At 64.9% G+C, this 55,897-nt stretch carries 53 protein-coding genes and 1 pseudogene (2 of these 54 only partly in view); 28 read left to right on the forward strand and 26 right to left on the reverse strand.

All coding sequences use genetic code 11. The features are described from left to right. Nucleotides 1-1,879, reverse strand: partial view of a catalase/peroxidase HPI gene (gene katG, locus HU772_RS14595; RefSeq protein WP_186654202.1) — the 5' portion only. It extends 356 nt beyond the left edge of the window; the window shows 1,879 of its 2,235 coding nt (coding positions 1-1,879); it begins with the start codon at nucleotides 1,877-1,879; its stop codon lies off the left edge, out of view. 351 nt (nucleotides 1,880-2,230) lie between these two features. Between katG and HU772_RS14600 the strand changes: the two genes are divergently transcribed. After that, on the forward strand, nucleotides 2,231-2,830 hold the full coding sequence (locus tag HU772_RS14600) for a hypothetical protein (RefSeq protein ID WP_186654187.1): 600 nt from the start codon (nucleotides 2,231-2,233) through the stop codon (nucleotides 2,828-2,830). 33 nt (nucleotides 2,831-2,863) lie between these two features. Here HU772_RS14600 and HU772_RS14605 read toward each other — a convergent pair whose 3' ends face one another. The 5 genes from HU772_RS14605 to HU772_RS14625 form a co-directional block, all read right to left on the reverse strand. After that, a complete protein-coding gene (locus tag HU772_RS14605) occupies nucleotides 2,864-4,273 on the reverse strand; it encodes a DOPA decarboxylase (protein ID WP_186654185.1) in 1,410 nt (469 codons plus the stop codon). 185 nt (nucleotides 4,274-4,458) lie between these two features. Further along, a complete protein-coding gene (locus tag HU772_RS14610; protein ID WP_186654182.1) occupies nucleotides 4,459-5,403 on the reverse strand; it encodes a LysR family transcriptional regulator in 945 nt (314 codons plus the stop codon). A gap of 86 nt (nucleotides 5,404-5,489) precedes the next feature. Continuing rightward, nucleotides 5,490-6,200, reverse strand: a complete 711-nt coding sequence (locus HU772_RS14615) for a YebC/PmpR family DNA-binding transcriptional regulator (protein WP_186654179.1) — start codon at nucleotides 6,198-6,200, stop codon at nucleotides 5,490-5,492. Between the two features lie 566 nt (nucleotides 6,201-6,766). Further along, on the reverse strand, nucleotides 6,767-8,158 hold the full coding sequence (locus HU772_RS14620) for an FAD-dependent oxidoreductase (protein ID WP_186662741.1): 1,392 nt from the start codon (nucleotides 8,156-8,158) through the stop codon (nucleotides 6,767-6,769). A gap of 15 nt (nucleotides 8,159-8,173) precedes the next feature. Continuing rightward, nucleotides 8,174-9,490: an MFS transporter gene (locus tag HU772_RS14625; protein WP_186662740.1), complete on the reverse strand. Its 1,317-nt coding sequence runs from the start codon at nucleotides 9,488-9,490 to the stop codon at nucleotides 8,174-8,176. A 265-nt stretch (nucleotides 9,491-9,755) separates the two neighbouring features. Between HU772_RS14625 and HU772_RS14630 the strand changes: the two genes are divergently transcribed. Continuing rightward, on the forward strand, nucleotides 9,756-10,613 hold the full coding sequence (locus tag HU772_RS14630) for a LysR substrate-binding domain-containing protein (protein WP_186662739.1): 858 nt from the start codon (nucleotides 9,756-9,758) through the stop codon (nucleotides 10,611-10,613). Between the two features lie 908 nt (nucleotides 10,614-11,521). Continuing rightward, the gene (locus HU772_RS14635; protein ID WP_186662738.1) at nucleotides 11,522-11,896 is read left to right on the forward strand and encodes a DUF2784 domain-containing protein; all 375 of its coding nucleotides are present in this window, start codon (nucleotides 11,522-11,524) and stop codon (nucleotides 11,894-11,896) included. Here the strand turns inward: HU772_RS14635 and tam are convergent. Further along, nucleotides 11,873-12,649, reverse strand: coding sequence for a trans-aconitate 2-methyltransferase (gene tam, locus HU772_RS14640; protein ID WP_186662737.1), 777 nt, complete (start codon nucleotides 12,647-12,649; stop codon nucleotides 11,873-11,875). The genes HU772_RS14635 and tam overlap by 24 nt on opposite strands. A 152-nt stretch (nucleotides 12,650-12,801) precedes the next feature. Here tam and HU772_RS14645 point away from each other — a divergent pair, with 152 nt between their 5' ends. Beyond that, nucleotides 12,802-13,254: a FecR domain-containing protein gene (locus HU772_RS14645; protein WP_186662736.1), complete on the forward strand. Its 453-nt coding sequence runs from the start codon at nucleotides 12,802-12,804 to the stop codon at nucleotides 13,252-13,254. Between the two features lie 54 nt (nucleotides 13,255-13,308). On the opposite strand, the gene HU772_RS14650 is transcribed toward HU772_RS14645, so the two are convergent. Beyond that, nucleotides 13,309-14,718 (reverse strand): amino acid permease, encoded by a 1,410-nt coding sequence (locus HU772_RS14650; RefSeq protein ID WP_186662735.1) that lies wholly within the window; start codon nucleotides 14,716-14,718, stop codon nucleotides 13,309-13,311. Nucleotides 14,719-15,139: 421 nt separating this feature from the next. Between HU772_RS14650 and HU772_RS14655 the strand changes: the two genes are divergently transcribed. The 6 genes and pseudogenes from HU772_RS14655 (at nucleotide 15,140) to HU772_RS14675 (ending at nucleotide 22,283) form a co-directional block, all read left to right on the forward strand. Further along, entirely contained in the window at nucleotides 15,140-16,558 is a 1,419-nt protein-coding gene (locus HU772_RS14655) for an aminotransferase-like domain-containing protein (protein ID WP_186662734.1), read from the forward strand. Nucleotides 16,559-16,778: 220 nt separating this feature from the next. Beyond that, nucleotides 16,779-16,999: pseudogene (locus HU772_RS24990) on the forward strand (hypothetical protein); the annotation flags it as partial. A gap of 139 nt (nucleotides 17,000-17,138) precedes the next feature. After that, nucleotides 17,139-17,471 (forward strand): hypothetical protein, encoded by a 333-nt coding sequence (locus HU772_RS14660; RefSeq protein ID WP_186662733.1) that lies wholly within the window; start codon nucleotides 17,139-17,141, stop codon nucleotides 17,469-17,471. Between the two features lie 52 nt (nucleotides 17,472-17,523). Further along, nucleotides 17,524-19,428 carry an S-type pyocin domain-containing protein gene (locus HU772_RS14665; protein ID WP_217858718.1) on the forward strand — a complete coding sequence of 635 codons (1,905 nt, stop codon included), beginning with the start codon at nucleotides 17,524-17,526 and terminating at the stop codon, nucleotides 19,426-19,428. Next, nucleotides 19,425-19,697 carry a colicin immunity domain-containing protein gene (locus HU772_RS14670; protein ID WP_202885393.1) on the forward strand — a complete coding sequence of 91 codons (273 nt, stop codon included), beginning with the start codon at nucleotides 19,425-19,427 and terminating at the stop codon, nucleotides 19,695-19,697. Before HU772_RS14665 ends, HU772_RS14670 begins: the two co-directional genes overlap by 4 nt. A 393-nt stretch (nucleotides 19,698-20,090) precedes the next feature. Next, nucleotides 20,091-22,283 (forward strand): ATP-binding protein, encoded by a 2,193-nt coding sequence (locus tag HU772_RS14675; protein WP_186662666.1) that lies wholly within the window; start codon nucleotides 20,091-20,093, stop codon nucleotides 22,281-22,283. Nucleotides 22,284-22,392: 109 nt separating this feature from the next. Here the strand turns inward: HU772_RS14675 and HU772_RS14680 are convergent, their stop codons facing one another. Both HU772_RS14680 and HU772_RS14685 read right to left on the reverse strand, forming a co-directional pair. Then, the gene (locus HU772_RS14680; protein ID WP_186662667.1) at nucleotides 22,393-24,552 is read right to left on the reverse strand and encodes an ATP-binding protein; all 2,160 of its coding nucleotides are present in this window, start codon (nucleotides 24,550-24,552) and stop codon (nucleotides 22,393-22,395) included. 86 nt (nucleotides 24,553-24,638) lie between these two features. Next, nucleotides 24,639-25,271, reverse strand: a complete 633-nt coding sequence (locus HU772_RS14685) for a LysE family translocator (protein WP_186662676.1) — start codon at nucleotides 25,269-25,271, stop codon at nucleotides 24,639-24,641. A 411-nt stretch (nucleotides 25,272-25,682) separates the two neighbouring features. Between HU772_RS14685 and HU772_RS14690 the strand changes: the two genes are divergently transcribed. Further along, nucleotides 25,683-25,904, forward strand: a complete 222-nt coding sequence (locus tag HU772_RS14690; protein WP_186662677.1) for a hypothetical protein — start codon at nucleotides 25,683-25,685, stop codon at nucleotides 25,902-25,904. Between the two features lie 15 nt (nucleotides 25,905-25,919). On the opposite strand, the gene HU772_RS14695 is transcribed toward HU772_RS14690, so the two are convergent. Next, nucleotides 25,920-26,534, reverse strand: a complete 615-nt coding sequence (locus HU772_RS14695) for a LysE family translocator (RefSeq protein ID WP_186662678.1) — start codon at nucleotides 26,532-26,534, stop codon at nucleotides 25,920-25,922. Nucleotides 26,535-26,646: 112 nt separating this feature from the next. Here HU772_RS14695 and HU772_RS14700 point away from each other — a divergent pair, with 112 nt between their 5' ends. Together HU772_RS14700 and HU772_RS14705 are read left to right on the forward strand one after the other, a co-directional pair. Next, the gene (locus tag HU772_RS14700; protein WP_186662668.1) at nucleotides 26,647-27,099 is read left to right on the forward strand and encodes an Lrp/AsnC family transcriptional regulator; all 453 of its coding nucleotides are present in this window, start codon (nucleotides 26,647-26,649) and stop codon (nucleotides 27,097-27,099) included. A 318-nt stretch (nucleotides 27,100-27,417) separates the two neighbouring features. Then, nucleotides 27,418-28,830, forward strand: coding sequence for a purine-cytosine permease family protein (locus HU772_RS14705; RefSeq protein WP_186662669.1), 1,413 nt, complete (start codon nucleotides 27,418-27,420; stop codon nucleotides 28,828-28,830). 93 nt (nucleotides 28,831-28,923) lie between these two features. Here HU772_RS14705 and HU772_RS14710 read toward each other — a convergent pair whose 3' ends face one another. Next, complete coding sequence (locus HU772_RS14710; RefSeq protein WP_186662670.1) at nucleotides 28,924-30,153, reverse strand: acyl-CoA dehydrogenase; 1,230 nt, start codon at nucleotides 30,151-30,153, stop codon at nucleotides 28,924-28,926. Nucleotides 30,154-30,292: 139 nt separating this feature from the next. Between HU772_RS14710 and HU772_RS14715 the strand changes: the two genes are divergently transcribed. The 4 genes from HU772_RS14715 to HU772_RS14730 all read left to right on the forward strand — a co-directional run bounded on the left by HU772_RS14715 (nucleotide 30,293) and on the right by HU772_RS14730 (nucleotide 34,251). Further along, on the forward strand, nucleotides 30,293-31,219 hold the full coding sequence (locus HU772_RS14715) for a LysR family transcriptional regulator (RefSeq protein WP_186662671.1): 927 nt from the start codon (nucleotides 30,293-30,295) through the stop codon (nucleotides 31,217-31,219). Between the two features lie 94 nt (nucleotides 31,220-31,313). Then, nucleotides 31,314-32,441 (forward strand): saccharopine dehydrogenase family protein, encoded by a 1,128-nt coding sequence (locus HU772_RS14720; protein WP_186662672.1) that lies wholly within the window; start codon nucleotides 31,314-31,316, stop codon nucleotides 32,439-32,441. Nucleotide 32,442: 1 nt separating this feature from the next. Next, on the forward strand, nucleotides 32,443-32,922 hold the full coding sequence (locus HU772_RS14725) for a DUF2269 family protein (protein ID WP_186662673.1): 480 nt from the start codon (nucleotides 32,443-32,445) through the stop codon (nucleotides 32,920-32,922). Between the two features lie 174 nt (nucleotides 32,923-33,096). Beyond that, nucleotides 33,097-34,251 (forward strand): cysteine desulfurase family protein, encoded by a 1,155-nt coding sequence (locus tag HU772_RS14730; RefSeq protein ID WP_186662674.1) that lies wholly within the window; start codon nucleotides 33,097-33,099, stop codon nucleotides 34,249-34,251. 914 nt (nucleotides 34,252-35,165) lie between these two features. On the opposite strand, the gene nfsB is transcribed toward HU772_RS14730, so the two are convergent. Continuing rightward, entirely contained in the window at nucleotides 35,166-35,819 is a 654-nt protein-coding gene (gene nfsB / locus HU772_RS14735; RefSeq protein WP_186662101.1) for an oxygen-insensitive NAD(P)H nitroreductase, read from the reverse strand. A gap of 103 nt (nucleotides 35,820-35,922) precedes the next feature. Between nfsB and HU772_RS14740 the strand changes: the two genes are divergently transcribed. The 4 genes from HU772_RS14740 (at nucleotide 35,923) to HU772_RS14755 (ending at nucleotide 39,032) form a co-directional block, all read left to right on the forward strand. Continuing rightward, on the forward strand, nucleotides 35,923-36,843 hold the full coding sequence (locus HU772_RS14740; protein WP_186662100.1) for a LysR family transcriptional regulator: 921 nt from the start codon (nucleotides 35,923-35,925) through the stop codon (nucleotides 36,841-36,843). A gap of 33 nt (nucleotides 36,844-36,876) precedes the next feature. Continuing rightward, nucleotides 36,877-37,491, forward strand: a complete 615-nt coding sequence (locus HU772_RS14745; protein ID WP_186662099.1) for a LysE family translocator — start codon at nucleotides 36,877-36,879, stop codon at nucleotides 37,489-37,491. A gap of 76 nt (nucleotides 37,492-37,567) precedes the next feature. Then, the gene (locus HU772_RS14750; protein WP_186662098.1) at nucleotides 37,568-38,398 is read left to right on the forward strand and encodes an AraC family transcriptional regulator; all 831 of its coding nucleotides are present in this window, start codon (nucleotides 37,568-37,570) and stop codon (nucleotides 38,396-38,398) included. A 49-nt stretch (nucleotides 38,399-38,447) separates the two neighbouring features. Beyond that, nucleotides 38,448-39,032, forward strand: coding sequence for a LysE family translocator (locus HU772_RS14755; protein ID WP_186662097.1), 585 nt, complete (start codon nucleotides 38,448-38,450; stop codon nucleotides 39,030-39,032). Here HU772_RS14755 and HU772_RS14760 read toward each other — a convergent pair. The 3 genes from HU772_RS14760 to HU772_RS14770 all read right to left on the reverse strand — a co-directional run bounded on the left by HU772_RS14760 (nucleotide 38,978) and on the right by HU772_RS14770 (nucleotide 41,999). Next, nucleotides 38,978-39,943 carry an alpha/beta hydrolase gene (locus tag HU772_RS14760; RefSeq protein WP_186662096.1) on the reverse strand — a complete coding sequence of 322 codons (966 nt, stop codon included), beginning with the start codon at nucleotides 39,941-39,943 and terminating at the stop codon, nucleotides 38,978-38,980. The two genes, HU772_RS14755 and HU772_RS14760, sit on opposite strands and share 55 nt — an antisense overlap. A 74-nt stretch (nucleotides 39,944-40,017) precedes the next feature. Then, complete coding sequence (locus HU772_RS14765; protein ID WP_186662095.1) at nucleotides 40,018-40,800, reverse strand: AraC family transcriptional regulator; 783 nt, start codon at nucleotides 40,798-40,800, stop codon at nucleotides 40,018-40,020. Then, entirely contained in the window at nucleotides 40,797-41,999 is a 1,203-nt protein-coding gene (locus HU772_RS14770) for a sugar transporter (RefSeq protein WP_186662094.1), read from the reverse strand. The genes HU772_RS14765 and HU772_RS14770 overlap by 4 nt, the downstream gene beginning before the upstream one ends. Nucleotides 42,000-42,207: 208 nt before the next feature. On the opposite strand from HU772_RS14770, the gene HU772_RS14775 reads away from it, so the two are divergent. Then, nucleotides 42,208-43,524, forward strand: coding sequence for a hypothetical protein (locus HU772_RS14775; protein ID WP_186662093.1), 1,317 nt, complete (start codon nucleotides 42,208-42,210; stop codon nucleotides 43,522-43,524). A gap of 117 nt (nucleotides 43,525-43,641) precedes the next feature. Then, nucleotides 43,642-44,577 carry a cyclase family protein gene (locus HU772_RS14780; RefSeq protein WP_186662092.1) on the forward strand — a complete coding sequence of 312 codons (936 nt, stop codon included), beginning with the start codon at nucleotides 43,642-43,644 and terminating at the stop codon, nucleotides 44,575-44,577. A 37-nt stretch (nucleotides 44,578-44,614) separates the two neighbouring features. On the opposite strand, the gene HU772_RS14785 is transcribed toward HU772_RS14780, so the two are convergent. The 4 genes from HU772_RS14785 to HU772_RS14800 form a co-directional block, all read right to left on the reverse strand. After that, nucleotides 44,615-45,343 (reverse strand): hypothetical protein, encoded by a 729-nt coding sequence (locus HU772_RS14785; protein ID WP_186662091.1) that lies wholly within the window; start codon nucleotides 45,341-45,343, stop codon nucleotides 44,615-44,617. A 173-nt stretch (nucleotides 45,344-45,516) separates the two neighbouring features. Beyond that, the gene (locus tag HU772_RS14790; RefSeq protein WP_186662090.1) at nucleotides 45,517-46,236 is read right to left on the reverse strand and encodes a thioesterase II family protein; all 720 of its coding nucleotides are present in this window, start codon (nucleotides 46,234-46,236) and stop codon (nucleotides 45,517-45,519) included. A 4-nt stretch (nucleotides 46,237-46,240) separates the two neighbouring features. Next, nucleotides 46,241-46,456, reverse strand: a complete 216-nt coding sequence (locus tag HU772_RS14795; RefSeq protein WP_134693884.1) for an MbtH family protein — start codon at nucleotides 46,454-46,456, stop codon at nucleotides 46,241-46,243. Nucleotides 46,457-46,537: 81 nt separating this feature from the next. Further along, nucleotides 46,538-46,786: a helix-hairpin-helix domain-containing protein gene (locus HU772_RS14800; protein WP_186662089.1), complete on the reverse strand. Its 249-nt coding sequence runs from the start codon at nucleotides 46,784-46,786 to the stop codon at nucleotides 46,538-46,540. Between the two features lie 93 nt (nucleotides 46,787-46,879). Here HU772_RS14800 and HU772_RS14805 point away from each other — a divergent pair, with 93 nt between their 5' ends. Further along, nucleotides 46,880-47,497: a LysE family transporter gene (locus HU772_RS14805; RefSeq protein ID WP_186662088.1), complete on the forward strand. Its 618-nt coding sequence runs from the start codon at nucleotides 46,880-46,882 to the stop codon at nucleotides 47,495-47,497. A gap of 3 nt (nucleotides 47,498-47,500) precedes the next feature. Here HU772_RS14805 and HU772_RS14810 read toward each other — a convergent pair whose 3' ends face one another. The 4 genes from HU772_RS14810 to HU772_RS14825 form a co-directional block, all read right to left on the reverse strand. Then, nucleotides 47,501-47,896 (reverse strand): hypothetical protein, encoded by a 396-nt coding sequence (locus tag HU772_RS14810; RefSeq protein ID WP_186662087.1) that lies wholly within the window; start codon nucleotides 47,894-47,896, stop codon nucleotides 47,501-47,503. A 78-nt stretch (nucleotides 47,897-47,974) separates the two neighbouring features. Further along, nucleotides 47,975-48,481: a hypothetical protein gene (locus HU772_RS14815; RefSeq protein ID WP_186662086.1), complete on the reverse strand. Its 507-nt coding sequence runs from the start codon at nucleotides 48,479-48,481 to the stop codon at nucleotides 47,975-47,977. 43 nt (nucleotides 48,482-48,524) lie between these two features. Continuing rightward, a complete protein-coding gene (locus tag HU772_RS14820) occupies nucleotides 48,525-49,763 on the reverse strand; it encodes an RES family NAD+ phosphorylase (RefSeq protein ID WP_186662085.1) in 1,239 nt (412 codons plus the stop codon). 60 nt (nucleotides 49,764-49,823) lie between these two features. Further along, the gene (locus HU772_RS14825; RefSeq protein ID WP_186662084.1) at nucleotides 49,824-50,525 is read right to left on the reverse strand and encodes an NUDIX hydrolase; all 702 of its coding nucleotides are present in this window, start codon (nucleotides 50,523-50,525) and stop codon (nucleotides 49,824-49,826) included. Between the two features lie 140 nt (nucleotides 50,526-50,665). Here HU772_RS14825 and HU772_RS14830 point away from each other — a divergent pair, with 140 nt between their 5' ends. Both HU772_RS14830 and pncB read left to right on the forward strand, forming a co-directional pair. Beyond that, a complete protein-coding gene (locus HU772_RS14830; protein WP_186662083.1) occupies nucleotides 50,666-51,316 on the forward strand; it encodes a nicotinamidase in 651 nt (216 codons plus the stop codon). Then, entirely contained in the window at nucleotides 51,313-52,512 is a 1,200-nt protein-coding gene (gene pncB / locus HU772_RS14835) for a nicotinate phosphoribosyltransferase (protein ID WP_186662082.1), read from the forward strand. Before HU772_RS14830 ends, pncB begins: the two co-directional genes overlap by 4 nt. Before the next feature lie 98 nt (nucleotides 52,513-52,610). On the opposite strand, the gene HU772_RS14840 is transcribed toward pncB, so the two are convergent. After that, on the reverse strand, nucleotides 52,611-52,880 hold the full coding sequence (locus tag HU772_RS14840; protein ID WP_186662081.1) for a hypothetical protein: 270 nt from the start codon (nucleotides 52,878-52,880) through the stop codon (nucleotides 52,611-52,613). Nucleotides 52,881-53,145: 265 nt separating this feature from the next. Between HU772_RS14840 and ppnN the strand changes: the two genes are divergently transcribed. Then, on the forward strand, nucleotides 53,146-54,519 hold the full coding sequence (gene ppnN, locus HU772_RS14845; protein WP_186662080.1) for a nucleotide 5'-monophosphate nucleosidase PpnN: 1,374 nt from the start codon (nucleotides 53,146-53,148) through the stop codon (nucleotides 54,517-54,519). Nucleotides 54,520-54,769: 250 nt separating this feature from the next. Continuing rightward, complete coding sequence (locus HU772_RS14850) at nucleotides 54,770-55,420, forward strand: TIGR04211 family SH3 domain-containing protein (RefSeq protein ID WP_186662079.1); 651 nt, start codon at nucleotides 54,770-54,772, stop codon at nucleotides 55,418-55,420. Nucleotides 55,421-55,448: 28 nt separating this feature from the next. Here HU772_RS14850 and HU772_RS14855 read toward each other — a convergent pair whose 3' ends face one another. After that, on the reverse strand, nucleotides 55,449-55,897 hold the 3' end of the coding sequence (locus HU772_RS14855) for a 5'-nucleotidase (protein WP_186662078.1). 487 nt of this gene lie beyond the right edge of the window; only the last 449 of its 936 coding nucleotides appear in the window; its start codon lies off the right edge, out of view — the gene reads right to left on this strand; its stop codon occupies nucleotides 55,449-55,451.

Below are 55,897 nucleotides of genomic sequence, written 5' to 3' on the forward strand. Positions count from 1 at the left end.
GCTCCGGCGCGGTCAGGGTCAGCAGTTGTGCCTTGTCCAGCAGCAGCTTCTCGGCCTTGACGCTGTAACGCGCCTTGGTGAAATTGCGGAAGCCGTCAGCCAGGGGTTCAAGGACGGCGAACGACTCGACATCGGTCTGCGCCTGCGAAGCATCGACCCGGCCTGGATGGAACGGCACGCTGATGCTGTGCCCTGCGTCCTTGGCCGCTTTTTCCACCGCGGCGCTGCCGGCCAGTACGATCAGGTCGGCCATGGAGATCTTGTTGCCGCCTTCGCTGCGGATTTTTTCCAGGGCCGCGAGCACCTTGTCCACGCCCTGGTTCGCCGCCCAGTCTTTCTGCGGCGCCAGGCGCAGGCGTGCGCCATTGGCCCCGCCGCGCTTGTCCGAGCCGCGGAAGGTCGAAGCCGAGGCCCAGGCAGTGGCAACCAGCTCGGCCACGCTCAGGCCCGAGGCCAGGACCTTGGCTTTCAACGCGGCGATGTCAGCCTCGCTGGGCTGCGCGCCGGCCTTGGGCAGTGGGTCTTGCCAGAGCAATTCCTCGTTGGGCATTTCCGGGCCGAGGTAACGCGCCAGCGGGCCCATGTCGCGGTGGATCAGTTTGTACCAGGCGCGAGCGAAGGCATCGGCCAACTGCTCGGGGTTGTCCTTGAAGCGGCGGGCGATGGGTTCGTAGATCGGGTCGAAGCGCAGCGCCAGGTCGGAGGTGAGCATCGAGGGCGCATGCCGTTTGGACCCATCGTGGGCATCAGGCACAGTACCTGCGCCCTTGCCATCCTTGGGTCGCCACTGATGGGCACCCGCCGGGCTCTTGGTCAGTTCCCATTCGAAGTTGAACAGGTTGTTCAGGTACTCGTTGCTCCAGCGCGTGGGCGTCGAGGTCCAGATGACTTCCAGACCGCTGGTGATGGTGTCACCGCCTTTGCCGGTGCCGAACTTGTTGGCCCAGCCCAGCCCTTGCTGCTCCAACCCCGCGGCTTCCGGCTCGGCACCGACGTTGTCGGCGGGGCCTGCGCCATGGGTCTTGCCGAAGGCATGGCCGCCGGCGATCAGCGCCACGGTTTCTTCATCGTTCATCGCCATGCGGCCAAAGGTGTCGCGGATGTCCTTGCCCGATGCGACCGGGTCCGGCGTGCCGTCCGGCCCCTCTGGGTTGACGTAGATCAGCCCCATCTGCACCGCGGCCAGGGGATTCTCCAGGTTGCGCTCGCCCGCCAGGTTGCGGCTCTGCTCCTCGGGGCGCTTGGCAGGCTCGGCCACCAGGTCGCCCTTGCCCGCCGGCTCGGCCTTGCCGTAGCGGGTATCGCCGCCCAGCCAAACCTTCTCCGAGCCCCAGTAGACATCCTCGTCCGGCTCCCACACATCGGCGCGCCCGCCGGAGAAACCGAAGGTCTTGAAGCCCATCGACTCCAGGGCCACGTTGCCGGTGAGCACGATCAGGTCGGCCCAGGAAATCCTGTTGCCGTACTTCTGCTTGATCGGCCACAGCAGGCGCCGGGCCTTGTCCAGGCTGACGTTGTCGGGCCAGCTGTTGAGCGGGGCGAAACGTTGCTGGCCGGAGCCGGCGCCGCCGCGCCCATCACCGATGCGATAGGTACCGGCGCTGTGCCAGGCCATGCGGATGAACAGTGGGCCGTAGTGACCGAAGTCGGCGGGCCACCAGTCCTGGGAATCGGTCATCAAGGCGGTCAGGTCTTTTTTCAGGGCCTGGAAGTCGAGGCTCTTGAACGCCTTGGCGTAGTCGAAGTCCGGGTCCATGGGGTCGGACTTGGACGAATGCTGGTGGAGGATCTTCAGGTTGAGCTGGTCAGGCCACCAGTCACGGTTGCTGGTGCCGCCACCGGCGGTTTGGTGGAACGGGCATTTCGATTCGTTCGCCATCTGTGTCTACCTTTAGGTCGGGTCTGTCCAGATTTCCGGGCGTTGTTGTCGTTGCGCTGCCAGGGATTCGATCGGTCGCGCCCAGGGCGCGGCCTGCTCCTCATCAGGTGTGGTCGGTGCCGTCCAGGCGCGTGGGCGCAGCGGCTTTTAGTGGGACCAGCACAAAGACTAGCCGAGCCTGGACAGAGGTCTAATAGAAGCGCTGTTGCAGGACGATAGGCTGGCTCTTTCAAGCCACGGCGGGCGTTGCACCATCAACCGGGTCGATAGCCACCATGCCTGCCATTGAGTTCCGCCGGCGCGTGTCCGCGCGCAGCATGTTGGCCATGGATCTTCAGCGAGGCACTTCCCATGAAAACTGCCATGATCGCCGCCCTGCTGGCCCTGCTCGCGGCCCTGAGCGGATGCGCCACGTCGAGCAGCCAGCAGGACGTGCGGCCCTACGCGCACTTCTATTCGGCCACTGAGCTGTCCAGCGTCACCCTGAGCCATGGCCAGCATGTGGCCGTGCTGCTCGGGCACAACGCCAGCGCGACACTGGACTACCTGCAGCGCCACCGCGACGCCATTGAGCCGGGAGTCGCCTCGGCCACGCCGGTTGCGCCACTGGGGCACAACCAGGCCTACGCCTGGCTGGCGCGCTCCCTGGCGCAGCAGTTTGCCGCGGTGACCTTCTATGACGACCTCGACACCCTGCTGGCCGACCGGCCCGACGTCATCGTGCTGCTCGACAGCCAGAGCAGCCTGGTGGCTACTGGCATCGAGGCCAGCGTGGTGGCGCGGTTCTACGATGACCAACTGACCTACATCGGCCGCGCCGAAGGGGTCGCGCGCAAGGACGCCAACACCCAGGTGCTGGCCGGCCGGCTGGCCGAGGAGCAAGCCGTGCAGGCCGATGCTTTGCGGCAATTCGACGCGTCACTGCGGCTGTTGCTGCAAAAAGCCGCCTGATGCAGGTGTGCGCCGTGCAGGGCGCACAACCACTCAGGCCACCACAGCCTGCAGGCGCTGCCACAACCGTTGCACATGCTCGCGCTCGGTCGGCAACGCCCCCACCGATACCCGCACCATCCAGCGCCCGTTCAAGGTCGCAGGAGTGACATAGGCGTCACCTGAAGCATTCAAGCGCTCGGCCCAGGCGCGGGTGTGACGATCCAATGCCTCATCGTCCAATCCAGCGGGGCGATGGCGAATGCACAAGGTCTGCAACTGCACCGGCGCCAGCAGTTCCCAACCCGCGGTCGCCTCGACCTGCTCCGCCAGCCAGCGGGCATTGTCCAGGTCGCGGCGCAGGCGCTGCTGCAACGCCTCGACGCCCTCACTGCGCAGCATGAACCACAGTTTCAACGCACGGAACCGGCGCCCCAGGGGAATGCCCCAGTCACGCAGGTTCTTCACCTCGCCATCGACCGCCGATTGCAGGTAGCTGGGGTTGGTGCTCATCACCCGGATCAAGTGCTGCGGGTCGCGCACATAGTAGATCGAGCAGTCGAAGGCCACGCCCAGCCATTTGTGGGCATTGACCACCACCGAATCGGCCAGCTCGATGCCGTCCCACATCCAGCGGCATTCCGGCAGGATCATCGCCGAACCGGCCATTGCCGAATCCACATGCAACCACAGCTGGTTGGCCTGGGCGATTTCACCGATCGCGCGCAGCGGGTCCAGCGCCGTGGTGGTGGTGGTGCCGGTGGTGGCGATCACCGCGCAGGGCTGGTTGCCGGCGACCAGGTCCTTGGCGATGGCCGCCTCCAGCGCCTCGGGACGCATGGCGAACTGCTCATCGGTGGCGATCAGGCGAATATTGTCACGGCCAAAGCCTGCCAGCAGCGCGGCCTTGTCCACCGAGCTGTGGGCATGGGCACTGACATAGACGATCAACGGCCTGGCCTGGCCCTGCAGGCCACCGCGCACCTGGGCATGGTCGGTGGCGCGCTCGCGCGCGCAGATCAGCGCCACCAGGGTGCTGGTCGAGGCGGTGTCCTGGATCACCCCGCTCCACTGGTCGCCGAGCCCCAGCAACTGGCGCAGCCAGTCGAGGGTGGTTTCCTCCAGTTCGCTCAGGGCCGGGCTGGACTGCCACGACAAGCCGAGCACGCCCAGGCCGGTGCTGAGAAAATCCCCGAGCACCGAGGACAGGGTGCCATTGGAGGGGAAGTAGCCGTAGAAGTCCGGGTGCTGCCAATGCGACAGGCCGGGCATGAGCAGCTTGTCGACGTCGGCGAGGATGGCCTCGAACGGTTCGCCTTGCCGTGGCGCGCCTTGCGGCAAGGCGGCCTTGAGGTAGCCGGGCTGGACCTGGGCCATGACCGGGCGCTCGCCGACGCTCTGGCGGTAGTCGGCGATCAGGTCGATCAGTTGGTGGCCGTACTGGCGGAATTGTTCTGGGGTCACGGGGGCTCTCCTGCGGGTTGTCAGGCGCCAGTGCCGGCCTCTTCGCGGGTAAACCCGCTCCCACAGAGGGTATCTCCATAGCCTGTGGGAGCGGGCTTGCCCGCGAAGAGGCCGGCGCAGGCAACACAATGTCCGCAGTCTAGGCGCCTGCCAGTTGGCGAATAACCCCACTTCGCGCATAGCTGCTATGGCGCAGGCGCATGCCCGCCCTGCACGCCGAACTGCGACTGACGCCACACCTCGAACACCCGGTTGCGCAACCAGCGGTGCTCGGCGGAGGCTTGCAGGCGCTGGTGCCAGACCACCCAGTAGCGCTGGCTATGGCCGATGAAACCCAAGGGGCGCCAGGCCAGGCCGTGCAGGCGCGCCAACTGCACGGCAATATGCTCGGGCACCGTGGCCAGCGCCTGGCCCTGGCCGACCACCTGCACCATGGCACTGAAGAACGGCACCTCCAGGCTGATCCGCCGTTGCAGGCCCAGGGCCCGCAGGTGGCGGTCGATGAAGCTGTCCTTGTCACCGCCGCCGGATACGCGCACGTGCTTGAACGCCAGGTAGTCCTGCTGGCTCACCTCGGCCTGGGCGCTCAGCGGGTGGTCCTGGCGCATCAGGCACACCGCCCGGTCCTCGCCCAGCAGGCGCCCGTGCAAGTTGGGCGGCGACTCGTCGAACAAGGTGGTGGCCAGGTCGATTTCACCGCTGGCGAGCAAGGCATACTGACCCGCTTGCCAGGTGCGGTACTCCAGCGAGACACCGGGCGCCTCCTGCTCCAGCACGGCCACCAGCTGCGGCAGCATGTGTTCGGCCACGTAATCGGAGGCGGCCAGGCAGAAACGCCGTTCGCAGCGCGCCGGGTCGAACGCCGCCGGTTGACGCAGGGCATTGAGTTCCTCGAGTACCTGGCGCAACGGCTCGACCAGCGCCTCGGCATGTTCGCTGAGCACATAGCCACGTCCCTGGCGTACCAGCAACGGGTCGTCGAACGCTTCGCGCAGGCTGGCCAGCTGGCGGCTCAGCGCCGACTGGCTGCAGCCCAGGCGTTCGGCGGCATGGCTGAGGTTCTTCAGCTGCAGCAGGCAATCAAGGGTGCGCAGGTGGGCGAGGCTGAGCGAGGCGAAGGCAGGATGCATGGCACGGGTCCGGAAATGAGCGCGGGGCAAGCCCACCCCCACAACGGCGGTGGGAGCGGGGTTGCCCCGCGATGACGTCGCCTGGATCAGTCGGTCAGGCCGACATAGACGTTCTGCACATCGTCGTTATCATCGATCGCCTCGAGGAACGCCTCGACCTCGGCCAGGGCCTCGGCGCTCAGGCCGGCGGCGCTTACCGGGTTCTTCGGGGTGTAGCCGATCTTCGCCGAGGTAACGGTGAAACCGTGCTCCGGCAGGGCTTTCTGCACGGCGTCCAGGTCGGTGGTGTCGGTGATGAACAGGGTCGAGCCCTCTTCCTCGCCGTCCTCGAAGTCCTGGGCACCGGCTTCGATGGCCGCCATCTCCGGGTCGGCGTCACCTTCGGCGGTGGCCTCGATCAGGCCGACATGGTTGAAGTCCCAGGCCACCGAGCCGCTGGCGCCAAGCTGGCCCTTGCGGAACAGCACGCGGATCTGGGCCACGGTACGGTTGACGTTGTCGGTCAGGCACTCGACGATCAGCGGCACCTGGTGCGGGGCGAAGCCTTCGTAGCTGACAGCGTGGTACTGCACGGCTTCGCCGTCCAGGCCCGCGCCTTTCTTGATCGCACGCTCGAGGGTTTCACGGGTCATCGAGGCTTTCTTGGCCTGGACGATGGCCAGGCGCAGGCGCGGGTTCATGTCCGGGTCGGCGCCGGACTTGGCGGCGATCTGGATCTCCTTGGCCAGCTTGCCCATGATCTTGCCTTTGGCGTTGGCCGCCGTTTCTCTATGCTTGGCTTTCCACTGTGCGCCCATATCGACTCTCTTTGTTTCAGCGGCCGGTTCAGGAAGCGACCGGCCAAAAAGTGGGGAGAGTTTATACGCCCTTGCTGCCGGGTTCGACAAGAAAACACACAACCCGCGTGGGAGCGGGTTTACCCGCAAAACAAGCGACGCTGTGCCTGGCACCGGCTGCGCCGGTGTTCGCGGCTGAAGCCGCTCCCACAGGGAAGGGACCGCGCCGACCTCAGGACATGCACCACACCTGTGGGAGCGGGTTTACCCGCGAAGCAAGCGACTCAGTGCCTGGCACCGGCTGCGCCGGTGTTCGTGGCTGAAGCCGCTCCCACAGGGAAGGGACCGCGCGACCTCAGGGCATGCACCACACCTGTGGGAGCGGGTTTACCCGCGAAGCAAGCGACGCGGTGCCTGGCGCCGGCTGCGCTGGTGTTCGCGGCTGAAGCCGCTCCCACAGGGAAGGGACCGCGCGACCTCAGGGCATGCACCACACCTGTGGGAGCGGGTTTACCCGCGAAGCAAGCGACGCGGTGCCTGGCGCCGGCTGCGCTGGTGTTCGCGGCTGAAGTCGCACGACGTGTGGCTCAGCCCTTGTCGGCCTTGCCCGCCGCCGCCGCGAACCTGGCCAGGCGTACATCCAGCCGGCGCGGCCGCAGGCCGTGGTCCTCGGCCCGCTCCTTGCGGCGAATGGCATTACGCACCAGCAACGAGCCCAGGTAGCGGACCGGCTCCGGCGGGAACTGCCCCAACGGCCCCTTGACCAGTGGCGAACGGGTCCAGGGGTTGTCCAGGCCCAATGCCAGCGACGAGAGGATCTGCCCGCCCATGTGGCACGGCCCGACCCCACTGCCCGAATAGCCAAAGCCATAGAACACATTACCCTGCCCATCCAGCCTGCCGAAGAACGGCAAGCCGGTCACCGAGCGGTCCGACGGCCCGTTCCAGCTCGCCGCCAGCGGCACCTCGGCCAAGGTTGGGAAAAATTCCGCCAGGCTGTCGCGCAACAGCGGCTGGTAGGGTGACGGCTGGTCGAACACCGGCAGCATGCGCCCACCATAGGCGAAGGTGTTGCCGCCCTTGCCGAGCATCAGCCGGCCATCGGCGGTGTTGTGGTAGTAGTGCACGAAGATCCGCGAGTCGAGCACGCTGACGCCGCTGTCCAGGCCGATCTGGCGCAGCAGCTCCGGGCATGGCTCGGTGATGATCATGTCGCTGGAGACGATCGCCACGCTGCGTTCGAACTGCGGGAAGGCGCGCGCCATCCAGGCATTGAGGCCGAGTACCACGCGATCGGCGCGAATGCTCCCACCAGGGGTACGCACCGTGGCCGGCGCGCCATGCGCCAGCCCAGTCATCGCCGTGCCCTCATGGATGCGCACCCCACGCTGCAACGCCACCCGGCGCAAACCACGTACCAGGCGCCCCGGCTGCACCGTGGCGGCGGCCGGCGAATACCAGCCTTCCAGGTGCCGCTCGGAGCCCGCCAGGCGCTGCAACTGGGCCAGGGGCAGGCGCTGGAACGAGTTGATTCCTTGGCGCTGCAGAGCCGCGATCACTGCATCGGTGCCGCCGAGCTGGGCCTGGTTGGTGGCGGTGTACAAGGTGCCGTCCATACGGTAGTCGCAGTCGATGCCATTGCTGGCACAGAACGCGCCGATGGCCGCGATGCTGTGCTCCGACTCGCGCACCAGGCGCACCGCCTCCTGCGTGCCGAACAAGCGCTCGAGGGTAAAGTACTTGGCCGACCACGACAGCGCGCAGCCGCCGTTGCGCCCACTGGCCCCGGCGCCGCAGATGTCCGCCTCGATCAGCAGCACATCCAGTTGCGGCGCTTGTTCCTTGAGCATCAGCGCGGTCCACAGCCCGGTGTAGCCACCGCCGACGATACAGACATCGCAACGCGTATCGCCGGTCAGTGGCGGGCATGGCGCCGCCGCTTCCTGCTCCAGGGCCTGTTGCAGCCAGAAGGGTCTCATCGGTTTCGCTTTCCTTTAGGTACGCAGTGGCTTGATCGCCATGCCGGTGTTGGGGGCCACATCGTTGGCCTGGGGTGTACTGGCCGGGCGGCTGTTCCAGTGCGGCAGCAGCACCAGGGCGGAGAACAGCGCGGTGCCGGCGAAGATGATGAACACCGTGACGCTGTCGAAGTAGCCCGGCAGCAGGCCGCCGAGCACCGCGCCCACCGAGCCGCAGCCGTTGACGAAGCCGGCGGCGGTGGCGCCGGCCTTGGCAGTACCGAAGTCGATGGCGGCGGCACCGCTGATCATCGAGTCGGGGCCGTAGAGGGTCAGGCCCATGACGAACAGCAGCGCCACGACCAGCATCACGCTGCCGCTGTGCATCGCGGCCATGAAGCCGGCCAGGGTCAGGGTCAGCAGTATCAGGCTGATCACACAGGCCGGCATGCGCCGGGCGCCGAACAGCTTGTCGGAGGCCAGGCCGATGAGGATCGGCCCGAGCAGCCCGGCCAGTTCGAAGGCGGTGGGGATGATCGCCGCGCCGACCTTGCCCACCGACGGCATCTGTTCGAAGACGATCACCGGCCCCCACAGCAAGATGGCGTAGCGTGCCGGCTTGAGCATGAAGTAGGCCAGGCCCAGGGTGAGCACGGTGCGGTTGCGCAGGATCTCGCGCAAAGGTGCCCAGACGCTGCACAGGTTGCCCCCTGGCGCCATGCTTTGCGGTTCAGGCTCCACCGCTGGCAGGCCGACATCCTCGGGTTTGTTGCGCTGGAAAATGAAGAACAGCACCGCCACCGCCGCCACCACCACGGCGCTGGAGAAGAATGCCGCATGCCAGCTGCCGACCAGGGTGTAGGCCCACCAGCCGGCGAACGGCGAGGCGACCAGGCCGCCAAAGGCGTAGCACGAACTCCACAGCCCCAGTACCCGCCCGCGCTGTACCGACGGGAAGAAGCTGCCGATGTTCTTGCACAGCCCCGCCCAGCCGGTGGACTGGGCCAGGCCCTGGACCAGCATGCAGGTGGCGAAGATCGGGAAGGTCGCGTAGCTGCCCATCACCACCGCGGCGGCGGCCGAGATCAGCAGCCCACCCAGCACCACCACACGCGGCCCAAAGCGGTCGGCGAGCATGCCCCAGGTGAACTGGCCCACGGCGTAGGCCGCCAGGTAGATGGCGTCGAGGTTGGCCATCGCGGCCTTGTCGAGCATGAACGTCGGGTCTTCGGCGATGCCCAACTTGGCCACCGAAAACGCCTTGCGGGTGAAGTAGAAGGCGGCGTACGCCAGCCAGGTAATGGCGAAGATCTGCATGCGCCAACGCTTGATGGCGCCCAGGGATTGATTCATGTGACTCTGACCTCTTGCGTGAGTGTGCCGGCAGAATGTGAAGAAACGCCTGTCTTGTTGTTGTGTTGCGCACTGCATGACGGAGGGACGTCATCTGGTCAGATGGCGGCGCGGGTCGGGCGTGACCGGGGCGCCGCCATGGCCGGCCGGGCGCTGCTTGTGGCAGCGCGGCCGGGTTGAAACACATGGAAACAGCTGCTGACTGATAAATAAAATCGATTTATCGTATTTCACACATAAGCCAGACTTTTAAGTGGAGTACTCGATGTCGGTCTCGCACGCTCAACTCAAGGCCTTCCATGCCGTTGCCGAGCAAGGCAGCTTCACCCGCGCGGCACAGAAGCTGTTCCTCACCCAGCCGGCGGTGTCCGACCAGGTGCGCAAGCTGGAAGAGCGCTTTGGTGTGTTGCTGTTCCAGCGCAACAAGCGCTCGGTGCAGTTGACCGACCTGGGCGAGCGGCTGCTGGGGGTGACCCAGCGCCTGTTCGCCTGCGAGGCCGAGGCCGTGGAGCTGCTGCAGGACTCCCGCGCCCTGCATACCGGCAGCCTGACCCTGGCGGTGGATGCGCCGGTGCATGTGCTGCCGCAGGTGGCGCGGTTCTGCCAGCGCTACCCGGGCATCCAGGTGAAGATCGAGACCGGCAACACCGATGAGTCGCTGGCGCGGCTGTTCAGTTACCAGGCCGACCTGGCGTTGCTGGGGCGCGATGTCGATGATGAACGGCTGCATTGCGTGCCGATTCGCCGGGATCCGATGGTGGCGTTCGTGTCGCACCAGCATCCGTGGGCCAGTCGGGGGGCCATCAGCCTGGCCGACCTGGATGACACACCCTTGGTGCTGCGTGAGCCGGGGTCGGTGACGCGGCAGACGCTGGAAGAGGAGATGCAGCGGGCGGGGCTGCGGATTCGGCCGGCGATCCAGGTCGAAGGCCGTGAAGCTGCGCGTGAGGCGGTGGTGGTGGGGATTGGCGTGGGGGTGGTTTCGGCGGCGGAGTTCGGGGCGGATGCGCGGGTGTGTGCGTTGCCGATTGTTGATTGTCAGCGGCATTTGACCGAAACGCTGGTTTGCTTGAGGGAGCAGCGGATGCGGCGGGTGGTGGCTACGTTTTTGGAGATGGTTTGAGGGGGGGGGCGGGATCTGGTGCTATTGTTTTGATTTTTGCATGCTTATTCATAGACGATAGCGACTTTTAGTCACCTTTCCGCCCTTACGGCGGGTTACTTTGGTCGTGGCCAAAGTAACCAAAGCCGTTGTGCTCCATTCATCCGGCCCTCCGCTGCGCTCCGGGTTCCCTCGCTCCGTTCTTGCTCCCGGGAGGATCGCGCTGAACGCCCCATCCTGGGGCGCAGCGCTTGACGGGCATCCATGCCCGTCACCTCCCTTCGCAAGAACTCCGCTCGGCCTCCTGAAGTCGCAATTGGCGGTGCCTGAACTATCGCGCACTTAGAAGCAAGAACAAGAACAAGAGCAAGAGCAAGAGCAAGAGCAAGAGCAGAAGTTTTAAATTGGTTTCTGGCAGTCATTTAAATATTGACTGCTCTGACCCTTTCGCGGGTAAACCCGCTCCCACAGGGTTATGCATATTTTCAACTTCCACCACTCTCCTGTGGGAGCGGGCTTGCCCGCGAAAGGGCCCTGGAGATCACAGACATGCAACTAGCGACAGCTGCGCCAGTGCAGGCGCCGCCCCTAACTTCGCGACTTCAGGAGGCCGAACGCAGGCCTTGCGGAGGGAGGTGACGGGCATGGATGCCCGTCAAGCGCTGGGGCCCAGGATGGGCCCTACAGCGCGGTCCTCCCGGGAGCAAGGCCGGAGTGAGGGAACCCGGAGCGAAGCGTAGGGCCGGATGATGGAGCGCACGGTTTTTGGTTCCTTTTTGCCACGACAAAAAGGAACTCGCCGTAAAGGCGAAAAGGTGACTATGCGTCGACATCGCAAATGAATGCGCATAAAACTATTAAAACAACCCCCAATCTCAGAAACTCCAAAAAACACATTCATCGCCAAACCAACCGCAAGGCCCCACCCCATGCTCTACCGCCTGGCCGCCGACACCCTGGTCCTGTTCCATCTCTCGTTCATCCTGCTGGTCCTGTTCGGCGGCCTGCTGGTGCTTTGGCGCCGCCGCGCCCTGCTACTCCACTTACCCGCCCTCGCCTGGGGCCTGGCCGTGGAAGGCCTGCACCTGGAATGCCCCCTCACCGACTGGGAAAACCACCTGCGCCACGCCGCCGGCGACCTCGGCTACCACGGCGGCTTCGTCGAACACTACATCTGGCCACTGATCTACCCCGCCGGCCTGACCCCACAAATCCAACTGTGGCTCGGCGCCGTGGTCCTGACCCTCAACCTCGGCGTCTACAGCTACGTGCTCTGGCGCCTAGCGCGTCGCCACCACGAATAACCGCGGGAACGGCAGCAGCACCTTGCCATCGCTGGCCGCCGGGTAATCATGCTGCATGGCCTGCAAATACAGCTGCAGGAAATCCGTCTGCTCCCCCTCATCCAGCCGCGCCAGATACGGCCGCAACGCCGAGCCCTTGAACCACTCCACCACCGCCTCGGCACCACCGGCCAACGGATGATGGTAGGTGGTGCGCCACACATCCACCCGCGCGCACAGCGGGCTCAACAAGTCGTAGTAAAACCCCGCATTGTGCCGCGGCGGCAAACTGAAATCGGCGAACTTGGCCGCCCACGGCCCACGGCTGGCGATCTCGCGCAACTGCCGGTGAGCGGGCTCGTCAAGGTTGTCCGGGGTCTGCACCGCCAGGCTGCCCCCCTCGCTCAATTGCCGCACCAGATGCGGATACAGGTTGCCGTGCTCCGGCACCCATTGCAGCGACGCATTGGCGAGGATCAGGTCCTGTGGCTCCTGGGCCGTCCAACCGGCGATGTCGGCAATCTCACAACGTACCCGGGGAATGCTCAGGCGCGGACGTTGGCGGGCCTTGTCGATCATATCGGCATCGCTGTCCAACGCCGTGACCTGGGCATCGGGATGGCGCTGCAGCAGCACCTCGGTGGAGTTGCCCGGGCCGCAGCCCAGGTCGGTGGCATGGCGCACCGAGCGCGGCGGCACCGCGGCGAGCAGATCGCGCACGGCGCGGGTGCGTTCATCTTCGAACAGCGAATACTGGGTAGCGGACCAGGCCATGGACTAGCTCCGGGATGAAGGTTCCCGCTAGCATACCCCCAGCCAGGCCTCTGTAGGAGCCGGCTTGCCGGTGAACCTGGCACCCGAGGGCTTGCCTGGGAACCGACAGACCAGGCCTCAGGTCAATCCATCATCCCCACACCGATGCCTTCATGAAAACCGCCCTCGCCCTCATTCTCCTCGCCCTGATCGGCGCCTCCGCCCTGCTCGGCTCGCCCTGGATGAGCCAAGGCTTCGACCTGGCCGACCTGCGTACCACCGCCGGCCAGCAACTGTCGCGCCACCTGGACGACGGCACGCTGCTGGTACTGCAGGCCAACAGCGCGGTCGACGTGAAGTACGACGCGCAACAACGGCGCGTGACCCTGCTCGAAGGTCGGCTCGCGGTGGACGTCGCCGATGACGACCCACGGCCATTCCTGCTGATCACCGAGCACGGCACGCTGGCCACCCACGACGCCCAACTGTCACTGATCCGCCTGGGCGGTGAGACCACTGCCAACCTGCAAGCCGGCAGCGCCGAGCTCGACAGCGCCGGCCATCACCTGCAACTGCAAACCGGGCAGCCGGTGCATTTCGACCGCACCGGGCCGCGCACGCCTTGAACGAAAACGGCCGGGTCCCCTGCAGGACCCGGCCGCGCTCTACCTCAACACCGTTCAATGCGCCTTGGCGGTACGCAATTGATGCACCACGCCCATCGCCACCACGATCGCCGCGGCGATACCAGTGGAGATCACCAGGATCTGGTAGTCCGGCATGAACGCCATGGTCACCAGCGCGGCAACAATGAAGACGATCACCAGGTAGGTCAGCCACGGGAACAGCCACATCTTCAGGCGCACTTCCTTACCCTCGGCAATCAGCTTGCGGCGCATGCGCAACTGCGAGAAGGCGATCACCAGGTACACCAGCAAGGCGATCATGCCAGTGGTGTTCATCAGGGTTTCCAGCACGTCCTTAGGTCGCAGGGTCTCGCTGAAGTTGATCAACGCGCAGAACACCGCCACCAGGCACGAACCGATGATCGCGTTCACCGGCACGCCGGTACCAGTGCGGGTGAACTTGAACAGGCGCGGCGCATCGCCACGCTGGGCCAGCGAGAACAGCATGCGCGAGGCGGTGTAGTGGCCGGAGATCAGGCAGCTGCTCACCGAGGTCAACACTACGAAGTTCATCAGCAGCTCGGCATAGGGCACACCCAGCAGCTCGAGGGTACGGCGGTAGGCGCCATAACCGGAGACGCCCAGCTGCGGGTCGTTCCACGGCACCAGGCAGACGATCAGGAAGATCGAGCCGACGTAGAACAGGCACACCCGCCACACCACCGAGTTGGTGGCCTTGACGATCTGCGTGGCCGGGTCCTTGGCTTCGGAAGCGGCGATGGTGACGATCTCGGCGCCCAGGAAGGCGAACATCACTCCCAGCAACGCGCCGATCACCGTGGTGATGCCATTGGGCATGAAGCCTTCGGCGGTCAGGTGGCTGATGCCGCGCACTTCACCGAACTGCCAGACATTCATCACCGCCGCAGTGCACACCACCAGGAAGCAGACGATCGCCACCACCTTGATCAGCGCGAACCAGAACTCGAACTCGCCGTAGTGCTTGACGTTGAAGAAGTTGACCGTGATCAGCAGCAAGGTCGTGGCCAGCACGAACACGTTGACGCTCACATCGGGGAAGAAACCATGCAGGATCTTGCCCGCCACGTAGGCTTCCCAGGCCATCAGGATCACCCAGTACCACCAGTACAGCCAGCCGATGGTGAAGCCGGCCCAGCGGCCGATGGCGCGGTCGGCGTAGGTGGAGAACGAGCCGGTGTCGGGCGACGAGGTCGCCATTTCGCCGAGCATGCGCATGATCAGCACCACCAGGATGCCACCGGCCAGGTAGGCCAGCACGGCGGCCGGGCCGGCGCTGTGGATCACGCTGCCGGAACCGACGAACAAGGCGCCGCCGATCACCCCGGCGATGGACATCATCGTCAGGTGGCGCGACTTCAACGAGGCGCTGAGCTTGCTCTCGTGCCCGTCCTTCGCGGTGGTGGATGTGGATGTAGCTTCCATCAGTCAATTACCCCGTGCTTCTTTTTATCCAAGGAAAAACTGTGAAACCCCGATGGCTATCGGACTCACCTGTACATCAGTGCGGGCTGGGAGGTGTGCGGTGCACACGCAGGCCATCCGTGGCGGCCTGCTTACGCGGCCAGGGTGCGAACCCTGGTCGAACTGAACCATGCTGGGGACGGGCGCTGGACGCCCGGCCTCGGGAAAAGAGGGTGCGAGACGAGGCTCGACTGAGGTGCAGCGATATTGTGATTATTCATGGCGCTGTCGCGTGCTGTGTTGGCGATATCTGACACGTAATGTAAAAATGTCGAACACTTTGAGCCATGCACAGCGGCATGATTTACGCACTGCACTGTACAGGTCGCCCATGCAATACACTTGCGATGCCCCGCGTCTGGCACACCTGAAGGCCCCCTGAATGCTCCAGCTACATCCGGACTCCGCCACCCCGCTGGTCAACCAGATCATCGACGGGCTGCGCGCGCTGATCGACGCCCAGACTCTCAAGCCCGGGGCCAAGGTACCGTCGATCCGCGCCTTCGCCGCCACCTATTCGGTGAGTACCTTCACCGTGGTCGAGGCCTATGACCGCCTGGTGGCCCAGGGCCTGCTGGTGAGCAAGGGCAATGCTGGCTTCTTCGTCAATCGTGCGGCGAACGAGCTGCTGGACAGCCAGCACCTCGAAGCCGACACCACCCGCCCGACCTTCAACTCCGAGTGGTACCTGCAGCAGATCTTCGAAATCCGCCAGTTACCGTACAAACCCGGTTGCGGCTGGTTGCCCAACGAGTGGATGTACGAGGAAGGCCTGCGCCGCGGCTTGCGCCAGGTGGCTGGCAGCCCGCTGGAGCTGTCGGGCTACGGCGACCCCATGGGCCTGCCCGAATTACGTGCGTTGACCGCGCAGAACCTGCAACAGGAGCTGTCGATCGTCGCCAACCCGGCGCAGCTGATGCTCACCCATGGCGCCAGCCAAGCCCTCGACCTGGCCGTGCGCACCCTGGTGCGCCCCGGCGACGTGGTGCTGGTGGACGACCCCGGCTACCCCAACCTGATGAGCATCCTGCGTACCCAGGGCGCCACTCTGGTAGGCGTACCACGCACGCCGGCCGGCTACGACCTCGACCAGCTCGAACGCCTGCTGGCGCACCACCGCCCTACCGCGTTCTTCACCCAGCCGCACCTGCACAGCCCGACCTGCTCGCGCACGCCGCTGGCGCAGCTGCACCGCCTGCTGCAACTGGCCAGCCAGCACGGCTTCCGCCTGGTGGAAAACAACCTCTACGCTGACATGATCGCCGAGCCCCAGCCCTGCCTGGCCAGCCTCGACCACCTGCAACAGGTGGTGTACGTCGGCAGTTACTCCAAGAGCATTTCGCCCAATGTACGGGTCGGCTACCTGCTGGCCAGCCCCGAGCTGATGCAGCAGTTGCTGCACCTGAAGATGCGTTCGGGGCTGACCACCTCGCAGGTGATGGAGCGGGTGGTGTACGCGGCGATCATCGACGGTCGCTGGCGCAAGCACCTCAAGCGCCTGCGCCAACGCCTGGCCGAAGCACACCAGGAAGTCGGCCGGCACCTGCATCGGCTGGGCTTCGAGCTGTTCATCGAGTCGGACGAAGGCATGTACATCTGGACCCGCCACCCGGCGATTCCGGACAGCGCGGCGTTGCTCGACGATGCCCTGGAGCAAGGCATCATGCTCGGGCCCGGGCAGTTGTTCATGGTCGATGCCCAGGCTACCGGGTGGATGCGTTTCAACGTGGCGTTCAGTACCGAGACGGCGATGTGGGAGTTGTTGGAGAAGGTGCTGGTCAAGCATGTGCGGCGGGGGTGATTTGAATTATCCGGGAGCGGCGCTGCATTGATGTCTCGAGGCAAGCTAACTCCTAACTCCTAGGTCCAGGTGACTTGCGATCCAGCCACTAGGACCTTCAACTAACCACCAGACCGCCCCTGGAGGCGCTTCCGCCCTCTGAGACGGACGCCTCCATAATAGAGGCCATCATGCACTCACTTCCCTTGTTCCATGCCTGGACCTACACGTCGACGCCTGAGTGTGCAACGAGCAGCGCAACCTAGTGTTCATGTCGCCCTGGGGTCGTGACACTGCCCGGAAGGAGTGTCTCGCTCGTCTCACGCTGGGCCGGGAGGAAAATGGGCTCGACCACTTCCACATCCTCGTCGAGGGGCGAAGCATCCCCTCCTCTCCAACCAGGACTTGTTGGAAAAGCACACCACACGACAATTCCGCGGGACTTTGTACGGAGGGTCTTTACGGGGAGCCCGCAGAACTCGAAAAAAATCGTGCGCCAAGCCACAGGCGGGGTTGGGTCATTGACTTCGTATACTGTGTTTTTATACAGTGCCGGCCAGCGATCTCCCTTCTGGAAATCGCGCTTTCAAGGAATGAATTTATGGCCATAGAGCTACCGGAAACGACTGTTCACCCGTGGCCCGACCCTTTGCCTATTGACGCGGGATCATTCGCGTACCTCTACAACGAGCGAGACCGACAGGGCCGGGAACAATTAGCAACATTTAACAGAATGATGACCGACCTTGCAGCAGAACTCCTGCGGGTCAAGACGTATTTGGATACGTCTTATGCGCCCTTGATCACGGGAGCAGCCCAAACCACTTTGGAGACCTTGGGGCTGCTCGGTGTCCCATTGGATACCTCCTCAAGCAGTGCAGCTGATATTGCGGGATACATCAGTACCGTCAACCAGGCACTTGTCGAGTGCTAATGATCAGCTCGCCTCGCTGTCCACAGAGGCCTTGGCATTTTCGGGTGGCAATGTGCTTGAACTCAATGCCTCTCAGATCAAGGCTGCGAACATGTCACGAATCCCCAAGCACTGGCTTGCATGGGGACCATTCCCGGCGTCGGAACAAGGTATTTATCAGAAAGCCTATGAGGCAGCCCTGCAATCCCGAGTGGTAGGTCAAACCATAAAGACATTGCAGGAACGCCAAGCGAACTTGAACACCAGCCTAGAACAGGCCAAAGTTCGTGAAGTACAATCCGTTCGTCAGTCAATCAGCAGTGATTTATCAGCCATCACAGCACCTGCGCAACAGCAACTGGCTGCGCATAGACAAGCTCTGGAAAATCAGTTTTCCGACTCTGCAACTAGGACCAATGCTGAACGAGAAGCCGCTAATCAGGCTGTGCGGCAAGCGGTTGAGCAAGCGTATCAGCAGATTGATGCCCTCATCACCTCGGCTGGCAGCAGGGTCAATGCGGGGGAACTCGCTCAGATCAACCAATCGGTAAGGGCAATGGCCGGCACCGTTGCTGCTACGTTCACCCGCGCGGCGAATCAGCTGGTGGCCAATGCCAATGCATTCATCGAGTCTCAGCGCCAAACGGTCAATCAGGCCAGCACTGGTGCCGCCATCCAGGTCAGCGCCCGCGTGGCCGAACTCATTGCACAGGTTCAAGCTACGCCGACCCGCGACATCGCCGCATCGGCCCAACAGTCTCTTAAGCAAGTCACAGACACCGCTTATGTTGCTGCGAGTAACCAGATCCATATTGCATCCCTCGCAGACACCGTCAAAAGGCAGGAGGTAAGTACAGGCATCCAGTCTGCCCGAAACAGCGCCCAAGCCCAGCTTCAAGCCCTGCCCGGCACCACTCAAACCGCCATTACCCAAGCGGCCAACAGCTACCGCTTCGCAGCCAGCGCTGCGGCGGCACTCACCGTGCCAGGACAAGGCACCGTCCCTTTGGCCGAAACCGCGCTGGCGACACTGCGCCAAGGCATTGCAAACGCCATTGCCGCATTAGGCCGCATTGCCACGGCTGGGCCGGGTGCCCCAATCGCCGCCGCCCTGACCGCCGTGTTTTATGCCCGTTCAACAGCCAGTGAAGAGCAGGACCAAACACCGGCGCGATTTCGCTACGGCTTGGGTGTCAATGCTCATGAGCTTGGCTTTTCGGCGAACGCCGATCTCAATGCCATTGCCGCCGCTCAAGGCACTGTCGAGCTGCCGTATAGGCTCACCAACGAAACCCGAGGTGATGGGCGCTCCTACGTTTCGGTGGTCACAGCTGATGGCGTGAACATCTCCAAGAGCGTACCCGTACGGGCTGCCACGTTTGATCCGCAAACTGGACGCTACACTGTGACGGTGCCAAGCTTGGTACCAGACCAGCCTCCCATTACCCTGACCTGGACGCCTGCGGCGCCTCCAGGGGATCAGTCCTCAAGTACGACGACACCGGTCGTTCCACCGCCTGTGCCGACCTACACAGGCGTGGAACTGCAACCGCTGAACATTGAGGCCGAGACCTACCCCGGTGTGTTGCCGGATGCTCGCGATCTGATCATTACCTTCCCGGTAGACTCCGGGATGAAACCGATCTATTTGATGTTCAGCGAGCCTTTAGACTCGGGGATATTCACCCGGAGGCAGTTGGACAAAAAGTACAAGCACGCCATTGACTTTGGAGTTATCAACACAAAAAAAAATAGAGAAACCCTGACTGCATTCAAAGACGCCATTGAGCAACATTTGAATAGTGAAGACACAGTAGAAAAAGGAACTTACCGTCGACTTCCGGGCTCCAAAGTATTTTTCAACCATAAAACCATGAATGTAGTAATCCTAAAGGGCAACGGCGATTTTTTATCCGGATGGACAATTAATCCAGAGACAGACGTAGGCAGAATTTACATTGAAACAGGTGACTTATGAGTAGCCACGACATGATTTCTTTAGGGAAAGACTTGATTAACGGCAAAATCGATGGATTAACATTCTCAGAAGACATATGCGTGGCCAGGCGAGACAAAACAAACTCAACGCCGACTGATAGAAACATATTGAACTGTGGCGAGGAGTTATTCATGGCAGCAGAAACTTACAATCCAAATGAAGACCGTGAGGATTATGAGATCAACGAGGAACAACTTAAGATGCAGGTCAGTGAAATATTAAATAAATATAATATCTCAACCTCCTGACACCCTATTAAATTTAAGCCAGGGGTTCTCCAATCAATTCAGCACAGGTCACCCGACCTGTGCTGACATAGCCCTTCGTTTATCTATCTCAGCACGCCTAACCATAAGTCAGATGCGATAGGGGCTAGGAAGCAACGAACCCCAAATCCAACGTAAACTTTATCAGTGTCGTTTAGTATCTTCTTCCCAAGCATCCAACGCGACACAACAACTGCTCATATCGGCTATCGCGTATAAGTTCGAAGTCTTGCATCACTTCGCGAACCCAAACGCCCGCATCCCAGCAAGGCTGGAGCCTGCTGGGGCGCAAGCACAGCAGCGGCATAAAGCACTCGCCAAGCGCCACGTCTAGGTGCACCCTGATGCTCTCGCACACAAGGACCAGCAACGCTCATGGCGAAATGGCTAGACGGCGGTGGGCTCATGGCCGAGCGCATCCGCAACCACGACTGGAGTAGCACACCGCTAGGCCCTCTGCACACCTGGCCCGAAGTGCTCAAGACCAGCGTCGCCCTGTGCCTGGCCTCGCGCTTCCCGCAAGCGGTGCTATGGGGCGAGCAATTGATCACCCTGTACAACGATGCCTTCACCCCGATCCTGGGAGACAAGCCCCTGACCCTGGGGCAGCCGTTCAGCCAGGTATGGCAGGAAGCCTGGAGCGACATCGCCAGCCTGGCCCAACGCGCACTGAGTGGCGAGGCGGTGTACATCGAGGACTTTCCCCTGGTGATCGAGCGCCGGGGCAACCCGGAACGCGCCTACTTCACCTTTTGCTACAGCCCCATCCGCGACCATGACGGCAAGGTGGTGGGCATGCTCGACACCGTTACCGAGACCACCGCCAACGTCGTCGCCAACCAGCGCCTGAGCTTCCTCGACAGCGTGGGGCGGGCCGTGGCCGATGCCACCGACGCGGAGCGGATCATGGCCACCACCACCCGCCTGCTCGGCGAGCATCTGCACCTGTCGAGCTGCGCCTACGCGATGATGGCCGCCGACGAGGACGGCTTCACCATCTGTGGCGACTGGGTGAGCCCAGGCTCGCCGCGGCTGCTCGGCCAGTACCGCCTGGCCGATTTCGGAGGCCTGGCGGTCAGTCGCCTGCGCGCCGGCCTGCCACTGGTGATCGAAGACAACCTGACGCAGTTGCCGGCGCGCGAGGCCGCGACCTTCCAGGCCATCGGCATCACCGCGACCCTGTGCATTCCGCTGATCAAGGAGGGCCGCCTGACCGCGCTGATGGCCATTCACGACAAGGTTCCGCGCAGCTGGAGCCCATATGAGCAGACCCTGATCAGCGAAGTCACCGAACGTTGCTGGGCGCATATCCAACGGGTCCAGGCCAACGCCGAGGTGCGCGAGGCGATGCTGGCCCTCGAGGCGCTCAATGCCACCCTTGAGCAACGGGTCGAGGAACGCACCGGGCAACTGCTGCACACCGAGGCGATCCTGCGCCAGACCCAGAAGCTCGAGGCCATCGGCCAACTGACCGGCGGCGTCGCCCACGACTTCAACAACCTGCTGACCATCATCCGCTCGTCGATCCACTTCCTGCAGCGCCCCGACCTCGATGACACCCGTCGCAACCGTTACATCAAGACCGTCTCCGACACTGTCGACCGAGGCGCCAAGCTGACCGGCCAACTGCTTGCCTTTGCCCGGCGCCAAGCCCTGAGCCCGCAGGTGTTCGAGGCCGGTCCACAGCTCGAAGCCATGGCCGACATGCTCGATACCGCCACCGGCGCACGCATCCAGGTCAGCCTCGAATTGCCCGAGGTGCCCTGCCACGTGCATGCCGACCTGGGCCAGCTGGAGACGGCGGTGATCAACCTGATGATCAACGGTCGCGACGCCATGGCCGGCAGCGGTACCCTGCGCCTGCGCCTGGAAGCCAACCGCAGCCTGCCAGGCCTGCGCGGCCAGCCGGAACAGCCGGGGCCATTCGCCGCCATCTCGGTGACCGACAGCGGCGTCGGCATTGCCCCGCACCTGCTCGAGCGCATCTTCGACCCGTTCTTCACCACCAAGCCCCCTGGCCAGGGCACGGGGCTGGGGTTGTCGCAAGTGTTCGGCTTCGTCAAGCAGTCGGGCGGCGAGGTGCAGGTGACTAGCACCGAAGGCCAGGGCACCACCTTTACCCTCTATTTGCCGCAAGTAGACCAGGCCGATGCCCAGGCCGAGCTGCACAGCAGCCAACCCATGCCACCAGGCGAACGACGGCGGATCCTGGTGGTCGAGGACACCCCCGATGTCGGCAGTTTCACCGCGCAGATCCTGCGCGATCACGGCTATCAGATCCGCTGGGCGGCCAGCGCTGAAGAGGCGCTGGCGCAGATCACGGCTGGCCAGAATGGGTTCGACGCGGTGTTTTCCGATGTGGTGATGCCGGGAATGGGAGGCCTGGCCCTGGCCCGCGAGCTGCGCGAAAGCCATCCACAGCTCCCGGTAATCCTCACCTCCGGCTATAGCGAGGCCATCGCCGAGGGCGGGCACCAGGGCTTCGCCTTCCTGGCCAAGCCGTATTCAGCCGAGCAGGTGTGCCGGATGCTCAACGAGGTGCTGCAGGCAAGCGACGCGCCCCTGTAGACGCCGGCCTTGCCGACGAACCAGGTGTCGCCTTGCAGCCCCGGCAAGTCCAAAGCGGACGCCGCTTCTGGACAGCTTGAAAGGGCTGACGCCTGCCAGCCCCACAGCATCAGCCCCGGCCACGCAACAACCGCGCCAGGCTCTGCGCCAGCTCGGCCTGGTGGAACGGCTTGCGCAGTACCTCGAAGCCATGCAGCTCGCTCGGTGCCAGGTTGGCATACCCAGTAATGATCAACACCGGCAGATCCGCCAGGCGCTCGCGCACCTTTTGGGCAAAGCGCACGCCGGTCATCTCGGTCATGACATGATCGGTCAACAACAGGTCCGGACGTAATCCCTGGTCCAGCAAGGCCAGCGCCTGCAATGGCCCCTCGGCCTCGCTGACCTCATACCCGAGGGCCTGCAACTGCATCAGCGTGGCATGACGCACCAAGGCTTCGTCATCCACCAGCAGCACGCGCCGCAAGCGGCCTGGCCCTGGCTCGTCGGCTGGCACGCCAACCTTCTCGGGCGCTTCACCCACCGGCAGCCACAGGGTCGCCTCAGTCCCCCGCCCGGCCCTTGAATGAATCGCGAAACCGCCACCCGACTGCAACGCCAGCCCCTGCACCATCGGCAAGCCCAACCCGGTGCCGCGCCCTACCCCCTTCTTGGTCGAATAGAACGGTTCGAGGCAGCGCCCCAGGACCTCTTCGCTCATGCCGCAGCCATTATCCTCCACCTGTAGCCAGACCTGGCGCCCCGTCAAGGGATTGGGGGCCTGGTGCGCATCGTCTTCGCCCAGACCTGCGCAGATGGTCAGCTGGCCACCTTCGGCCATCGCATCGCGGGCATTCACCACCAGGTTGAGCACGGCCAACTCCAACTGGTGCGGATCCACCAGTACCCCAGGCAATGCCGTGTCGATACGGACACGCAGGACAATGGTCGGGCCCAGCGAACGCGTCATCAGCTCGTGCATGTCCTCGATCAGCGCGGCCAGTGAAACCACCAGAGGTTTCAGGGTTTGCCGGCGGGCGAAGCTGAGCAGCCGCCCGACCAAGCTACGCGCCCGCTCCGCGGCTTGCAGGCCCCCCTCGATCAGGCGTTCGGCGCGCTCTGGCTGCGGATGGCGACGCAGCAGTTCGAGCGAGGCGATGATTGGCGTCAGCATGTTGTTGAGGTCGTGGGCAATGCCGCCGGTGAGCTGGCCGATCATGTCCATCTTGCGCGCCTCATGCAGCTGCACGAGGGCCGACTCGCGCTGGGCCAGCATCCGCGCCACGCGTTCCTCGAGGTTTTCGTTCAGTGCATGCAGGGCCCGCTCGGCACGGGCATGGGTCACCGCCGCCCAGACCTGCTTGGCGGTTTCCTCGACCAGCAGGCACTCGTCGGCGACGAACAGGTGTGGTGCGTGAAAATGCACCGCCAGCATCGCCTCCAGGTGCTCGGCACGCAGCACCGGTACATGCAGGCTGGCGCACAGCGCCGGTTCATTGGCCTGGTAGTCGTGGCGCACCACCTGGCCGCTCAGCAGCCCGTCACGCAGCGCCGGGTCAAGATTGGCGTAGGGGTTGTCACCGACCAGCGAAGGCACGCCATCGGCCCATTCCTGGCCCACCCGGTAATGGCAGCCATCACCCAGGTCCTCGCCGAAGCACACCCGCGCCGCGCCCAGCTCCTCACCCAGGCGGCGGATAGCGTGGGCCTCGATACGCTCGGCATCGCCCAACCCAGGCAACGCCTGACGCAGCTCCAGTAAAAAGGCCTGGCGGCGCTGAAAGCGCACCCGCTCGCTGGTGTCGTTGACGATGCACAGCACGCCGCCGACGCTGCCATCGGCCTCGCGAACCGCAGAGTAGGACACATCGAAATAGGCCGTCTCGCCCAGGCCCTGACGCTCGATGTAGAACGGCCGGTCCTTGGCGGCGAAGGTCACGCCAGTCTCGCGTACACCGCGCAACAGCGGCTCCAGATCGTCCCACAGCTCGCGCCAGTTTTCCTCGGCCGGTTGCCCCAGGGCCCGCGGGTGCTTGTTGCCGATGCTTGGCCCATAGGCTTCGTTGTACAGGGCCACGTACTGCGCGCCCCAGAACAGCACGATCTGCGCCTGGGCCGGCAACAGCGTGGTCATGATCGCCTGCAGCCCCGGCGACCAGCCGTGCGGCGGCCCCAAGGGCGAGGCGTGCCAATCCATCGCCCGCAGCAGGCCGCTGACCGTGTCACCGCCAAGCAACCATGCCGGCGGTGCGTTCAGGCTGACGGGCTTGCTCTGCCGACGCGTTTTCATGTCTCGGTCATCCCGGGCGCGTTGCCATCCTATGAGGGTAGGAAATCAGCCGATGGCAAATCGTTCCCTTGGGATCACCGCGACCTTCAGCGCCGCCCTTCGGCCAGCATGCGCACGGCCAGGCCAGCCAGCACGGTGCCCATCAGCCAGCGCTGCGCTTGTTGCCACAGCGGCCGCCCGGCGAGGAACACGGCGATGGAACCGGCCATCAGGGCGATCAGCGCATTGACCGTGACGCTGATGGCGATCTGCGTGCCGCCCAGCACCAGCGACTGCGCCAACACACTACCGTGCCCCGGCTCGATGAACTGCGGCATCAGCGACAGGTACATGACGGCGATCTTGGGGTTGAGCAGGTTGGTCAGGAACCCCATGGCGAACAGCCGGCGCGGGCTGTCGGCCGGCAAGTCGCGCACCTGGAAGGGCGACCGGCCGCCCGGACGCAGCGCCTGCCAGGCCAGGTACAGCAGGTACAGGGCACCACCGATGCGCAGGGCGTCATAGGCGAGCGGCACCGCCATCACCAGGGCCGTGATGCCCAGCGCGGCACAGAGCATGTAGAAGATGAACCCCAACGCCACCCCGCCCAGGGAAATCAACCCGGCCATCCGGCCTTGGCAGATGGAGCGGGAAATCAGGTAGATCATGTTCGGCCCCGGCGTCAGGACCATGCCCAGGCTGATCAGGGCGAACGCTAACAGGTTGCTGGTTTCAGGCATCATGCACCTCCTTGTTGTTATGAGCGGGGAAGTGTATCCGCACATGACCTCGCCTTGAAACGGTTCACCGAGCCCGGTAATCTTGCGCCGCTGCTGTAAGTCCAGTAGCCGGGTTTGGTCACCCGCGAACATCAAGGCGCACTAGCGCCGCTTTGCGATTCAGTTGGCGCTTTTTTGTGCCCGCTGTTTTGTTCTATGGCGGCTGTGCGTGGGGCGCCTCCGTGCGCGCCGGTTTCCTTGATTCCCGGTTGACCAACCCGCGCACAGTCGCCACCCATTCGTTTGGTCACGTTGTGTGGCGGCTCCATTGAATCAAGGAGCGACACAATGACGAAAGGTCTACCCGATCCCCCTTCCCGCGCCACCACGGCCCCTTGCAGTTTCGGCAATTGCGAGTGCAGCCATCCGTCGCTGTTCGCCGTACGCGAGGGCGTCGATCTCGAGGATGCCCTGGTGCACCTGTCCACTTTGCTCAAGGGCGCGTTCGCGACCAACCTCAAGGCCATGGAGCTGGCGACCGGCACCTGCCAAGACTTGCTGATGGCCAACGACCACGGGCTGGATGCCGCCAAGGCCGTGGTCGAAGCACTGCTCGACGGGGTGGAGATGCAACAGGTGGCACCGGTGCTGTAGCGCGGTGGAGCGCGCCTAGGCCAACTGCCCCACCACCAACCCCAGCGCGATCGCGATCATCACCACCCCCGACACCCGCCCGACCAGCCGCGCCGCTGCCGGGCGGGTGCGCAACACCGCCTTGGCGCCGTAGCCCACCAGCAGGTAGATCACCAGCGAGCTGCACAGGTGCACCAGCCCCAGCAACAGGATCTGCAGTGGCAGCGGCCAGCTCGATTGCGGGTCGGTGAACTGCGGCAGCAACGCCAGGAACAGCAGGAACACCTTGGGGTTGAGCCCGCTGACGCAGAAGCCCCTGAGCGCCCAGCGCGAGCCGCTGTCGCCCGCCCCCGCCTCGCCCGCCTCGGGCACCGCCGGCTTGAGCAGCAGGTTGCCGCCCAACCACAGCAGGTACAGGCAACCGGCCAGGGTCAGCAAGGTCAGCGCCAGCGGGTGCCCGGCGATCAGGCTGCCGACCCCGGCGGCGACGATCAGCGTGGCGAGGAAATGCCCGGACAACATCCCCGCCACCGCCGAGCCCACCCAGCGGCCGCGCATGCCAGCGGAGATGGCATAGGCCCAGTCGGCGCCCGGGGTAATCACGAACAGGAAGGAGACGGCCCAGAACGCCGCCAATACACTCATGGCCACTTCGATGGTTCCTTTCACACAGATTTCGGTGAAAGAAAGACTACGGATATCGCCAGGGGACTTTCTTTCGTATATTCCCTCTTCACAGCGAAAAACTGGAAGATCCTTCCCCATGGACAGAATCGATCGCAAGATCCTTGCCGAGCTGCAACAAGACGGTCGCCTGTCGGTGACCGAGCTGGCCGATCGCGTGGGCCTGAGCCTGTCGCCCTGCCACCGTCGGCTCAAGGCGCTGGAGGAGTCCGGCGCCATCCTCGGCTACCACGCGCGCCTGGCCCCGGCCGCGCTGGGCCTGAACTTCGCCGCGCTGGTATTCGTGACCCTGCGCGAGGTCACCCGCCAGCCGGTGGCGGACTTCGAGGCGGCCCTGGGCGAGATCCCGCAGATCGTCGAAGCGCAGCGGCTGTTCGGCGACCCGGACTACTTGCTGCACGTGGTGGCCAAGGACCTGCCGGCGTTCCAGAAGCTGTACGACGAGCAACTGACCAGCATCCCCAACGTCAAGCGGCTGAGTTCGACCTTGGTGATGAAAGAGGTGATCCAGGACCGGGTGTTGCCGATGTAGTCGCTGGCTTCACCGCTTACCTGGAGCGGCCTTGTGCCGCGAAAGGGCTGCTAAGCAGCCCCAGCGATCGAGTAGGCGGCACAAATGGCTGGGGCTGCCATGCAGCCCTTTCGCGGCACAAGGCCGCTCCTACAGGCAATGTCGGTGATCCGTACATGCGCATGCCCCAGCCTTAGTTTTTTTAACGTCCATAAGCACAAATTTACTAATTTCCCCCGCCCCAGCCGCCCCGCATCATCACGCCAACAAGAACGCGTCGCCCGTTGCCGGCGCGCACCTGGGCAACCGCCGTTGCCCCACCTTGCCTTGGAGTCCGTCATGACCCGTGCAGCCAATTCGGCACCCCTCATCGAGAAACACACCATCGGCTACGTGCCACCGCAAGACCGCCATGGAAAGGTAAGGGACTTGTTCACTCTGTGGTTCGGCGGCAACATCGCGCCGCTGCCCATCGTCACCGGCGCCCTGGGCGTGCAACTGTTCCACCTCAACCTGCTGTGGGGCATCGTCGCCATCCTGGTCGGCCATTTGCTCGGCGGCGTGCTGATGGCCCTGCACTCGGCCCAGGGCCCGCAGATGGGCATCCCGCAGATGATCCAGAGCCGCGCCCAGTTCGGCTCGCTCGGCGCGCTGCTGGTGGTGGTGATCGCCGGGGTCATGTACATCGGCTTCTTCGCCTCCAACATCGTGCTCGCCGGCAAGTCGCTGCATGGCGTGGTCGAGGCCGTGCCAGTACCGGTGGGCATCGTCATCGGCGCTTTGGGCTCGGGCATCATCGGCATCATCGGCTACCGCTTCATCCACGTGCTCAATCGTATCGGCACCTGGGTGCTGGGCATCGGCATCGTGGTTGGTTTCGGCTACATATTCAGCCATGTGCAAAGCGACGACTTCCTTACCCGCGGCGGCTTCAACCTGGCCGGCTGGCTGGCCACCGTGTCGCTGGCGGCGCTGTGGCAGATCGCCTTCGCCCCCTATGTGTCGGACTACTCGCGCTACCTGCCGGCCGATGTGAAAGTCTCCTCGACCTTCTGGACCACCTACCTGGGTTCGGCCCTGGGCTCGAGCCTGTCGTTCATCTTCGGCGCGGTGGCCGTGCTGGCGATCCCCGCAGGCATGGACACCATGGACGCGGTCAAGCTCGCCACCGGCAGCCTCGGCCCGTTGATGCTGGTGCTGTTCCTGCTCAGCGTGATCAGCCACAACGCCCTCAACCTGTACGGCGCGGTGCTGTCGATCATCACCCTGGTGCAGACCTTCGCCTACCGCTGGATCCCCACCGCCAAGAGCCGCGCGGTGCTGTCGCTGATCGTCCTGGCGGCGTGCTGCGTGGTGGCGGTGTTCGCCTCGGCGGACTTCATCGGCCACTTCGTCGACATGGTGCTGGTGCTGTTGGTGGTGCTGGTGCCATGGACGGCGATCAACCTGATCGACTTCTATGTGATCCACAAGGGCGACTACGACATCCAGTCGATCTTCAAGGTCGATGGCGGCATCTATGGGCGCTACAACCCGCAGGCGCTGATCGCCTATGCGGTGGGCATCGCGGTGCAGATCCCGTTCATGAACACGCCGCTGTATGTCGGGCCGGTGTCGGCGCACATCAATGGTGCCGACCTGTCATGGCTGGTGGGGCTGGCGATCACCTCGCCGCTGTATTGGTGGCTGGCCAGCCGCGACAGCGCTTACCGTCGTCGCCAGCAGAGCGCCAAGCTGGCGGCTGCTGTCTGAGCCAATGACCATCACGGGGCAAGCCCGCTCCCACGTTCCGCCGCCAAAAACATACTGGTGTCGTGGCAGCGGGCTTGCCCCGCGATGGGCCGCTCAGCGGCCGCTACGCAACATCTCCTTCGGCACGTACTTGCCGATCTCATACTTGCCGATCGCCGCCCGGTGCACTTCGTCCGGGCCATCGGCCAGGCGCAGGGTGCGCTGCATCGCGTACATGTAGGCCAGCGGGAAATCGCCGCTCACTCCTGCCCCGCCATGCATCTGGATGGCCCGGTCGATCACCTTGAGCGCGACATTCGGCGCCACCACCTTGATCTGCGCGATCTCGCTGCGCGCCACTTTGTTGCCCACGGTGTCCATCATGTAGGCGGCCTTGAGGGTCAGCAGGCGGGCCATGTCGATTTCCATGCGCGAGTCGGCGATCTTGTCGATATTGCCGCCCAAGCGGGCCAGGGGCTTGCCAAAGGCGCTGCGCGCCACCGAGCGTTTGCACATCAGCTCAAGGGCCCGCTCGGCCATGCCGATCGAGCGCATGCAGTGGTGGATGCGCCCTGGCCCCAGGCGCCCCTGGGCGATCTCGAAGCCACGGCCTTCACCGAGGATCACGTTCTCATAAGGCACGCGCACATTCTCGAACAACACCTCGGCATGGCCATGGGGCGCGTCGTCGTAGCCGAACACCGGCAGCGGGCGGACGATCTTCACCCCGGGCGCGTCGGTGGGCACCAGGATCATCGAATGCTGCTGGTGGCGCGGGCCTTCGGGGTTGGACAGGCCCATGAAGATCATCACCTTGCAGCGCGGGTCGCAGGCGCCGGAGGTCCACCACTTGCGGCCATTGATCAGCCATTGGTCGCCATCGCGCACGGCAGTGGCGGCCATATTGGTGGCGTCCGAGGAGGCCACGTCGGGCTCGGTCATGGCGAACGCCGAGCGGATCTCGCCGCGCAGCAGCGGCTCGAGCCACTGGCGCTTCTGCGCCTCGCTGCCGTAGCGCACCAGTACTTCCATGTTGCCGGTGTCCGGCGCCGAGCAGTTGAACGGCTCCGGCCCCAGCAGCGAACGGCCCATGATCTCGGCCAGCGGCGCGTACTCCAGGTTGCTCAGGCCGGCGCCATACTCGGACTCGGGCAGGAACAGGTTCCACAGGCCCTCGGCCTGGGCCTTGGCCTTGAGTTCCCCCATGATCGCGGTGGGCTGCCAGCGGTCACCCTCGGCGACCTGGCGTTCGAACACCGGCTCAGCCGGGTACACATATGCATCCATGAACGCGCTGACACGCTCGCGCAGCGCCTGGACCTTGGGCGAATAGGCGAAATCCATCGGGGCTACCTTCAGTCAATGAAGAACATGGGCTGAGCCTAGAACAGCCACCCTTCATCCACCTAGTCTATTTTCTCCGTGTATAAACATTCATAACCGATATATGATCGGCCGATAACTCCAACAAAGAGCGGCGCCCATGAACCTCAGCAAGGTCGACCTCAACCTGTTCATCGTCTTCGACGCCATCTACACCGAAGCCAACCTGACCCGCGCCGGGCAGATCGTCGGCATCACCCAGCCGGCGGTGTCCAACGCCCTGTCGCGCCTGCGCGAGACCTTCAACGACCCGCTGTTCGTACGCACCGCCCAAGGCATGGTGCCCACGCCCATGGCGCAGAACATCATCGGCCCGGTGCGCAACGCGCTGACGCTGCTGCGCACCTCGGTGCAGGAAAGCCGCATCTTCAACCCGCTGCAAGCAAACAAGACCTTCCGCATCAGCATGACCGACCTCACCGAGGCGGTGATCCTGCCGCCGCTGTTCCAGCGCCTGCGGCGCCTGGCCCCGGCGCTGGTGATTGAGAGTTTCCTGTGCAAGCGCCGCGAAACCACCAAGGAGCTGGCCGCCGGGCGCCTGGACTTCGCCGTCGACGCGCCGTTGAACACCGACCCGCAGGTGCGCCACGTCAAGCTGATGCAGGACCACTACGTGTGCGCCATGCGCCCCGGCCACCCGCTGGCCGAAAGCAAGCTGACCCTGGATAGCTACCTGGGCATGACCCACATCCATATTTCCAGCCGCCGCAACGGCCTGGGCTACGTCGACCTGGCCCTGGGCAAGATGGGCGTGCAACGCCGCGTGGCACTGCGCTCGCAACACTACCTGATGGCCTCGCAGGTGTTGCAGCAGACCGACATGGTGATGACCGTGCCCGAGCGCTTCGCCCGCCGCCACCAGTTGCGCCATCAGCCGCTGCCGGTGGAGATCCCGGCCCTGGAAACCCACCTGTACTGGCACGAAAGCACCGACCAGGACCCGGCCAACCGCTGGATGCGCGAGCAGATCATCGAGCTGTGCGAGCGGGTGGTGGCTCAGGACCAGCAGGCGCTGGAAAGCGCCTGAGCCCTGCCGCGCAACTTGCATTGCCCTGCCCTTTCGGTGACCCTTGCGCCGCCCGCACGCGGGCGCTCCAGACTCACTGCACAAGGAACAGAGCATGGCCACCCGGATCCTGGTGATCGGCGCCTACGGCAACTTCGGCCGCATCATCAGCCGCCACTTGAACCGCATGGACGGTGTGCAACTGCTCATCGCCGGGCGCAATGCCAGGCAGTTGGCGACACTCGCGGAGCAACTCCAGGCCCCTGACGCCGCCCTGCATGGGCAGTGGTGCGGCGACGCCATGGCCGTGGGCTTTGCCGACGCCCTGCGTACCCTCGACATCGACTGGGTGATCCACACCGGTGGCCCGTTCCAGGGCCAGCCTTACCGTGTCGCCGAGGCCTGCATCGAGGCGGGCGTGCACTACTGCGACCTCTCCGACTGCCGGCTGTTCGTCAACGGCATCACACGCCTGGACGAGCGCGCCCGCCAGGCCAAGGTCGCGCTGCTCAGTGGCTGCAGCTCGGTGCCCAGCCTGTCGTCGGCGATCCTCGACGAACAGCGCCAGCAGTTCGGCCGGATCGACACCATCGAACACGGTATTTCCTCATCGGCGAAAATGCCCGGGCTGTCCACCATCGAAGGCGTGCTGGCCTACGCCGGGCGGCCGATCCGCCAATGGCGCGACGGCCGCCCACGGGAGGTGGACGGCTGGCTCGGGCTGCAGTTGCGGCACCTGCCGGGGCTGGGCTGGCGCCTGCTGAACAATGTCGACGTGCCGGACATGGACATCTTCGCCCAGCGCTATGGCGCCCGTAACCTGGCCTTCAAGGCCGGTTCGGGGCTGATGCTCGGCGGCCTGGCCAATGCCACCCTGGCCTGGCTGGTCAAGTGCGGCCTGGTGCGCGATCCGCTGCCCTGGGCCCGGCGCCTGCATCGTCTGGGCGGCCATTTCGAGCGCCTGGGCGACGGCAAGAGCGCGATGTACCTGGACGTGCGTGGCGAAGACCCGCAGGGGCAACCGCTGCGCATGCGCGCCCAGGTCAGCGCCCGCGACGACCTGGGACCGGAAATTCCCAGCTGCGCCTCGGTGGCATTGATGGCCAAGGTCGTGGCCGGCCATGCCCCGGCACCGGGCGCCCGCCCCTGTGTCGGCGAGATCAGTGTCGCCGAGTACCTGGCGGCGATCGACGCGCCGGACAAGGTGCGCTACAGCGTCAGCTTGCAACGTGGGCGGGGCTGAGATGGACTACCTGCTGCTCAAGTACCTGCACCTGATCGCCGCGGTGTTCCTGTTCGGCTTCGGCATGGGTTCCTACCTGTACCTGGTCGCGGCGCACCGTGGCAACGATCCGCGGGTGATCGCCGCAGTGGCGCGCATGGTGGTGCGCTTCGACGCCTGGATCACCACGCCGGCGGGCTTCGTGCAACTGCTCAGTGGCTACGCCATGGTCAGCCTGGCCGGCATGCCCTGGTCGACGGACTGGCTGCGCGGCGCGCTGCTGATCTTCTTCAGCGTTGGCGCATTGTGGCTGCCGGTCCTGTTGCTGCAAAAGCGCATGCAGGTCCTGGCCGAACAGGCCGCGCAGACCGGCACTGTGCTCGGGGCGCGGTACTGGCGGCTGTATCGCGGGTGGCTGTGGATGGGCGTCGCCGGATTCGGTGGCATGTTCCTGATCGTGCTGGTGATGGTGACGAAGCAGGCGCCGTGGCAATGGTTCTGATGCCTGCACAGCACTGCGCGGAAAAATTTTCTCCATATAGCGCCTCGAAGGGAATCTTGTTTCATACAGACCGCATCCTACAGGTGCATTGAAAAAACATTCACCCTCCTGCCGCCTTACGATGCTGTGCATGGACGCCGACAGGCGGCGTCCCTGCACGGACCCGCCGCGATCATGCCCAGCACCCCGCTCTACTTCGATTACGCCGCCACCACCCCGGTCGACGACCGTGTCATCGCCGCCATGCTTACCTGCCTGGGCCGCGACGCCACCTTCGGCAACCCTGCCTCCAGTGGTCACGCCCATGGCCAGGCCGCCCGCGAAGCGGTCGAGCAGGCGCGGGGCCAGATTGCCGCGCAGGTCGGCGCCCAGGCCGATGACCTGGTATGGACCTCCGGCGCCACCGAATCCAACAACCTCGCGCTCAAGGGCATCGCCCAGGGCTGCGGGCAACCTGGGCACCTGATCACCAGCCAGCTCGAGCACAAGGCGGTGCTTGACACCGCCGCCGAACTGGAGCGCCTGGGCTGGGCGGTGACCCGCCTGGCGCCGGACGCCCAGGGCCTGATCCAGCCCGACGCCGTGCGCGCAGCGCTGCGCCCAGACACCCGACTGGTGTCGCTGATGGCGGTAAACAATGAATTGGGCACGATCACCGACTTCGCCCAGGTCGGCGCCCTGGTCCGCGAACATGGCGCGCTGCTGCATGTGGATGCTGCCCAGGCGGTGGGCAAGGTACTGATCGACCTGGGCCGGCAGGCGGTCGACCTGATGTCGTTCTCGGCACACAAGGTCTACGGCCCCAAAGGTATTGGCGCGCTGTATGTAGGGCCGCGCGCGCGCCCGCTGATGCGCGCGCAGATGCATGGCGGCGGCCACGAACGCGGCCTGCGCTCCGGCACCCTGGCCACCCACCAGATCGTCGGCATGGGCAGCGCCTTTGCCCTCGCCGGCCAGCCGGGCGAAGCGGAGTACCAGCGCCTTGACCAACTGGCCCGGCGTTTGCGCGAAGGGCTGCTGGCGCTGCCGGGGGTGAGCCTCAATGGCTGCCCAGTGCAACGTGTTCCGCATACCTTGAACCTGTGCATCGACGCCAAGGGCTTCAACAGCCTGGCGCTGGCCAGCGAACTGGCGCTCTCGAGCACCTCGGCGTGCAACTCGGCGAGCAACTCGGCCTCCCATGTGCTGCTGGCGCTGGGGCTGGACGAGCGCCAGGCACGCAACAGCGTGCGCCTGAGCCTGGGGCGTTATACCCAGGAAGGCGATATCGACACGGTACTGGCGGTGTTTGGGCGGGTAGTGAACGGGGCGGCGGTAGCGCTCTGGTGAGTCGACGAGGTGCCTGGCATCGGCTGCGCCGGTGTTCGCGGCTAAAGCCGCTCCCACAGCGACCGCGTTGACCTCAGGGCATGTACCACACCTGTGGGAGCGGGTTTACCCGCGAAGCAGGCGACGCGGTGTTTGGCACCGGCTGCGCCGGTGTTCGCGGCTAAAGCCGCTCCCACAGGGATCGCGCCGACTTCAAGCCATACACTACACCTGTGGGAGCGGGCTTGCCCGCGAAGCAGACGACGCGGTGCCTGGCATCGGCTGCGCCGGTGTTCGCGGCTGAAGCCGCTCCCACAGCGACCGCGTTGACCTCAGGGCATGTACCACACCTGTGGGAGCGGGTTTACCCGCGAAGCAGGCGACGCGGTGTTTGGCACCGGCTGCGCCGGTGTTCGCGGCTAAAGCCGCTCCCACAGGGATCGCGCCGACTTCAAGCCATACACTACACCTGTGGGAGCGGGCTTGCCCGCGAAGCAGACGACGCGGTGCCTGGCATCGGCTGCGCCGGTGTTCGCGGCTGAAGCCGCTCCCACAGCGACCGCGTTGACCTCAGACCGCGTTGGCGCACCGGCTGCGCCGGTGTTCGCGGCTAAAGCCGCTCCCACAGGATCCTCAGGGCATGTACCACACCTGTGGGAGCGGGTTTACCCGCGAAGCAGGCGACGCGGTGTTTGGCACCGGCTGCGCCGGTGTTCGCGGCTAAAGCCGCTCCCACAGGGGTCGCGCCGACTTCAAGCCATGCACTACACCTGTGGGAGCGGGCTTGCCCGCGAAGCAGACGACGCGGTGCCTGGCATCGGCTGCGCCGGTGTTCGCGGCTGAAGCCGCTCCCACAGGACCGCGCTGATCCCAGGTTATGCGCTTCTCATGTGGGAGCGGGCTTGCCCGCGAAACAGGCGACGCGGTGCCATCAGTCAGAGGAAGGTGAATACCTCGGCCGCCGGCAGGCGCGACTTGCTCAGGCCGGCGTTGAAGTCTTCCTCGCTGCGATAGCCCAGGCTCAACAGCACCACGCTGGTGTAACCCCGTTCGCGCAGGCCCAATTCGGCATCCAGTGCCTTGGCATCGAAACCTTCGATCGGCGTCGCATCCAGGCCATGGGCGGCGGCCCCCAGCAATGCAGTGCCCAGCGCCAGGTAGACCTGCTTCTCCATCCAGTGCTGCACATCCTTGAAATCATGACGGTGCAGGTTCACATAGCCGCGACGGGTCTGGTCCTGGGTTTCCCGGGATTGTTCGGTGCGGAACCGCCCATCGCTGGCCTCCTGCTGCAACACGGCCAGCAGGTGGTCCTCGGTCATCTCGGTACGGGCCGCGAACACCAGCACATGGGACGCATCGCGGATCTTCGGGCTGTTGTAGGCAAAACGCTCATCGGTGGCCTTGGCCAGGCGCGCCTTGCCTTCGGCGCTGTCGGCGACGATGAAATGCCAGGGCTGCGAATTGACCGACGAAGGGCTGTGGCGCAGTTGTTCGAGCAAGGCATCGATGGTCGCCTGGGGGATCTTGCGGCTGGCATCGTAGGCTTTGGTGGTGTAGCGGCGCTTGGCAAGGGTAACGGTGTCCATCTACGGCAATTCCTCAAGGGATCGTGAATGCAGCAGATGTTATCTTCCCGCCGCGAAAGAAAAACCAGCACAATGCAGCAACACTTTCATCCCTGGAGTGAAAATGCTGCGGATCACCGACCTGGAACTCTTCACTCGCGCCAGCGCCTTGGGTAGCTTCACCGCCGCCGCCCACGAGGCCGACCTGCTGCCCGGCCAAGTGGCGGCGGCGGTCAAGCGCCTGGAGCGCGAGCTCGATGTGCGGCTGTTCGCCCGCACCACCCGCAGCCTGCGCCTGACCGCCGAGGGTGAGCTGTACCTGCCCACCGCCCAACGCGTGCTCGAAGCCCTGCGCCAGGGCCGCGAAGACCTGCATGGCAGCCACTCTGGCCTGCGCGGCGTGCTGCAGGTGGCCGCGCCCTCGGACATGGGCCGCAATCTGTTGCGCCCCTGGCTCAGCGCGTTTCGCCGCGAGCACCCGGGGTTGGGCCTGCGCTTCTTTCTTTCCGACCAGTTGGCCGACCTGTACCGCGACCCGGTGGATGTGGCCATTCGCTACGGCCTGAACGAAGACGCCAACTACATCGCCCTGCCCCTGGCCCCGTGGAATCGCCGGGTGCTGGTGGCCTCGCCCGCCTACCTGGCCCGCCATGGCCGCCCGCGCAGCCCCGACGACCTGCAGCAGCATGATTGCCTGCTGTACCTGCAGCAGAGCCGGGTGTACGACAAGTGGCGCCTGGGCAACCGTACCGTGCAGGTGCGCGGCCCACTGTTCAGCGACGACGCCGATGTGGTCCGGCGCTGGGCCCTGGAGGGCGAAGGGATCGTCTACAAGTCGTGGCTGGATGTGAGCAGCAATGTCGCCGCCGGCGAGCTGGAAGTGCTGTTGCCCGAGCATCCGGGCGAGCTGACGCCGGTGACGCTGGTGTGCCCGCACCGCAAGCAGCTCACCCCGGCCGTGGCGCAATTGCACCAATGGCTGCGCGAGCGTTTCGCCACGCTGCGCCCGGAGGACATGTTGCAGCGACTGGCTCCAGGGGTATAGTGCATCCACCCCACCAGCAAGGAGCTGCCTGCGATGCCGAGCCTGGAATTTCTGCTCACCGCCCTGATCATCGTGCTGATCCCCGGCAGTGGGGTCATCCTCACCGTTTCCAGCGCCCTGGTGGCCGGGCGTCGCGCCTGCCTGTGGACCGCCTCGGGTTGCACCCTGGGCATCGTCCCGCACCTGCTGGCCTCGGTGCTGGGCCTATCGGCGTTGCTGCACACCAGCGCCCTGGCCTTCCAGGGGTTGAAGTTCGCCGGCGTCGCCTACCTGCTGTACCTGGCCTATGCCACCTGGCGCGACCGCGCGGCCTTCGCGGTGGATGCCCAGGCCACGCCCGCCAGTGCCGGGCAGTTGGTGCTCAAGGCCTGCCTGCTGAATATCCTCAACCCCAAGCTGACGCTGTTCTTCCTGGCCTTCCTGCCGCAGTTCATCGACCCGCACGCGGGTTCCGCGACCGTACAGATGCTGGGGCTGAGCGCTGTGTTCATGGCCATGACCTTCGTCGTGTTCGTGCTCTACGGCCTGCTCGCCCACCTGTTCCGCCGCGCGGTGATCGACTCGCCCAGGGTGCAGGCCTGGCTGCGTCGCGGTTTTGCCGCGTCGTTCGCCGGGCTGGGAATCAACCTGGCATTTGCCCAGCGTTGAGCGCTGCACAATCGTTCTAAACCTGAGGCGGGATCTGCGTTAAGGTCGATGCTCCAACAGCGCAGTGGCCCCCGACATGAGCAACTGGATCGATCTCAGACAGGACGCCGACACCGGCATCGAGTCGGTCCGCGCGCATTTCATCGGCCACGCCTACGACCCGCACTGGCACGACAGCTTCCTGGTAGGGTTCACCGAGCAAGGCGTGCAGCAATTCAACTGCCGGCGCCAGCGCCATCAAAGCACGCCCGGGCAAGTATTCCTGCTGGAGCCCGCCGATTTGCACGACGGCCATGCGCCGACCGCGGACGGCTTCACCTACTCCACACTCTATCTGGAGCCCAACTGGCTCGACACCGAGCTGCGCGTGCTGTTCGAGCATGCCCCACGGGACGCCCTACCCAGCTTCAGCGCCCTGCTGCACCATGACCCTCGGCTGGCCGGGGCCACCGCCCGGGCATTCGCGACGGTCCATCAGCGGGAACTGCGCATCGTCCGCCAGACCGCCCTGGACGATTTGCTAGCCTGTCTCACCGGCCACCTGCACTGGCGCAGACGCCTGGACCCCGACCCGCGCCTACCGCTGACCGCGCAGATCGCCCGCGACTACCTGCACGCGCACCTGGACCAGGACATCGGCCTGGCGGAGCTGGCACAGGTCTGCGGCGTCGATCGCTTCCGCCTGACCCGCGCCTTCAAGGCCGCTTTCGGCCTGGCCCCCCACGCCTACCTGATCCAGCTCCGCCTGGCCCGGGCGCGACGCCTGCTGGCCCGTGGCCAGACACCCGCCGCCGTGGCCACCGCCCTCGGCTTTGCCGACCAGAGCCACCTGGGCCGCTGGTTTCGCCGTGCCTACCAGCTGACCCCGGCGGATTACCGCAAGCGCTGCTCAAACCTTCCAGACTGATGGGCCACCAGCCGTGAACATGGCGCTTCGAACAACCGGAGCTCTCGCCATGTCGCACACGCTGTTGCCCTTCATCCTGTTTGCCGTCGCCGCCAGCATCAGCCCGGGGCCGACCAACCTGCTGATCCTGGCCCATGGCGCCAGCCACGGCCTGCGCGCCAGCATCGCGCCGATCCTGGCGGCCTGCGTGGCGGCGGCACTGGTGGTGCTGCTGGTCGGCCTGGGCCTGGGCCAGTTGCTGTTGCGCTATCCGCTGGCGCAGCAGGCGATGAGCTGGGCCGGGGCATTGTGGCTGAGCTGGCTGGCGTGGAAGATGCTACGCAGCGCCAGCGCGCCGTTGTCGCCAGGTGCCAACGCTGGGCTGGCGCCGCTGAGCGCCGCGACCTTGCAGGTGGTCAACCCCAAGGTCTGGGTGACGGCGGTGGCCATGGTTGGCCTGTTCGCCAGCCCAGCGCTGCCGATGTGGTGGCTGGCCCTGGTGTTCTTGCTGGTGGCCTTGCCGAGCATGGCCACTTGGGCGCTGATGGGGGTGGGCAGCGCCCGCTGGTTGCGCTCGTCCCGGCGGCTGCGCTGGTTCAATCAGGGCTTGGCGGGGTTGCTGCTGGTGTCGGCGTGGTCGGCATTGCTGGTGTAAGGCGCACGCTCGCCTTGGCCCAGATACCGTGCGAACCATGCCCGCGCGGCCTCGGCGGCCTGCTGGAAGTGCCGCTCGTAGGGGTCGAAATGCCCATCCGGCAACAGTTCCAGGCGCTTCGGCTCACCGGCCCGGTTGTAGGCGGCCAGGGCCAGGTCGGTCGGAGTCACGGTATCGCGCTCGGCCACCAGCATCAGCATTGGCGTCGGGCTGATACGCTCAATGGTCAAGCCGGGCTCGTACTCGCTGGCCAGCTCACTGGAGCGCAGGGTGACCCGGTTGTGCCAATCGCCGTCCAGCGCCCGGGCCTGGTTGTAGAAGGCCTCGGCATCGGCACCGGCATAGATGCCGGCCTCCCCCGCCTCGGCGATCACCCGGCGATAAGCGGGCGCGCCACCCAGGTGGCGCTCGGCCCGGTCGGCGGCGAACGCAGCCCGCGCCTCGTGCAGCCGGTCACCGGCGCGGCGCAGGAAGTTCTGTTGGCCGCTGATGGTCGGGACCTGGGCCACCAGGCAACGCACCCGGCGGTCCCAGGCCGCCAATTGCAAGGCATGGCCGCCGCTGTAGCTCGAACCCCACAAGCCGATACGCCGCGCGTCAAAGCGCGGTTGCAGCGTCGCCCAGGTCAGGACTTCGCGCAGGTCGTCAAGCTGCTGGCGCGGGTCGACCTCACCGCGCAGGTGCCCCCCGCTGCGGCCGAAATTGCGTTGGTCGAACACCAGCACCGCCAGGCCGTCGGCAACCAGCACCTCGGCGAAACGGTCCAGCGCCTGGCCCTTGAGCGCGGCGAACCCCGGGCTCATCAGCACCAGCGGCAATGGCCCCGCCACCTCGGGCAGGTACAACCAAGCATCGAGGGTGATGCCATTGACGGGAATGGCAAGGTCTTCACGGTGAAATGCTACGGCCATGGCAGGCCTCCTGTGGACGATGGGAGCAGTCGCCAGCATAGGCCGCGGCCAGCACCGCCATCAGCGCACAGCGGTCAGGCTTGCGCGCGAATCGGCCATGTTGCCTGGTAGGCGCTCGGCGCGCAGCCAAGCAGGCGCCGGAACACCTTGGCGAACGCGGCAGGCGATTCATAGCCCAGTTCCAGGGCTATGCGCCCTACCGGCTCGCCTTGCTCCAGGCGAGCGATGGCGGCAAACACCCGCGCCTGCTGGCGCCAGTGCTGGAAGGTACAACCCAGTTCGGCGCGAAACAGGCGCGCCAGGGTACGTACCGAGGCCCCCACCTGCTGCCCCCATTGCTCGAGGCTGCGACTGTCCTCGGGCGTAGCCAGCAAGGCCGCGCACAGTTTCTGCAAGCGTGGCTCCATCGGCATCGGCAGGCGCAACGGCAACTCGCGGGCACGCCGCACCTCGTCGAGCAACAGCGCCATCAGGTGCGCCTCACGGCTGTCGGTGGCGCTGTCCTGCGCAAGGGGCCGGGCACTGAGCAGCAATTCGCGCAACAACGGCGTCACTAGCAGGCTATGCGGCTGCGCCGGCAAACCGGGGATCTGCGGATGCAGGTACAGGGTGCGCAAGCTCACCACGCCCCGGGCTCGCAGGCTGTGTGGCAACCGCGCCGGCACCCACAGCGCCTGCTGCGGCGACAACACCCAGCAGCCCTGTGCGCAACGCAGCTCCATGATGCCCTGACGGGCGAATACCAACTGCCCGGCTTCGTGCCAGTGCGCGTCCAGGCACTGGCCATCGGCGTATTCGCGGCACACAGGGCGGCACAGCTGCCCCGGCTGTTCGAATACTGGCAGGTGACGGCTCACGCCTGGCCCAGCGCCTCACGGAAGCGCCGGGTGCTGGCCAGCGCCAGCAGCAGCCCGACCACGGCCACGCTGCCGCCCACCAGGCCGATGTGGGCCACGCCCGTCTGACTGCTGACGATGCTGCCGAGCAAGGCGCCGCCGCCGATGCCGATGTTGTAGATGCCGGAGAACAGCGCCATGGCCACGTCGGTGGCGTCCGAGGCCAGCTTGAGGGTCTTGGACTGCAACGCCAGGCTGAAACTGAGGATCGCCACGCCCCAGACCATGCTCAATCCGGCGAACACATAGAAGTTGCCCGACAGCGGCAGCAGCAACAGCAGGCACGCCGCCAACGCGCCTATGGCACCGACCAGGAAGCCATGGGGATAGCGCTCGCTGTAGCGACTGAACAGCAGCGAACCGAATACACCGGCACCGCCGAACAGCAACAGCAACAGCGTGGTGCGCTCGCCGCCGATCTGCGCCACGTGCAGGGCGAATGGCTCGATGTAGCTGTAAGCGGTGAACTGTGCGGTGATCACCAAAGTCACCAGCACATAGGTGATCACCAAGGCCGGGCGCTTGAACAGAATCGGCAGGCTGCGCAGCGAACCGGAGTTCTGGCTCGGCAGCAACGGCAGCGATTTCATCAGGCAGAGCATGGTCGCCAGGGCCACCCCGGCAATGCACAGGAAGGTGATGCGCCACCCCAGGGCCTCGCCCACCACCCGCCCCAGCGGAATGCCCATGACCATCGCCAGGGTGGTGCCGGTGGCCAGCAGCCCCAGGGCCTTGGCCTGCTGCCCCGGCGGCGCCACGCGCACCGCCAGCGAGGCGGTGATGGCCCAGAACACGGCATGCGCCAGGGCAATGCCGATACGGCTGAGCAGCAGCATGGCGAAGCTCTGCGACAGCCATGACAGCAGGTGGCTGAGGATGAACACCAGGAACACGAACAACAACAGGCGCCGCCGCTCGATGTTGCGGGTCATCAGCATCATCGGCAGCGAGGCCAGCGCCACCACCCAGGCATAGATGGTCAGCATCAGGCCCACCTGCGCGGTGGTCATGTCGAAGCTGCGACCGATATCGCTGAGCAAGGCCACCGGCACGAACTCGGTGGTGTTGAAGATGAACGCCGCCAGCGCCAGGGCGATGACGCTCAGCCAGCTGCCGTTGCCGGCGGTGGGGGGCAACGAGGTGGGTACGGGACCATTCATGTGAAAAAGCGTTTCTCCGCGGACAAGGCGATATGACGCGCCTCACCTGCCCGTTCCAAGCCCGGTGACGCACGTTTTTTATTGAAAGGATGCCCGGCATGGTACGCATCCCGCCCGGGCCTCACAACCACGGGCGCGGAAGGAGTACCATGCACCGTTTTGATGCACTCTCCCTGACAACATTGCGGAACAAGGAGTTCGATCCGCCATGAACAAGCAGCACCCTCAGCAGCAGTGGCGCGAGGCGGTGATCGCCTACGCCGAGGCGATCAACCGGTACGTCGCGCAGGGCCGCGCGCACGGCTGGGACGCGCTCGAGGAACCTGCCGCGCCGGCCACCGGGCATCTGCTCGAGGCCTGGCAGGCCGCCCTGCTGGCGATCAACCGGCCCGGCGTCGACGCGCCGCAGCGCCAGCTGTTCCGCGATGCCTGGCCGCCGGCGCACCTGCCGCTGGTGCCGTTGCTCGATGACCGGGCCCAGGGCATCGGCCAACTGTTGCTGCTCAACGACGGCAGCCTGCTGGCGCGGGTCGGCATGCCCCACGACAAGGGCCAGGTACTGCGCCTCGACGCTCAGGGCGTGACCCCGGTGATCGGCATCGAGCATTTCGGCCGCTGTCCGCAACGGCGCTACTACGCCCTGGCCAATGCTGAGGGCGTGCGTGTCACCGATGGCTGGGGCGGCCCACTGGTGGCGCGGCTGGCCTGGCCCCATGGCCTGGAAGGCCTGCCGGCGGGTTATCCGTTCGAGCCGCTGGACCTGCCACCGGTGCCCACCACGTTGACGCCCTTCCCCGATGGCCAACGGGTGCTGCTGGTCAGCAGCGACGGTATCTTCGTGCTCGCCGCCAACGGCGCCACCCGCCTGCTGCCGCGCCAGGACGATGTGCTCGACGACCTGCGCCAGGGCGTCGACCCGGACGACATCGCCCTGGGCCTGGCCATGGAACACGCCGCCATGGCGCCCGATGGCCGCTTGATCGCCCTGGGCGAGCAGTGCGGTCGCCACCTGGTGCTCGATGAACACCTGCAACCACTGGCCAGCCTTGGCCCGGCCAGCGAGTACCCGCATTACGCCCTGTTCAACCAGTTGGGCGACCAGTTGCTGCTCAATGCCTGCCACCTCTACCAGGGCGCCAGCATCGGCGTGCGGGTCGCCGACCTGCCGGGGCTGGACACCGAACCCGGCAGCGACGATCCACGCACGCCGCTGCTGCAACAAGGCGCGCGAATCTATGCCGGGGTCGCCCGCGACGGCGAGTACATCGTCGGCGATGCCCATGGCTACCTGCGCGCCTTTGGCGAGGATGGCCGCGAACACTGGCAGCACTACCTGGGCTCGACCATCAGTGCCCTCGACATCAGCGCCGACGGCCGCACCCTAGCAGCGGCCAGTCACGCCGGTTTCATCTCGCTGATCGCCCTGGACAGTGGCCGGCCGCAATGGCAGATAGGCACCGGTGCCCATGCCGAGCTGCGGCGCTGGGTCTGCTGGAAAGGCTTCGACACGCCATTGGCCTGGTAAGCCCCGGCACGCTTTGCCTGCCAGGCAAAAGTCATTGTCCCGGCGCCGGCTTTTTCCCCGCCGCCGGGCTGCCCAGAATCCACTCCTGAAAACGCCTTGCCCTTCAGGAGAGACCCCATGAAAGCATTCAAACCCCTGCTGCTCGCCGCCGCCCTGGCGGCGACCGCCCATTCGGCGATCGCCGCCGACTGGCAGCATTCGCCCTACGGCGCCAATGACGAAATCGGCGCCGCCAACCTGCTGACCGCCGAAGTGGTCAAGCAAGCGGTCGGCCTGGTCAAGACCGGCAAGACCTACCCGCTGGCGGTACCGGTGAGCAAGGACCTGCCGGCCTTCCGCCATCGCAGTTTCCACCTGTACAACATCCAGCCGGGCGAACAGGCCGGCCAGAGCCTGGGCCGCAACAAGTTCACCTTCAACGATGAGCTGGTCAACGGCTGGACCGGCGTCGGCACCCAGCTCAATGGCATCGGCCATATCGGCATCGACAATGTCTACTACAACGGCAACAAGGCCGCCGACTTCGTCACCGTCGAAGGCGTGAAGAAACTGGGCGTCGAGAAAGTGCCGCCGATGGTCACCCGCGGCGTGGTACTGGACATGACCGCCCACTACGGCAAGGCCATCGTGCCGGGCGGCACCGCCTTCACCGTCGCCGACATCCAGGCGGTGCTGACGAAAGAGAACATCACCCTGCGCAAAGGCGACGTGGTGCTGTTCAACACCGGCTGGCTGGAGCTGATCGGCAAGGACAACCAGCAGTTCCTGGCCACCGAACCAGGCATCGACCTGGCCGCGGCCCAGTGGCTGGCCGACCAGGGCATCGTCGCCTTCGGCGGTGACACCTGGGCGTCCGAGGTGTACCCGAACCCGACCGGCGAGGAGTTTCCGGTCAACCAGTTCATGCTGGCCAAGCGCGGGATCTACAACCTTGAGCTGATCGACACCCGCGAACTGGTCAAGGACAAGGCCTTCGAGTTCCTGTTCGTGCTCGGCCAGCCGCTGTACAAAGGCTCGACCCAGGTCAACATCAACCCGGTGGCCATCCACTGATAGCACCAGGGCCGTTCCCCCCTCGTCGGCGAGGCCCCTACAGGGCCCTCGCCGATGGGCGTTTCAGGCCACGGTAGGCCAACACCAGCACCGCGACCACCAACGCCACCAACAACAGCGCCAGCTCGTGGCTGTAGCGGGCCACCCAGGCCGGGAAGCCGACGAACTCGCGCACCACCTCGATCTGCGCGCTGGCACCGCCCTGGCGAATGCTGATGCCGCCCTGGCGGACCTGCGAGTAGTCCGAGTCGAAATACACCCAGACCTTCGACTCGCCAAGGGCGTCGATGGCGGGAATGTCGATATGGTTGGTCGGCGCCTGTACCAGCGTGTCATTGCCTGCGGCGTCGCGCACCTGCACCAGGCCTTTGGCCGGCAGGCGGATCTGCACATCCAGCAACGCTTGCTGGCCTGGGTTGCTCAGTTCGATGAGCAGCCCGGTGCGGTGGTCCACCAGGCCCGCCTCGAACGGCCGGGCGAACAGCTGCAGGTAAGGTGCCTGGGCCAGTTCGACCAGCCTGTCGACCTGCTGGTGGTCGAGGCTGCCGGCGGCAATGCTGCCGACGCGCTCGTGCAGGCGCTCGTACTTGAGCAGGTCATTGGCCTGGGTGATACGTTCGTTGAACTGGCCTGGGTAGGTAAGGTGGGCGTAGGTCAGGCGCGCCTGCAACCGCTCGTTGCCGTGCAACGACGTGTAGAAGGCCACGACACAGGCTGCCACGACCAGCGAAGCGGCCAGTGTTTTACCGACTTTTTCCCAGCTCACGTGAGGGTTCCTTAGTAGTGACGAAACGCGAAGGCTGGCAAAGGGTGCCAAGAAGCCGAGGCTGGGGCAAGGGCTGATGGCGCCTGGCGTCGATCAAACGTCGCCGCAGGCCCTCTCAACCCCGGTGTCACCAAGCCTACGGCCACTACAGCCGGCAAGCGTTTCGTCGCTATTCAGGCAGAAAGCCGAAATGGTTCCAGCGTGCGCCCGAGCACATCGAGCACCCGGTCTTCATGCTCATGAATGAAGAAATGCCCGCCCGGGAACTTGGCCAAGGCATACGGCGCGGCGGTCTCGCGCGCCCAGGCCTGCAACTGCTCGTCAGTGGCGCGGTCGTCCTCGCCGGCCAGCACATGCAACGGGCAGGTCAACGGCGCGCGCTGGCGATAGGCATAGCGCCCACACAGCAGAAAATCGGCCTGCACGATCGGCAAGGTCAGGCTCATCAGCTCTTCGTTGTCCAAGACCTCATCCGGCGTGCCACCCAGCTTGCGCAGCTCGTCGATGAGTTCGGCATCACTGCGCGGTTCGGTCCAACGCGAGCTGTCGTAGTCCTCCCGGCGCGTGGGCGCGGCGGTTCCGCAGGCGAACAAGGCTACCGGCGGCGGGCAACCCAGCGCGCGCAGCTCATGGGCCAGCTCGAACGCCACCAGGGCACCAAGGCTGTGCCCAAGCAAGGCATAGGGTGCCTGGGCCGCCAGGCGCTGCTCGGAGGCCAATTGCCGAGCCAACGCCTGCAGGTCGGTGTGCAAGGCCTCGCCCATGCGCGCGCCGCGCCCAGGCAACTCCACCGGGCGCACCTGCAGCCAGGCCGGCAGTTTGCGCCGCCAGCGGCTGTAGACCATGGCACTAGCGCCGGAGTACGGCAGGCACAGCAGGTTCAGTGCCGACACCGCCTTACTGCGCCGCGGCCATCTGCTGGCGCAGGCTCAGTGGGCGCATGTCGGTCCACACTTCGTCGATATAGGCCAGGCAATCCTTCTTCAGGCCACTCTTGCCGACCGCGCGCCAGCCGTTGGGGATGGCCTTGTAGTCGGGCCAGATCGAGTACTGCTCTTCGTGGTTGACCACTACCTGGAACTGGATGTCGTCACGGTCGAAAACGGAAGTCATTGCCTGTCTCCTTGAATGATGAGGGCCGAACGCGCCAGGCGCAGGGCGGCTTCCAAGGGAACGAAAACCACGCGGGAAAAATTAGCCGGATGCCTCGGTGGCCGCGCGGGCACAGGCAATGGCCGCCTGGATCGCGCTCCGGGCTTGGGGGCTGTTCTTCCAGCAACTGCTGCCCACCAAGCTCGCCGCCGCGCCGACGATCTGCAGGGCATCGGCCTTGGCCAGCTGCGCCAGCGAGTCGAACCCCAGTTGCTCCAGGCGCTGCACCACGGTCGGGCCAACGCCCTTGACCGCGAGCAACCGCGCCCGCTCATCCGCGCCAAACGCCATGTCCACCTCCTTGTGCCCTTGCGGCTTTGCAAGTGACGCGGATGATGGCATATATCGTTCTTTGCCCGCCAACCCCTGCCAGGAGACTCCCCCATGCTCGGCGTGACCGACTACGGCGCTTTCGTGATCGCGTTCCTCATCCTCCTGGCGATCCCCGGGCCAGGCAACTTCGCCCTGATCAGCGCCACCGGCAAGGGCGGCATCAAAGGCGGCCTGGCCGCCACCTTCGGGGTGATCCTCGGCGACCAGGTGCTGATGTGGCTGGCGGTGGCCGGCGTGGCCACCTTGCTCGCCACCTACCCGGCGGCCTTCCACGTGGTGCAGTGGGCGGGCGCGGCCTACCTGGCCTGGCTCGGCCTGCGCATGGTCCTGAGCAAGCCTGGCGCGGCGCCGCGCGACAGCGGCATGGCCAGCGGCCGCTACCTGCGCCAGACCATGATGATCACCCTGCTCAACCCCAAGGCGATCATGTTCTACATGGCGTTCTTCCCCTTGTTCATCGACCCGGTGCGCCACCAGGGCGTGGTCACCTTCGCCTTCATGGCACTGACCGTGGCCGGGCTGACGCTGCTGTACGGCCTGGTGGCGGTACTGCTGACCCATCGCCTGGCCGAACGCATGCGCGCCAACCCACGGGTGACGCATGCCCTGGAGCGCCTGGCCGGGGTCTGCCTGGTGGGCTTTGGCATCAAGCTGGCGGCGATGCGCTGAGGTTCAGGCGTCGCGCAACAGGTCGTGGGCATCGAGCAGGCGGAAGGCCACCTGCGGATTGCGCTCGAGGCCACGGCGAATGGCGGCAGGGATCGACTGGCGGGTCTTGCGGCACAGGCCCGGCTGGGGCTCCAGCTCGATGGCGATGCCGCGCATGGTCCGCACTTCATTGAGCCCAGGGCCGATATGCACGCGGATACCCAGCTGCTCGAAGAGGCGCTGTTGCAGGTGGCGCAGGTCGTCCAGGTCCTTGAGGTTTTCCAACCGGGCGAGCAGGCGCTTCTCCTCCTCGCGGGTGAGCAGCAGGATGCGTCGCTCGGGGCCGTCGGCCAACTGTTCGCGGCCGCAGTCGCAAGCGCCAGGCGGACAGGGATGACGTGTCTGGATGGGTGCACTCATCTCGCAAGCATAGTCATGACGCACCTTGTAGGTAGCCTAGGCAGTCGGCGCGGTCCGCTGCGCGATAACTCAACCGGCTCATCTGCCGAGCACCAGGCTTCTGGATTGACGAGCGCGCCGATAGTCGGCCCGCATCAATAGCATCAGAAAAACACACGCCGTCGCGCTTCCGGCGATATCCATCGACAGCTGCAAGGTCTGAAAGGCCCGCCCCGCCTGGGCCTGGCTAAGCTCCCATTGGCAACTCGCGAACACATAGACGGTCGCAATCACTGCGGACCAATGCACGATGTAGATAGGGCGTGTCGCTCTGAATACTTTCGAGCGCAGGGCAACGAACCATCCAACGCGCAGCCACGCTTTCGGCCATGCTTGCCGGGTGGACATTCTCGCGTGGAGCACCACCAGGAAAATACTCAGCAACACGACACCCAGGCCGCTGAGAAAGTGCTCCACCAGGCTCGCCTCGCCACCGCCTAGCCAGTCAAACAACGTGTTCAATTGCGCAACACTGCGCTGACGGCTGATCAACGCCAAGGCGCAACCTGCAAGGCCGATACTCGCACTGAGTATCAAGGTTTTCATGGGGTAAGCTGATTTATCCATTCGCCTATGCCGTCAAGGCACCTCACCGTGCCGGTGCACTGGGTTGAGCATCGGACAACCCATAGTGAACCGCTTGAATCGTTTTCACTTTTACATCGGCCTCCGATAGCACCACAGCAAATTCCGGCGTCCAGTCGGGGGACTTTCGCCGGCTCTCGTCGCCACTATCGAACAGCACATAATTGATCCCCTCCTTATTCTGGACCGAGCGAAAGGCAACGCCATCGAAGTCCGCGCCCTTGTGGTACCTGATGAATTCGGTCAGGGCCTGAGTCATCACATAATCGGTATCCTGAGCCCGCAATGGCCGCCCCAGCTCTTCGTGCAGGAGCCGCAGCATGTGACGGTGCCGTGCTCGCTGTTGCTGCCCTCGCTCGAAAAGACTCAAGGCCTCAAGATGAAACTCGCCTTCCAATGCGGTGAAATCAAAGATCGTCATATCCCGTGTCGGCGAAAACGTTCCCACTACAACCGTGTCGCCGATGGAGGGGCGAACCTCGGCCACACAGGTCTCTAGCGTTTGCGAGACATACAACAACGGCATGCCGGCAGCGCTCATGCGGTTGTTCGCCGCAAACAGCTTGGGTGGAGCGCTTAGCTGGGCACCTGGGTTTTCCAGGATCTCTTGCAGCTCTTTCTTGGAGCTGGCAATGCGCTCCCGGAATAGCTCACTGCCTGCCGCTAGCGTCTTTACAACCAAGGGAGTTTCAGCGCCTTCATGAGGCTTGGCCCGCAAGGCCTCACACACCAGAGAACCAAAGAAGTTCTGCACATCCTGATTGAAGTATCGACGCCCGTGGATGAGCTCATGAGCAAAGCCTTGCCATTCGCTTAAAACCTCATCACGCAGGACAGCGAAAGTGCCTGCCGGCGTCTGCCGGTAACGCTGGCCGGCTCGATAGAAGTCCTCGACGCAGGCTTCAGGGTTGACCAACAAAGTGGCTATCAGCGCATTGGCCTTTTCGCTGCCACAGTGGATCGCAAGACCGACGACATTGGCCAATTCAAGGTCAACGGCCTCTTCTGCGCTGGGCACGACTTCAAAATACTTTGGCAAATCCCACTGGATACGATCGGCAATCATCTGGATGTCACGCGCTTTTTCCACTTCACGCTCGCACGCGCAACAGGTTCTGCGTTCACGCAACGTCCTGACCTGGGAGGCAATAACCCAATCGCCCAGGCAATCCTGACAAATCCAAGCCTGGACCTTGTCCTCTTCATCAGCAAAAAGATTATTCAAACTTAGTCTATGGCGCATACGAATCTCCCCCTGACACCCTTGCTCAACATCTGCCGATTACGCACCACGCTAGACTCCTTACCCGGCCGCCAACAGGCTACGGTCGAACATGAACACCCCCGCCCCTTGCGGCGTATGGCGGTACAGCTGCTGTGGCCGCCCCAGCCTGGGCTGGTTCTTCTCGCCGGTATCCACCACCCAGCCCGCGGCCTTCATTCGCTCCAGGCGCTTGCGCAGCGAGGTGCCGTTGACCGCCTGCCCGAGGCACGCTTGTACCGCGGCCAAGGCATCCAGCACGGTAAAGCGCTCCGGCACCAGGTACAGCGGCAGATTGCTGTACACGGTCTTGGCCGCCAGCCGCTCGCAAGCGCGCTCGACCAGCAGGCGATGGTCGAACGGCAGCAGCCGCTTGCGCGCCAGCACCTCGTCGACGTCGACAAACATCGGCTGCGCGGTGTCGACCTCGCCATCTGGATCGAGCAGCGCCAGGTAGTAGGTGCTCAACGACCACCCTCGTGGATCACGAAAGGCATTGCCTTCGGTGCCGACCTGCTCCAGGTGGCGCGGCACTACCTGGGCCTTCTCCACCAATGCACGTTCCGCCGCGGCGTCCAGGCTGTTGTCCGGGGTCCGGCCATTGACGATCACACCCGGCAGGGCCCACTGCCCGGCATGGGGTTCGCGATCACGCAGGTGCAGCAGCACTTGCAGACGCTGGGTTTGCGGCGACAGGCGCAGCGCGACGATATCCACGCTGGCCAGGACTTCTGGACTACTCACAGGCTCACTCCACTTCTTCCGCTCATATTCCATCAGGGCAACTAAATAGATCAAGCGCTAAATTCATCAGGAAAGTACCCTTGACACACTTAATTCACCAGATGGATTATATTAAGCATCCAACCAGGGAGTGACGCCAAATGAAGATCGCCAGTTTCGACGTCGACGCGCAAAACGGCTTCACCAGCAACGCACCCCAGGAGCTGCCGGTACCCGGTGGCGAGCAGATCGCCCCAGCGCTCAACGCCATGGCCCAACGCGCGTCCCTGCGCCTGGGCAGCAAGGACGCGCACCCGGCCAACGCCGCCTGGGTGGTCGCCGACGCCGGGCAGATGCTGCAACCGCTGCCCCTGGCCAATGCCGACCTGACCTGGGTCAGCCACTGTGTGCCCGGCACCCCGGGGTTTGAGCTGCTGCCCGGCCTGCCCGCCCCCATCGACTACGATTACTTCGTCTGGAAAGGCGTCGAGCCCGACTTGCACCCCTATGGCGCCTGCTACCACGACCTGGCCGAACGCCGCTCCAGCGGCGTCATCGAGTTCCTCAAGGTGCAACAGGTGCAGGCGATCATCGTTGGTGGCCTGGCCCTGGACTACTGCGTGCGTACCACCGCCCTGCAACTGCGCCGCGCCGGCTTCGAGGTAGTGCTGTACCTGCCGGCCTGCCGCGCACTGAGCGCCGAGGGCGCGCAGCAGGCGTGCGCAGAGATGGCCACCGCCGGCATCCACCTGTGCCCCGACGAACAGGACCTCGACCGCCAACTGGCGCAACTCAAGGAGGATCGCCCATGAGCGACAGCGTTTTCGGCCCAAGGATCATCCAGAACCTGCTGGACACCGACTTCTACAAGATCACCATGATGCAGGCGGTGCTGCACAACTACCCCAACGCCGAGGTGGAATGGGAGTTCCGCTGCCGCAACAACGAAGACCTGGCACCCTACTTGGCCGAGATCCGCTACCAGATCGAACAACTGGCCGATGTCTCGGTGACCCACGACCAGCTGGCCTACCTGGAGAAGATCCCGTTCATCAAGGCGGATTTCATCCGTTTTCTCAGCCTGTTCCGCTTCAACCTGCGCTACGTGCAGGTAGGCCTGGACGCTACCGGACAGCTGGCGATCCACGTGCGCGGCCCGTGGCTGCACGTGATCCTGTTCGAGATCCCGCTGCTGGCGATCATCAGCGAGGTGCGCAACCGTTACCGCTATCGCGAGGTGCTGATCGAGCAGGTTGGCGAGCGCCTGTACCAGAAGCTCGACTGGCTCAGGGCGCAGGCCAGCGACGACGAGCTGGCCGGCCTGCAACTGGCCGACTTCGGCACCCGTCGGCGCTTCTCGTACCGGGTACAGGAAGAGGTGGTGCACATCCTCAAGCGCGACTTCCCGGGCAAGTTCGTCGGCACCAGCAACGTGCACCTGGCCCGCGAGTACCAGATCAAGCCGATCGGCACCATGGCCCACGAGTGGTTCATGGCCCACCAACAGCTCGGTCCACGGCTGCTCGACAGCCAGGCCGCCGCGCTGGAATGCTGGGTGCGTGAGTACCGTGGCCAGCTGGGCATCGCCCTGACCGACTGCATCGGCATGGATGCCTTCATGCGCGACTTCGACCTGTATTTCGCCAAGCTGTTCGACGGCCTGCGCCACGACTCGGGCGAGCCGCTGGCCTGGGCCGAGAAAGCCATCGCACACTACCAGCGGCTGGGCATCGACCCCAGGAGCAAGACCCTGATCTTCTCCGATGGCCTGGACTTCCAGAAGATGCTCGAGCTGTACCGTGCGCTCAATGGCCGTATCCAGGTCAGCTTTGGCATCGGCACCAACCTCACCTGCGACATTCCCGGCGTCACGCCGATGAACATCGTGATCAAGATGACCGCCTGCAATGGCGCGCCGGTGGCGAAGATCTCCGACAGCCCAGGCAAGACCCAGTGCCGAGACGAGAACTTCGTGGCGTACCTGCGGCATGTGTTCAAGGTCGATTGACCGCGAAGCCGGCCTGCCCCTTGCGGGCAGGCACGCCGCTCAGCCAACTGATCCAGGGGCCTTGGCGCGCTTGCCACGCGCCAGGCCCACGTCAAGAGTTACCACTGGCCACTTGCGAGGCAGCCAACGATTTCCCAACCGCTGTATTCCCACCAGGAATAGCGCTCATCGGCGCAGTTTCTGGCAAGGCTGGCCACCTGGATGCTCTTGGCTGTCTGAGCGCTAGCGAAGGGCGTGCCAAGCGAGGTGGTCGCTTGATTGGCGGTTTGCGCCGCAGTGATGGAGGCCGGATGCACGGAAGCGTTGGCGACCGTGATGCCGAAGGTGAGCGCTACGGATACGGCCAGGGCAGTCATGGGCTTTTTCATGTTGGAATTCCTTTCAGTGATCTGACAGGCGCACAGGCATTGGCCCGACCTGCCAACACCGTGACAGGCCAGGCTATCGGTAAACCTATCACCGCCAGGCCAACGGCACAGTCGCTCAACTGTGCTATTGACAGAACCCTGTGCAAAGCGCGCCTGCGTGGCGCCCCTGGCCACCAAGGTTTTTCACCCGCCCCCTCGTTGCCACGCACGTTTGCTTGTATGGTGTTGTCCAAGAAGGATGTTTTACCCGCACAGGAAAGACCAGATGCCCCAACGCAATGTCATCAACGCCTCCGTCAGCCCCAAGGGCAGCCTGGAGACGCTGTCGCAACGTGAAGTCCAGCAACTGAGTGAAGTCGGTACCGGCAGCCTCTACACCCTGTTCCGCCAGTGCGCCCTGGCCATCCTCAACACCGGCGCCCATGTCGACAACGCCAAGACCATCCTCGAGGCCTACCAGGACTTCGAGGTACGCATCCACCAGCAGGACCGCGGCGTGCGCCTGGAGCTGCTCAACGCCCCGGCCGATGCCTTCGTCGATGGCGAGATGATCGCCAGCACCCGCGAGATGCTGTTCAGCGCCCTGCGCGACATCGTCTACACCGAGAGCGAACTGGCCAGCCAGCGCATCGACCTGGAAAGCTCCCAGGGCCTCACCGACTACGTCTTCCACCTGCTGCGCAACGCCCGCACCCTACGCCCCGGCGTCGAGCCGAAAATGGTCGTGTGCTGGGGCGGTCACTCGATCAGCAGCGAGGAATACCAGTACACCAAGAAGGTCGGCCACGAGCTCGGCCTGCGCAAGCTGGATGTCTGCACCGGCTGCGGCCCGGGGGTGATGAAAGGCCCGATGAAGGGCGCCACCATCGCCCACGCCAAGCAGCGCATGCACGGCAGCCGCTACCTGGGCCTGACCGAGCCGGGCATCATCGCCGCCGAGGCGCCCAACCCGATCGTCAACGAGCTGGTGATCCTGCCGGACATCGAGAAGCGCCTGGAAGCCTTCGTCCGCGTCGGCCACGGCATCATCATCTTCCCCGGCGGCGCCGGCACCGCCGAGGAGTTCCTCTACCTGCTCGGCATCCTCATGCACCCGGACAACCACGACCTGCCCTTCCCGGTGATCCTCACCGGGCCGCGCAGCGCCGAACCGTTCCTGCGGCAGTTGAACGACTTCGTCGGCGCCACCCTCGGCGAGGCCGCCCAGGGCCACTACCAGATCATCATCGACGACCCCGCCGAAGTGGCGCGACACATGGTCGAAGGGCTCAAGGCAGTCAAGCAGTTCCGTCGCGAACGCAACGACGCCTTCCACTTCAACTGGCTGCTGAAGATCGACGAGGGCTTCCAGCACCCGTTCGATCCGACCCACGAAAACATGGCCAACCTGGCCCTGCGCCGCAACCTGCCGCCCCACGAGCTGGCGGCCAACCTGCGCCGGGCGTTTTCCGGGATCGTAGCCGGCAACGTCAAGGACAAGGGCATTCGCCTGATCGAGGAGCATGGGCCATACCAGATCCGCGGCGACGCGGCGATCCTAGACCCACTGGGGCGGTTGTTGCAGGCGTTCGTCGACCAGCATCGGATGAAATTGCCAGGCGGCGCGGCGTATGTACCGTGCTACCAGGTAGTGACCTGACCCCCGGCGGTAAACCTCTGGAGCGGCCTTGTGCCGCGAAAGGGCCGCAAAGCGGCCCCGGCAATCTCTGCTCGACGCTCAGATCCTGGGGCTGCTTCGCAGCCCTTTCGCAACACCCTGCAGACATTTCCCACCCTAAACGGTGAACCTGCCTCCAAAAAAACGGTCTTTCGCTGACGGTCAATTCACCCGACCGGATCAGCGGCCCAGTCATCGGGCCTTCATTCGTCCTGTTTCAGCGAAGACCAGCATGCCAGACAACCAGCCAACCTCCCCTGCCCTCACCGCCCTGCGCGGCGGCCTGATTGCCGCCCTGATCGCCCTCGCCATCCCGGCCCATGCCGAGGAGCCAACCAGCGACGCGCGCTGGGTCAGCGACAGCCTGAGCACCTATGTGCGCAGCGGGCCCACCGACGGCCACCGCATCGTCGGCACGCTCAAGTCCGGGCAGAAGGTCACGCTGGTGACCAGCCAGGGCAACTACAGCCAGGTACGCGGCCAGAGCGGCGACCTGGTGTGGATCCTCAGCAATGACCTGCAGGCGGTGCCCGGCCAGAACGAGCGCCTGCCGCTGCTCGATGCCCAGGTGGCCGAGCTGTCCGGCCAGCTCAAGACCATCGACGACAGCTGGAAGAACCGCGTGCAAGGCATGCAGGAAACCCTGGACTCGCGCAAGGCGTTGATCGATGAGCTGGAAAGCCGCAACAAGGCGCTGAACGAACAGCTCGAGCAGAGCCAATCGGCCCTGCGTGATACCCAGGCGCGCCTGGGTGACGAGAACAAACAGGTGATGATGCGCTACATGGTCTATGGCGGCAGCATCGCCGGTGCCGGGCTGTTGGTCGGGCTGATCCTGCCGGCGCTGACCCGGGGGCGCAAGCGCAACGATCGCTGGTTCTGATACGTCGGCGCGAGCTTGGCGACCAGGATCAAGCCGGGCGGTTGCTCACACCGAACGGGATATGTACCGAAGGCGCCACGGTGCGGGTGCTCTTGAGGTGCCCGGACTGGTCGTCGAAGAAGATGTGCGGCTTGAGCACCTGCAACACTCGGCGCTTTTCGATCCCTCCCAGGAAGAAAGCATCGTTGGCCATCACCCCCCAGCTTTTCAGGGTATTCAGCGCCCGTTCATGAGACGGCGCGTTGCGCGCGGTGACGATCGAGACTCGCAAGCGGTTCTCATAGCCAGGGTGTTCGAGCTTGTACTGCTCCTCGGCTGCCTGGATCCGCGCAATACGCACGAAAAACTCTTTCAACGGCCCAGGGTTGTGCGGCTGGGCGACGTTGATCACCTCGTGGGCATGGAAGCTGCCCAGCCCGCCCGACTGCATCACCGCCTCCGACTCATCTCCGGCCAGCACGCCGTCGAAGTCGAAGG

Source organism: Pseudomonas xantholysinigenes (assembly GCF_014268885.2).
GTDB lineage: Bacteria > Pseudomonadota > Gammaproteobacteria > Pseudomonadales > Pseudomonadaceae > Aquipseudomonas > Aquipseudomonas xantholysinigenes.

Bases quoted from the DNA above. Each gene is read 5' to 3' on its own strand.
- HU772_RS14600 (WP_186654187.1), top strand. From the start codon at position 2,231: ATGAAAACTGCCATGATCGCCGCCCTGCTGGCCCTGCTCGCGGCCCTG.
- HU772_RS14610 (WP_186654182.1), bottom strand. From the start codon at position 5,403: ATGCATCCTGCCTTCGCCTCGCTCAGCCTCGCCCACCTGCGCACCCTT.
- HU772_RS14615 (WP_186654179.1), bottom strand. From the start codon at position 6,200: ATGGGCGCACAGTGGAAAGCCAAGCATAGAGAAACGGCGGCCAACGCC.
- HU772_RS14620 (WP_186662741.1), bottom strand. From the start codon at position 8,158: ATGAGACCCTTCTGGCTGCAACAGGCCCTGGAGCAGGAAGCGGCGGCG.
- HU772_RS14625 (WP_186662740.1), bottom strand. From the start codon at position 9,490: ATGAATCAATCCCTGGGCGCCATCAAGCGTTGGCGCATGCAGATCTTC.
- HU772_RS14630 (WP_186662739.1), top strand. From the start codon at position 9,756: ATGTCGGTCTCGCACGCTCAACTCAAGGCCTTCCATGCCGTTGCCGAG.
- HU772_RS14635 (WP_186662738.1), top strand. From the start codon at position 11,522: ATGCTCTACCGCCTGGCCGCCGACACCCTGGTCCTGTTCCATCTCTCG.
- tam (WP_186662737.1), bottom strand. From the start codon at position 12,649: ATGGCCTGGTCCGCTACCCAGTATTCGCTGTTCGAAGATGAACGCACC.
- HU772_RS14645 (WP_186662736.1), top strand. From the start codon at position 12,802: ATGAAAACCGCCCTCGCCCTCATTCTCCTCGCCCTGATCGGCGCCTCC.
- HU772_RS14650 (WP_186662735.1), bottom strand. From the start codon at position 14,718: ATGGAAGCTACATCCACATCCACCACCGCGAAGGACGGGCACGAGAGC.
- HU772_RS14655 (WP_186662734.1), top strand. From the start codon at position 15,140: ATGCTCCAGCTACATCCGGACTCCGCCACCCCGCTGGTCAACCAGATC.
- HU772_RS14660 (WP_186662733.1), top strand. From the start codon at position 17,139: ATGGCCATAGAGCTACCGGAAACGACTGTTCACCCGTGGCCCGACCCT.
- HU772_RS14670 (WP_202885393.1), top strand. From the start codon at position 19,425: ATGAGTAGCCACGACATGATTTCTTTAGGGAAAGACTTGATTAACGGC.
- HU772_RS14675 (WP_186662666.1), top strand. From the start codon at position 20,091: ATGGCGAAATGGCTAGACGGCGGTGGGCTCATGGCCGAGCGCATCCGC.
- HU772_RS14680 (WP_186662667.1), bottom strand. From the start codon at position 24,552: ATGAAAACGCGTCGGCAGAGCAAGCCCGTCAGCCTGAACGCACCGCCG.
- HU772_RS14685 (WP_186662676.1), bottom strand. From the start codon at position 25,271: ATGCCTGAAACCAGCAACCTGTTAGCGTTCGCCCTGATCAGCCTGGGC.
- HU772_RS14700 (WP_186662668.1), top strand. From the start codon at position 26,647: ATGGACAGAATCGATCGCAAGATCCTTGCCGAGCTGCAACAAGACGGT.
- HU772_RS14705 (WP_186662669.1), top strand. From the start codon at position 27,418: ATGACCCGTGCAGCCAATTCGGCACCCCTCATCGAGAAACACACCATC.
- HU772_RS14710 (WP_186662670.1), bottom strand. From the start codon at position 30,153: ATGGATTTCGCCTATTCGCCCAAGGTCCAGGCGCTGCGCGAGCGTGTC.
- HU772_RS14715 (WP_186662671.1), top strand. From the start codon at position 30,293: ATGAACCTCAGCAAGGTCGACCTCAACCTGTTCATCGTCTTCGACGCC.
- HU772_RS14720 (WP_186662672.1), top strand. From the start codon at position 31,314: ATGGCCACCCGGATCCTGGTGATCGGCGCCTACGGCAACTTCGGCCGC.
- HU772_RS14725 (WP_186662673.1), top strand. From the start codon at position 32,443: ATGGACTACCTGCTGCTCAAGTACCTGCACCTGATCGCCGCGGTGTTC.
- HU772_RS14730 (WP_186662674.1), top strand. From the start codon at position 33,097: ATGCCCAGCACCCCGCTCTACTTCGATTACGCCGCCACCACCCCGGTC.
- nfsB (WP_186662101.1), bottom strand. From the start codon at position 35,819: ATGGACACCGTTACCCTTGCCAAGCGCCGCTACACCACCAAAGCCTAC.
- HU772_RS14740 (WP_186662100.1), top strand. From the start codon at position 35,923: ATGCTGCGGATCACCGACCTGGAACTCTTCACTCGCGCCAGCGCCTTG.
- HU772_RS14745 (WP_186662099.1), top strand. From the start codon at position 36,877: ATGCCGAGCCTGGAATTTCTGCTCACCGCCCTGATCATCGTGCTGATC.
- HU772_RS14750 (WP_186662098.1), top strand. From the start codon at position 37,568: ATGAGCAACTGGATCGATCTCAGACAGGACGCCGACACCGGCATCGAG.
- HU772_RS14755 (WP_186662097.1), top strand. From the start codon at position 38,448: ATGTCGCACACGCTGTTGCCCTTCATCCTGTTTGCCGTCGCCGCCAGC.
- HU772_RS14760 (WP_186662096.1), bottom strand. From the start codon at position 39,943: ATGGCCGTAGCATTTCACCGTGAAGACCTTGCCATTCCCGTCAATGGC.
- HU772_RS14770 (WP_186662094.1), bottom strand. From the start codon at position 41,999: ATGAATGGTCCCGTACCCACCTCGTTGCCCCCCACCGCCGGCAACGGC.
- HU772_RS14775 (WP_186662093.1), top strand. From the start codon at position 42,208: ATGAACAAGCAGCACCCTCAGCAGCAGTGGCGCGAGGCGGTGATCGCC.
- HU772_RS14780 (WP_186662092.1), top strand. From the start codon at position 43,642: ATGAAAGCATTCAAACCCCTGCTGCTCGCCGCCGCCCTGGCGGCGACC.
- HU772_RS14795 (WP_134693884.1), bottom strand. From the start codon at position 46,456: ATGACTTCCGTTTTCGACCGTGACGACATCCAGTTCCAGGTAGTGGTC.
- HU772_RS14800 (WP_186662089.1), bottom strand. From the start codon at position 46,786: ATGGCGTTTGGCGCGGATGAGCGGGCGCGGTTGCTCGCGGTCAAGGGC.
- HU772_RS14805 (WP_186662088.1), top strand. From the start codon at position 46,880: ATGCTCGGCGTGACCGACTACGGCGCTTTCGTGATCGCGTTCCTCATC.
- HU772_RS14810 (WP_186662087.1), bottom strand. From the start codon at position 47,896: ATGAGTGCACCCATCCAGACACGTCATCCCTGTCCGCCTGGCGCTTGC.
- HU772_RS14815 (WP_186662086.1), bottom strand. From the start codon at position 48,481: ATGAAAACCTTGATACTCAGTGCGAGTATCGGCCTTGCAGGTTGCGCC.
- HU772_RS14820 (WP_186662085.1), bottom strand. From the start codon at position 49,763: ATGCGCCATAGACTAAGTTTGAATAATCTTTTTGCTGATGAAGAGGAC.
- HU772_RS14830 (WP_186662083.1), top strand. From the start codon at position 50,666: ATGAAGATCGCCAGTTTCGACGTCGACGCGCAAAACGGCTTCACCAGC.
- pncB (WP_186662082.1), top strand. From the start codon at position 51,313: ATGAGCGACAGCGTTTTCGGCCCAAGGATCATCCAGAACCTGCTGGAC.
- HU772_RS14840 (WP_186662081.1), bottom strand. From the start codon at position 52,880: ATGAAAAAGCCCATGACTGCCCTGGCCGTATCCGTAGCGCTCACCTTC.
- ppnN (WP_186662080.1), top strand. From the start codon at position 53,146: ATGCCCCAACGCAATGTCATCAACGCCTCCGTCAGCCCCAAGGGCAGC.
- HU772_RS14850 (WP_186662079.1), top strand. From the start codon at position 54,770: ATGCCAGACAACCAGCCAACCTCCCCTGCCCTCACCGCCCTGCGCGGC.